A 57,671-nucleotide genomic window follows, 5' to 3' on the forward strand; every position below is an offset into this window, starting at 1 on the left:
ACCACCCTCTACAACCTGCCGATGGTCAGCCGGATCAGCGGCCCGCTCGACGTCGACGCCGTCCGCGGCATGTGGCACGACCTGATGCTGCGCCACGAGGTGCTGCGGTCCAACTTCGTCGAGGAGGACGACCAGCCGGTGCTGCGCCTGCGGCCCGAGCCCGGGGACTTCTTCGCCTTCCGGGACGTCTCGGGCGAGCCGGATCCGCAGGCCGCCGCCCGGGAGCTGGTCCGGCGGGCCGCCGGGCACCGCTTCGACCTGGCCCACGACCCGCTGGTGCGGGTGCTCGTGGTCCGCACCGCCCCCGAGGAGCACGTGCTCCAGGTGACCATGCACCACGCCGTCAACGACGGCGCCTCCCCGCGGATCTTCGCCCGCGAGCTGCCCGAACTCCACGCCGCCCGCCGCGAGGGCCGCCCGCACCGCCTCGCGCCGCTGCCGGTCCAGTTCGCCGACTACGCCGCCTGGCAGCGGGACCTGGTGGCCGGCCCCGCCCTGGACGGCGAGCTCGCCTACTGGCGGGAGAAGCTGCGGGACGCCCCCGTGCTGCGGCTGCCCACCGACCACCCCCGCCCGGCCCGCAAGGACTACGCCGGGGACCTGGCCGTCTTCACCCTGGACGCCGAGCTGATGCGCGAGCTGCGCCGGCTCGCGGCCGAGCACTCCGCGACCCTCTTCGTGGTCCTGCTCGCCGGCCTCTACCTGCTGCTGGCCCGCCACAGCGAGCAGGACGACCTGGTCGTCGGCACCCCGACCACCGGGCGCAACCGGCCCGAACTGGAGGGCCTGATCGGCTTCTTCAACAGCACCGTGGCGCTGCGCGCCGACCTCTCCGGCGACCCGTCGGTGGCCGGCTTCCTGCGCCGGGTGCGCACCGTGGTGCTGGAGGCCCTGGAGCACCAGGAGATCCCGTTCGACAAGGTCGTCCAGGCCCTGACGGCGGAGCGCGACCCGGGCCGCAGCCCGCTGTTCGACGTCTTCTTCGTGCACCAGGAGCTGCCGCCGATCCAGCGGATCGAGGGCACCTCCACCGGGTACTTCGACACCGGGCACACCCGTGCCAACCTCTTCGGCGGCCTGCCCGGCGGCACCGCCAAGTTCGACCTCACGCTGATCACCTCCGACCGGGCCGGCGACGACGCGATGACCGCCTGCCTGGAGTTCAGCACCCAGCTGTTCACCGCCGCGACGGCGGCCGCGTTCGCCGCGGAGTACACCGCGCTGCTCGGCGAACTCGTCGCGGCCGACGGCACCGCGCCGCTCGCCGGGCTGTGGGCCCCGGCCCCGGGTGCCGCCCAGGCCCCCGGCGAACCGGCCCCCCGTGGACCGGTCCCCTCCGGACCCGTCCGGCTGGACGTCCCCACCGACCGCCCCCGCCCGGGCAGCCCCGTCGCCGCCGCACGCGCCGCCACCACCCCGGTCGACCAGCCGCTCCGGGAGGCGGTCGAGGCCTTCGGCACCGACCCCGAGCGGGTGCTGCGGGCCGGCTGGCTGGTGCTGCTCTCGTGGATCTCAGGAGAGGACGAGGTGGCGGTCGGCCTGCCCGGCGGCACCCTGCTGAGGGCCGACCTCTCCGACGAACCCGGCTTCGCCGCCCTGGTCGAGCGGACCGCCACCGCCGCGGTGGCCGCCCCCGGAGCCGAACCGACCGTCCGCTCCCGCGGCGACCGCGGCGACGGACGCGACAGCGGTGAGTTCGGAGGTTCGGACCAGGACGGCCCGGACCAGGACGGCCCGGACCAGGACGGCCCGGCCACCCAGGGCCCAGGGCCGGCCGAACTCGACCTGGCCTGGCGGTCCGGGCCGGGCGGCGGCCCGACCGCCCTGACCGTCCACTACGCCCCGGAGCTCTTCGACCCGTCGACCGCCGCCGGCTTCGCCACCGCCCTGCGCGAGCTGCTGCGCGGCCTGCTCGCCGAGCCAGACCGGCCCGTCCACGACGTGGCGGCCGAACACGCCGACCCGGAGCCGGGCCCGGCCCCGGTCGGCACCCGGCCGACCGCGGCCGCACCCCCGCAGACCGACGCCGCCCGGAGGGACGCCCGATGAGCAGCTCCACCCCCACCCCGCTCGACGCCGCCCCGCTCGACGCCGCCCGCCGGGCCGTCCTGCGGGACACCCCCGGCCTGGCCACCGACTGCGTGGCGCGCCTGGTCCGGTTCGAGGGCCGGATCGCACCCGACCGGCTGCGCCGCGCCGTGGCCCGGGCGCTGGCCGAACGCCCGGACCTGCGCGCCGCCCTGCGCACCGACCGCCCCGGCGCCCCGGGCGGGGCCGCGCTGTGCCTCCCGCCCGGCCCGGCCCGCCCGCTCGCGGTCGAACTGCTCGACCTCGACCCGGCGGACCTGGACGGCTGGACCGCCGCCGAACTCAGCCGCCCGCTCGACCTCGCCCGCGGGCCCCTGCTGCGCCACGTGCTGATCCGCCGTCCGGACGGCGGGCTGCTCTGGTTCCAGCGCCACCACCGGCTGCTCGACGACGACGGCGGGCTGGCCGCACTGGTCCGCCGGGCCGCCGAGCTGTACGCCGCGGACGGCGAGGCCGCCCCGCCCCCGGCCGGCGCCCGCCCGGCCGTCCCGGAGCCGGAGGGCGAGCGGCCCGCCGACCGGGCGCACTGGCGGCAGGCCCTGGCCGGGCTGGCCGCCCCCGAGCCCGCGGCCGGCGCCCGCCCGGCCGGGCCGGGCGCACCGCCCGTCGAGCTGCCCTGGCTGCCGGTGGCCGGCCCGGCCGCGCTGGCCCGGGCGGCCCGGGCCGGCGGCGCGGGGCCCGCGGCGGTGCTGCTGGCCGCCGCGGCCGTCCACACGCACCGGCTGACCGGCGCACGGGACCTGCTGCTCGGCCACTGGACGCCCGCGCCGGGCCCCGGCGGCCGCGGTCTGGTCGTCCCGGTGCGGCTCGCCGCCGCCCCCGAACTGTGCTTCACCGACGTCCTGCGGCAGGCCGGCCGGGCGCTGCGGGCGGCCCGCCGGCACGGCCACCGCCCCGACCTCGACCTGCCCTGGAGCCCGTCCTCCGGGTACGGCCTGGTCACCGGGCTCGCCGACGGCGCCGAGCGGGTGGCGTACGGTCCGGAGGCGGTGGCCGTGCTGGCACGGGCCTGGGGCGAGCCGCTGCCCGGCCTGGTGCTGCGCGCCGACCCCGCCCCCGGGCCGGCCGACCCGGACGGCGGGTGGCGGGTCGCCGCCGGCGGCCACGGCGCGGACCCGGCGGCGCACCGCCGGACGGTCCGGCTGCTGGCGCGGCTGGCGGAGCGGCCCGACGCGCCGCTGCACTCCTTCGACCTGGCCGGCGAGGAGGAGCTCGCCCTGCTGCGGAAGGTCAACGCCACCGACCGCGCGGTGCCCGCGGCCACCGTGCCGGCGGCGTTCGCCGCCCGGGCCGCGCGGACCCCGGCCGCCGTCGCGGTGCGCGGCGCGGGCACCGAGCTGGACTACGCGGGCCTGGACGCGTGCTCCGAGCGGATCGCCCGGCACCTGGCCGGACTCGGCATCGGCCGCGAGGACGTCGTCGCGGTGCTGCTGCCGCGCACCCCCGCGTTGGTCGCGGCCGTGCTGGGGGTGCTGAGGGCCGGCGCCGCCTACCTGCCGGTGGACCCGGCCCACCCGCGCGGCCGGGTGGCCTTCCTGCTCGCGGACGCCCGTCCGCGGGCGGTCCTGACCACCGCGGACCTGGCTCCCCTCCTGCCGGAGCCGGAGCCGGAATCGCAGCCGGGGGCGGAGCCGCGGCCGGGGGTGGCCGGCCCCGCCGTCGTCCTGCTCGACGAGGCCGGTGCGCCCACCGGGCCCGCGGCGGCGCAGGCCGACCCCGTCGGCCCGCTGCCCGGCAACGCGGCGTACGTCCTGTACACCTCCGGCTCGACCGGGACGCCCAAGGGCGTGGTGGTCACCCATCGTTCGGTGGCCAACCTCGCGGCCTGGGCGGTGGCGGAGCTCGGCCCCGAGGCCTTCTCCCGGGTGCTCGGCTCGACCCCGCTCTCCTTCGACCTGTCGGTCTTCGAGCTCCTGGTGCCGCTGTTCACCGGCGGCGGCGTCGACCTCGTCGACAGCCTGCTCTCGCTGCTGGAGCGCCCCGACTGGTCCGGGAGCCTGGTCAACACCGTGCCGTCGGTGTACCGGCAGGTCGCCGACGCGGAGTGGGTGCACGAGCGGGCCGCCGTCTACGTCTTCTGCGGGGAGGCGCTGCCCGCCGAGGTGGTCCGCCGGGTGCACGACCGCAACCCGCGGGCCCGGGTGCTCAACCTCTACGGGCCCACCGAGGCCGTGGTGTACGCGACGGCCGCGGCGTGCCCGCCCGGCGCCGAGGGCGAGCCGCCGATCGGCACCCCGATCGGCAACGTGCGCGCCCACGTCCTCGACCCGGTCCTGCGGCCCGCGCCCGTCGGCGCCACCGGTGAGCTCTACCTGGCCGGCGACCACCTGGCCCGCGGCTACGCCCACCGGCCCGGGGCCACCGCCGAGCGCTTCCTGCCCGATCCGTTCGGCCCGCCCGGCGCCCGGATGTACCGCACCGGGGACCTCGCCCGCTGGACCGCCGCCGGGCAGCTGGAGTTCCTCGGCCGCACCGACCAGCAGGTGAAGATCCGCGGCCACCGGATCGAACTCGGCGAGATCGAGGCCCGGTTGACGGCCATGCCGGGCGTCCGGCAGGCGGTGGTGGTCGCCACCGAGGACGGCGAGGGGGACCGCCGGACGACGGCCTTCCTGGTCGCCGGGGAGGGCGGCCCGGCCGACCCGCGGGCCGTCCGGGCGGCGCTCGGCGAGGAGCTGCCCGCAGCGGTGGTGCCGGCCGCGGTGGTCCTCCTGGACGCGCTGCCGACCAACGCCAACGGCAAGACCGACCGGCGGGCGCTCGCCGAGCTGGCCGCCGGGTCGATTGCCCCGTCCTCCGCCGACGTCCCGCCCCACGCAGACGCCCCGTCCTCCGCCGACGTCCCGCCCGCCGACGCCCCGCCCTCCGCCGACGCCCCGCCGGCGGACGCCGGCCCGGACCCGGCCGTCACGGAGCCGTCCGCAGCCGACCCGGTCGCCCCCGCGGCCGCCGCGGACCCTGCCGCGGCGACCCCGGCCCCCGACCCCGGGCAGCACCGCACCCGGCTGCTGCGCGAGCTGTTCGCCGGGGTCCTCGGCCTGCCCGAAGTCGGCCCGGACGACGGCTTCTTCGCCCTCGGCGGGGACAGCATCCGCTCCATCAAGCTGCTCCGCCGGGCCCGCCGGGCCGGCCTCGCCCTCGCGCCGGAGGACGTCTTCGCCCATCCCACCCCGGCCGGGCTCGCGGCGGTCGCCACCCCGGTCGACCCGGCCGGCCCAGCAGCCGGCCGCCCCGGCGGCGGTGAGCTGCTCCCGCTGGACGCCGCCGACCGCGCCTGGCTCGCGGAGCGGTTCCCGGGCCACCGGGAGGTGCTGCCGCTGACCCCGCTCCAGGAACGGCTGCTGTTCAGCGCGCACCACGGCCAGGACGGCGGCGACGCCTTCGTGATGCGGCTGTGGACGGACTTCGCGGGCCGGCTGGACGCGGCCGCGCTGCGCGGGGCCGTCGAGGCGCTCTGCCGCCGCCACCCGAACCTGATGGCCGGGTTCGTCCGGCTGCCCGGCGGGCGCCCGGTCCAGGTCGTCCCGGACCGCCCGGCGCCGTTCACCGAGCTGGACCTCACCGGCCTGAGCCCGGCCGAACGACTCGCCCGGACGGAGCAGGAGGCCGCCCGGGACCGGACCACCCGGTTCGACCCGGCCGACCCGCCGCTGATCCGCTTCACCCTGCTGCGCCTGGCGGCGGACCGGTCCCGGCTGGTCGTCGTCGCGCACCACACGCTCGTCGACGGCTGGTCCAACCAGCTGCTCCTGCCCGAACTGGCCGCGCTCTACCGGGAACGGGCCGTGCCGCCCGACCCGCTGCCGTCGGCCGACCCGGTGCCGCTGCCGGACCCGGTGCCGCTGCGCGACCACCTCGCCTGGCTGGCCGGCCGCGACCACGAGGCCGCCCGCCGGGCGTGGCGCGAGGCCCTGGCCGGGCCGCCCGAGCCCACCCTGCTGACCCCGCCCGGGCCGCCGCCCGCCACCGGGTGGTCGTCCCGCCGCTACCGCGACCTGGGCGAGCGGCGCACCGAGCGCCTCGGCGCCCTCGCGGCCGGACTCGGCGTCACCCTCAACACCGTGCTGCAGGCCGTCTGGGCCCTGCTGCTGGCCGAGCGGACCGGCCGCCCGGACGTGCTGTTCGGGACCATCGTCTCCGGCCGCTCGCCGGAGCTGCCGGGCTCGGAGTCCGTCCTGGGGTTCCTGATCGACACCCTGCCGCTGCGGGTCACCCTGCGGCCCGACGAGTCGCTCTCCGGGCTGCTGGAGCGGGTCCAGCGGGAGCAGGCCCGGCTGATCGCCCACCAGCACCTGGGCATCCCGGAGATCCAGCGGGCCACCGGCCTCGGCGAGCTCTTCGACACCGTCCTGGTGTACGAGAACTTCCCGCAGGCCGGCGACCAGCGCGACGCACTCCCGGGGGTGCGGATCACCGCCTCCGGCAGCGAGACGGCCACCCACTACCCGCTGACCCTGATGGCCATCCCGCGGGGCGGCGCGCTGGAGCTGGACGTCCTGCACCGGGAGGACGTCGTCGACGCCGCGGCCGCCGACGCCCTGCTCGCCCGGGTGCTGGACCTGTTGGACACCCTGGCGGCCGAACCGGACACCGCCGTCGGCGCGCTCGGCCTGGTCGACCCCTGGCCGTCGGCCGCCGCGCCCGCCGCGCTCCCGACGTCCGAGGCGCTCCCGGCGCCCGCCGCGCTCCCGTCCGCCGACGGCCCGCCCGCGGCGCTCCCGTCCCCTGACGGCCCGTCCGCCGCGGAGCCGCCCGCCGACGGCCTGGAGCCGATGCTGGCCCCGCTGCTGCCGCTGCGCTCGACCGGCACCGGCGCGCCGCTGTTCTGCGTGCACCCGGCCGCCGGGATCGGCTGGACGTACGCGGCGCTGCTCGGCCCGCTCGGCGACCGGCCGCTCTACGTCCTGCAGTCCCGGGGCCTCGACGGCCGGGGCCCGCTGCCGACCAGTGTCGAGGAGGTCGCCGCGGACTGCCTGCGGGAGATCCGCGCCGTCCGGCCGCAGGGGCCCTACCACCTGCTCGGCTGGTCCTTCGGCGGACTGGTCGCCCACGCCGTGGCCACCCGGCTGCAGGAGCAGGGCGCTGAGGTGGGCCTGCTCGCCCTCCTCGACAGCTACGTGCTCGCCGACCTGCCCGCGCGCACCGAGGCCGAGGTGCTCCTGGAGCAGGGGCAGGTCCGCAACGCCCTGCTGCGGCTGTCGGGCGTCGACCGGCCGGTCGACGCGCCCGCGCCGACGGCCGAGGAGTTCCTCGCCCTCGCGGCGGAGTCCGACTCGCCGCTCTCGGTCTTCTCCGAGCGCCGCCTGACCGCGCTCGCCGACGTCTACGACAACAACGTCCGGATCGGCCGGGCCTTCCGCCCCGGCCGCTTCCGCGGCGACCTGCTGCTCGTCGAGGCCGTCCCCGAGAGGAGCGGGCCCGTGCAGGAGCCGGAGACCTGGCGGCCCCACCTGGACGGCGGCCGGCTGCTGCGCCACCGCACCGACCACGCCCACCAGGACCTCGGCGGCCCGGCCGCCCTGGCCGACCTCGCCCCGGCGCTGCTCGCCCGCCTCGCCGACCCGCAGGAGCCGCAGGAGCCGTACGAGCCGCAGGAGCCGTACGAGCCGCACGAGCCGGGCGGGCCGCACGGCCCGGAGAGGAGCTGACGCATGTCGCCGCAGCGCTGGCCGCTGACCGCACCGCAGTCGGGCATCTGGTTCGGTCACCAGGCCGACCCCACCGGCCGGCGGTTCACCGCCGCCCAGTACGTCCGGATCCACGGCGCCGTCGACGAGGACGTCTTCGAACGCGCGCTGCACACCGTGCTGGCCGGCAGCGAGAGCCTGCGGGTGCGCTTCGAACCGACCGCCGAGGGCGCCGTCCAGGTCCTCGACGACACCGGGCACCCGCTGCACCGGCTGGACCTGCGCCACCACGCCGACCCGGCCGCCGCCGCCCGGGAGTTCGTCACCGCCGGGCTCGCCCACGCCTACGACCTGACCGCCGGCCCGCCCGCCGACCACTTCCTGCTGCGCACCGGCGAGGCGGAGTACCTCTGGTACGTCCGGATGCACCACATCCTGTGCGACGGGACGGGCTCGGCCGGGCTGATGCGCCGGGTGGCGGCCGAGTACACGGCGCTGCGCGCGGGCGGGCCCGGCTCCACCGGCCTCCACGACCCGCTGTCGGCGCTGCTGGACGACGACGCCGCCTACCGGGCCTCGGACCGGTTCCGCACCGACGCCGGGTTCTGGGCGGCCGAGCTGGCCGGGCTCGGCGACCCGCCCCGGCTGGCCGGCGGGCGCACCCGCCGCACCGGCGCCGGGCCGCAGCCGCCGGTCGCCGTCCGCACGGAGCTGTCCGCGCCGCGCTGGGCCGCCCTCCGGGAGCGGGCCGGCGCGGGCTGGACCACGCTGTTCCCGGCCGCGCTGGCGCTCGCCCTGCACGCCGACACCGGCGAGCGCACGGCCGTGCTCGGGCTCGGCGTCCGCGGCCGGGACGCCGCGCTGGCCCGCAAGGCCCTCGGCATGACCGCCAACGTCGTCCCGCTGCGGCTCGCCGTGGACCCGGCCGCCACCGCCGGGGAGCTGGTCGCGGCCACCGCGGACCGGGTCCGCGCGGCGCTGCGCCGCCAGCGCTACCGCTTCGAGGACATGCTCCGCGACACCGCCGCCGCCCGCGGTGACCGGCCGCTGGTCGGCCCCACCCTGAACCTGCTGCCGCTCGACCTCGGCCTGCGCTTCGACGGCGTCCCGGCCACCGTGCACGAGGTCTCGCCGGGCCTGCCGGAGGACTTCGCCCTCGGCGTCTACGACCACGGCGGGGACACCCTGCCGGTGTTCGCCGACGCCGTCGGCGACTACCCCGAGGAGACCGTCCGGGCCCACCTGGACCGGGTGCTCGACCTGGTGACGGCGCTGGCCGCGGCGCCCGAGGGGCTCCCCGTCGGCCGGCTGCGCACCGGCGACGGGCCCGGCCCCGCGCCGGTGCCGGTCCGCGGGGGCGCGGAGCCGGACACCCTGGTGTCGCTGTTCGAGGCGCAGGCCGCGGCCCGCCCGGACGCGCCCGCCGTGACGATGGGCGGCACCGTCCTGAGCTACCGCGAACTCGACCTGCGGGCCACCGGGTTGGCCCGCCGCCTGGCGGCCCGCGGGGTGCGCCGCGGCGACCTGGTCGGCGTCGCCCTGCACCGCTCGCCCGACCTGGTGGTCGCCCTGCTCGGCGTCCAGAAGGCCGGCGCCGGCTACCTGCCGCTGGACCCGGACTACCCGGCCGGGCGGCTGCGCGCCACCGTCGAGGACGCCGCGCCCCGGCTGGTGGTCACCGACGAGGCGGCCCGCGCCGCGCTGCCGGACGGCCTGCCGCTGCTCTCCCTCGACGCCGCGCCGGGGGAGCGTGACGACGCGGCGGCCCCCGCCGCGCCGGTGACGCCCGAGCGCCCCCGCCCGGACACCGTCGCGTACGTCATCCACACCTCCGGTTCCACCGGGGCGCCGAAGGGCGTCCTGGTCACCCACCGCAACGTCGTCCGGCTGTTCACCGCCACCGCCGACCGGTTCGGCTTCGGACCGGACGACACCTGGACGCTGTTCCACTCCTACGCCTTCGACTTCTCGGTCTGGGAACTGTGGGGCGCCCTGCTGCACGGCGGCCGACTGGTCGTCGTCCCCCGGGACACCGCCCGCTCGCCGGAGGACCTGCTGGCGCTGCTGGCCGCCGAGCGGGTCACCGTGCTCAACCAGACCCCCTCCGCGTTCACCCAGCTGGCCGCCGCCGACGCGGCCCGCCCCGGCACCCCGCTGGCCCTGCGCCACGTGGTCTTCGGCGGTGAGCAGCTCGAACCCTGGCGGCTCGCCGACTGGTACCTGCGCCACCCCCAGGACGCGCCCCGGCTGGTCAACATGTACGGCATCACCGAGACCACGGTGCACGTCACCGCGGGCGACCTCGACGCCGCCGCCACCGCCTCCGGCGCCGCCACCATCGGCCACCCGCTGCCCGACCTCGCCGTCCGCCTGCTGGACGCCGCGCTGCGCCCGGTGCCCGACGGACTGCCCGGCGAGCTGTACGTGGCCGGCCCCGGCCTGGCCCGCGGCTACCTCGGCCGCCCGGGGCTGACCGCGGCCCGCTTCGTCGCCGACCCCTTCGGCCCGCCCGGCGCCCTGATGTACCGCAGCGGGGACCGCGCGCGCCGCCGCCCCGACGGCGAACTGGAGCACCTCGGCCGCACCGACCGGCAGGTCAAGGTGCGCGGCTACCGGATCGAGCCCGGCGAGGTCGAGGCCGCGCTGACCGCACTGCCCGGCATCACCGGCGCCGCCGTGCTGGCCGTCGAACGCGAGCCCGGCCGGAGGAGCCTGACGGCCTACCTGCTCGGCGACCGGCAGGCCGTCCGGGCCGCCGCCGCCGACGCGCACCGGGTGCTCCCGGAGCACCTGGTGCCCGCCGCCTTCCATGCCGTCGACGCCTTCCCGCTGACCGCCAACGGCAAGCTCGACGAGCACCGGCTGCGCGCGCTGGCCGGCGCCCCGGCGCTCGGCGGCCGGGCGCCGCACGGGGAGCGGGAGCACCTGTTGCACCGGCTGTTCGGCGAGGTCCTCGGCGTCGCCGGGTTCGGTGCGGACGAGAGCTTCTTCGCGCTGGGCGGCGACTCGCTGGCCGCCAACCGGCTGGTCGTCCGCGCCCGCGCCGAACTCGCCGGGGCCATCGGCATCCGGGACGTCTTCGCGGCGCCCACGGTGGCCGCCCTGGCGGCCCGGACCGGCGCCCGCCACGAGGCTCCGGTGCCCGCCCCGCCGCGCCCGGGGGCCGGCCCCCGGCCGGAGTCCGTCCCGCTCTCGCACGCCCAGCGCGGGCTCTGGGTCCTGCACCGGCTCGGCGGGCAGGGCTCCACCTACCACGTCCCGCTGGCCACCCGGCTGACCGGCCCGCTCGACCCGCGGGCGCTGCGGGCCGCCGCGGCCGACGTCCAGCGGCGGCACGAGAGCCTGCGGACCGTCTTCCCGGCCGTCGACGGCACACCCCGCCAGGTGGTGCTGACCGACCCGCCCGTGCCGTTCACCGTCCGGCACCCCGGACCGGCCGGGCTGGCGGCGGCGGTGGACGAGGAACTGCACCGCCCCTTCGACCTCGCGCACCAGCCGCCCTGGCGGCTGGCCGTCCTCACCACCGGGCCCGGCACCCACCTGCTGCTGGTCGTGCTGCACCACATCGCCGCCGACGAGCAGTCGCTGCGCCCGCTGACCCGGGACCTCGCCGCCGGCTACGCGGCGCGGTGCCGCGGCCGGGCCCCCGAGTGGCCCGAACCGCCGCTCCAGTACGCCGACTTCACGCTGTGGCAGGGCCGAGCCCTGGGGGCGCCGGACGACCCGGACAGCCCGCTGTCGGCCGAACTCGCCCACTGGCGCGCGGCGCTGCAGGGCGCGCCGGAGCGCACCGCGCTGCCGGCCGACCACCGGCCGGCGGGCGGCACGGCCCTGCGCGGGGCCGCCACCGGCTTCCGCTGGAACGCCGAACTGGTCAATGCTGCGAGGGAGTTGGCGGCGCAGCGCGGCGCCACCCTGTTCATGGTGTTGCACGCCGCCGTCGCCTGCCTGCTCACCCGCTCCGGCGCGGGCACCGACCTGGTGCTCGGGACGGTCACCGCGGGCCGCGCCGATCCGGCGCTGGACGAGGTGGTCGGCCACTTCGCCCAGTCGCTGGCGCTGCGCACCGACCTGTCGGGCCGGCCGGGCTTCGCCGAGGTGGTCGACCGGGTCCGGCAGGCCGACCTCACCGCCTTCGCCCACGACACGGCGCCCTTCGACCGGGTCGTGGACGCGCTCGCGCCGGGCCGCGAACTCGGCCGCCACCCGCTGTTCCAGGTGATGGTCACCCTGCACGCCGGCCGCCCGCCGGCCCTCGCGCTGCCCGGCCTGACCGCCGAGCCGTACGAACTCCACCGGGTGATGGCCAAGTTCCCGCTGCTCTTCGACTTCACCGAGCAGCCGGACGGCACCCTGGACGGCACCCTGGAGTACAGCACCGACCACTTCCGCCCGCGGACGGCCGAACGCCTCGCGGGGGTGCTCGGCCGGCTGCTCGCCGCGGCCCTGGCCGACCCGACGGCCCCGGTGGACACGCTCGCCCCGGTGGACACGCCTGCCCTGGCGGACGGCCCGGACCGGCCGGACGCCGTGGCCCTGCCCGCCGTCCCGGCGCCTGCGGCCGGCCCCGGCCCCGGCGCCGACCCCGCCGCCGGGCCGGCCGAGGACCAGCTGCGGACCCTGTTCGGCACCGTGCTCGGCCGAGCCCGGCCCGGGCCGTCGGAGGGCTTCTTCCGGCTCGGCGGCGACAGCATCCTGGCGATCCGACTGGCCACCCGGGCCCGGGCCGCCGGGCTGCCGATCACGCCCAAGGACGTGTTCACCCACCAGACCCCGCGCGCCCTCGCCGCCCTGGCCGGAGCCCCGGCCCCCGCCCCGGTGCCACGGCCGGCCGCCCCGGCCGAACCGGGCGCCGTGCTGCCGGCCACCCCGATCGCGCACTGGCTGGCCTCCCGCGGCGGCCCGATCGAGGGCTCCGCCCAGTCGGTGCTGGTCGAGCTGCCGCCCGGGGCCACCGAGAACACCCTGCGCGCCGCCCTGCAACAGCTCGTCGACCACCACGACGCCCTGCGGACGCGGCTCACCGGAGGCCCCGGCGAGCCGCTGGACTTCGAGGTCCGCCCGGTGGGCGGCGTCCCGGCGGGCCCGCTGCTGCACCGGGTCGACCTGGCCCGCGAGGGCCTGGCGGACGCCGGCCCGCTGCTCGGGCCCGGTGGGGAGCCGGTGCCGGCGCTGGCGGCGCTGGTCGAGGAGCAGCGGCGCGACGCCCGCCGCCGGCTCGACCCCCGCCGGGGCGAGCTGCTCCGGGCCGTCCGGTTCGACGGCCCGGCCGGCGGACTGCTGCTGATGGTCGTCCACCACCTCGCCGTCGACGGCGTCTCCTGGCGGATCCTGCTCGACGACCTCGCCCTCGCCCACGAGGCCGCCGCGGCCGGCCGCCAGGCCGAGCTCGCCGCCGTCCCGGTGACGGCGGCCCAGTGGGCCCGCGCCCTGCGGTCGGCCGCGGCCGACCCGGCGGTGGCCGGCGACCACGCCCACTGGCACCGCCTGCTGACCACCGGCACCGGCGGCCTCGGCACCCGACCGCTGGACCGGGCCCGGGACACCGCGGCCCGCGCCGAGTCCCTGCGCACCACGCTGCCGAGCGGCCCGACCGCGGCCCTGCTGACGGAGCTGCCGGAGCGGCTCGGTGCCGCCGTCCCGGAGATCCTGCTCGGGGCGCTCGCCCTGGCCCTGGACGGCTGGCCCGCCCGCACCGGCGACGGACCGCTCCTGGTCGACGTCGAGGGCCACGGGCGCGATCCGGAACCGGCCCCCCTGGACGGCCTGGACCTCTCCCGGACGCTCGGCTGGTTCACGGTGATCCACCCCGTCCTGCTGGACGCCGGTGCCGCTTCCGCCGAACCCGCCGCCGACGAGGCCGCCGGTGCCGGGTCCGCCGAACCCGCCGCCGACGAGGCCGCCGGTGCCGCCGAGGCCCGTGCCGTCACCGCCGCCCGGGACGCGCTGCGGGCCACCCCGCACCGCGGCCTGACGTACGGTCTGCTCCGGCAGGCCGGCCGGCTGCCCGAGCGCACGGCGCCGATCGCCTTCAACTACCTGGGCCGGTTCGACACCGACCGGCGCGGGCCCTGGCGGCCGCTGCCCGGCACCCTGCGGGGCGAGGCCGACCCGGCCCTCGCGCTCTCGCACGTCCTCGCGGTGGACGCCTTCGTGGAGGCGGGCCCGGACGGGTCGCGGCTGCGGGTCGAGTGGGCCTGGCCGGCGGGCGTGCTGGACGCCGCCGCCGTGGGCGGCCTCGCGGCCCGCTGGGAGCGCGCGCTGACCGCCCTGACCACCACCGTCGCGGCGGCCCCCGTCGAAGCCGTCCCCGCCGCACTCGCCGGCGGTCCCGCTCGCGAGCCCGCCGCGGCCGCGGCCGCCCCCCCGCCCCCCCCCCCCCCCCCCCCCCCCCCCCCGGCCCCCCCGGGGGCGGGCCCGCCCCCGCCCCCCCCCCCCCGGCGCCCCCCCCCCCGGGGCGCCGGGCGCCCGCCGCCCGGGGGGCCGCCGCCCCGCCCGCCACCGCCGCGGACGCCGAGGCCCTGCCCGCCACCCCGCTGCAGAGCGGCCTGCTCTTCCACTCCCGCTACGCCGTCCGCGACGGCCGCCCCGACCCGTACCTCGTCCAGCTCGCCCTCGACCTCACCGGGCCGCTCGACCCGCAGCGGCTGCGCGAGGCCGCCCACCGGCTGCTCCGCCGGCACCCGCACCTCGCCGCCGCCTTCACCGCCGACGGGGACGGCCCACCGCGGCAGGTCGTGCCCGCCGCCCCGGCGCCGCCGCCCTGGCGCACCCTGGACCTCACCGGGCGGCCGGCGGGGGAGCGGGCCGAGGCGGCCCGGCGGCACGCGGCGGAGGACCTGCGGCCGTTCACGCCGGACGCACCGCCGCCGGGGCCCGCCCTGGTCCGCTTCACGCTGCTCCGGCTGGCGGCCGACCGCTGGCGGCTGGTCTTCACCCACCACCACCTGCTGCTGGACGGCTGGTCGGTGCCGATCGTGCTGGGCGAGCTGTTCACCCTGCACCAGGGCGGTGAGCTGCCCCCGCCGCCCGCCTACCGCGGCTACCTCGACTGGCTGGCCGCCCGCGACACGGTGGCGGCCCGGGCCGCCTGGCGCACCGCCCTGGCCGGCGCCGAACCCACCCGGGTCGGTCGCGCCGGGGCGGCGGACCCGGCCGGAGCCCCGTCCACGACCGTCTTCACCCTCGCCCCGGAGCTGGCCGCCGGGCTGCGGGCGCGGGCCGCCGACTGGGAGGTCACCCTCGGCTCCCTGGTCTCGACGGCCTGGGCCCTCGTGCTGTCCCACCTCACCGGCCGGGACGACGTCCTCTTCGGCACCACCGTCGCCCAGCGCCCGGCCGAACTGCCCGGCGCGGAGCGGCTGGTCGGCCTGCTGATCAACACCGTCCCGGTGCGGGCCAGGCTGCACCCCGGCGAGCCGCTGCCCGGGCTCGCCGCCCGGCTCCAGCGCGAGCGCACCGCGCTGCTGGACCACGAGCACCTGGGGCTCGCCGAGATCGAGGAGGCGGTCGGGGCCGGCCGGCTGTTCGACAGCTCGCTGGTCTTCGAGAACTACCCGCTGGACGAGGAGGGGGCCCGCGAGCCCGCGCCGGGACTGCGGATCGACCGGGTCGAGCCGTCCGACGGCACCCACTACCCGCTGTCGCTGGTGGTGCTCCCGCGCCGGGGCGGCCTCGACGTCCGGCTCCAGCTGCGCCCCGCCGAACTGGACGGGCACATCGACGCGGACCGGGTCCGGGGCCTGTTCACCGCCGCCTGCGCCGTCCTGGCCGGCCCGGGGGCCGGGGCGCTCACCGCCGGCCGGGTCGACCTGCTGTCGCCGGTGCAGCGGGCCGGCCTGCGGGCCTGGGGCACCGGCCCGGCGGCCGCCGCCGAACCGCCGTCGATCGGTGCGCGGTTCGAGCGGCTGGCGGCCGAGCACCCGGACCGGGTGGCCCTGCGGTACGGCGGCGCCGCCGGTGCGCCCGGCACCACCACGTACGGCGCGCTCAACGCCGCGGCCAACCGCCTGGCCCACCACCTGGCCGGGCTCGGCGTCCGGGCCGGGACGCGGGTCGCCCTGCGGGTGCCGCGCTCCCCGGAGGTGCCGGTGGCGGTGCTGGCGCTGGCCAAGCTCGGCGCGGTCTGCGTCCCGCTGCACCAGGGGTTCCCGGCCGCCCGGGCGCGCGAGCTCGCCGCCGGGGCGGGCACCGCGCTCCTGCTGGACGCCGACGGGCTGGCGCGGGCCCGCAGCTCCGGCGCGAGCACCGCGAACCCCGGGACGACGGTGCCGCCGGACGCCGTAGCCCAGCTGCTGCACACCTCGGGCTCGACCGGTCTGCCGAAGGGCGTCGCCGTCACCCACCGCGCCGTCCTGGCGCTGGCCGACGACCCGCTCTGGCACGGGCCGGACCACGACCGGGTGCTGTTCCACTCGCCGCACGCCTGGGACGCCGTGGTCTACGAGCTGTTCGCACCGCTGCTGACCGGCCGCCAGGTCGTGGTGGCCCCGGCCGGCGAGCTGGCCCCGGCGGACTACGCGCGAGTGGTCGAGCAGGGCGGCGTCACCGCGGCCTGGCTCACCGCCGGCCTGTTCGACCTGCTCACCGAGCAGATCCCGGCCGCCCTCGCCCGGCTGCGGCTGATCTGCACCGGCGGCGACGTCGTCCCCCCGGCGGCGCTCGCCCGGGCCCGCCGGGCCGCCCCCGGTCAGCGGCTGCTCGACCTGTACGGCCCGGTGGAGAGCACCACCTTCGCGCTGGGCCACGAGCTCCCGCCCGGCCCGGTCCGCGAGGACCAGGCCGTCCCCGTCGGGCGCCCGCTCGCCGGGACGCGGGTGCTGCTGCTGGACAACGCCCTGCGCACCGTGCCGCCCGGCGTCCCCGGCGAGGTCTACCTGGCCGGGGCGGGCCTGGCCGAGGGCTACCACGGCGCGCCGGCGCGCACCGCCGAACGCTTCGTCGCGGACCCGTACGGCCCGCCGGGCGGCCGGCTGTACCGCACCGGCGACCTCGGCCGCTGGGACGCCGCCGGCCTGCTGCACTTCCTCGGGCGCGCCGACCGGCAGCTGAAGATCAACGGTTTCCGGATCGAACCGGGCGAGATCGAGGCCGCGCTGTGCGCCGAGCCCGGGATCACCGCCGCCCGGGTGGTGCCGCACGGCAGCGGTCCGGCCGGGCGCTCCCTGGTCGGCTACCTGGTCGCCGACCGGCCGGTGGCCGTCGCCGAGCTGCGCCGCCGGCTCGCCGACCGGCTGCCGCGCCACCTGGTGCCGGCCGTGCTGGTCCCGGTGGAGAGGCTGCCGCTGGACCCGAACGGCAAGGTCGACGCGGCCGCGCTCCCGGCGCCGCCGCGCCCGGCCGCAGAGCCGGCCCGCACGCCCCGCCGGGAGGTCCTGGCGGCCCTGTTCGCGGAGGTGCTGGACGCCCCGGCCGTCGCCGCGGAGGACGACTTCTTCGCCCTCGGCGGCAACTCGATCGTCGCGATGCGGCTGACCGGCCGGATCCGGGCCGTCCTCGGCGTCGACCTGCCGCTGCGCGAGCTGTTCGACGCGCCCACGGTGGCCGCGCTGGACCGCCGGCTCGACCGGGCCGCCCGCCCGGCCGCCGCCGCACCGGGCCCGCCCGATCCGGCGGACCGGCCCGCCCGGCTGCCGCTCGCCCCCGCCCAACTGCGGCTGTGGACGGCCGGCTACCTGGGCGAGCACCGCCCGGACCACCTCACCGCGCTGGCCCTCGACCTCACCGGGGAGCTGGACGCCGCCGCGCTGACGGCCGCGCTCGGCGACGTGGTGGCCCGGCACGAGGCGCTGCGCACCGTCCTGCCGTACGGCCCGGACGGCCCGGAGCAGCGCGTCCTCGACCCGGCGCAGGCCCCGGCCGCGCCGCAGCGCGAGGACGTCCCGCCCGAGCTGCTGGACGAGCGGATCGCCGCCGGACTCGACCGCGGCTTCGACCTGTTGACGGAGCCGCCGCTGCGCACCGCACTGCTGCGCAGCGGCCCGGACCGGCACACCCTGCTGCTGGTGCTGCACCACGCGGCGGTGGACGGGCACGGCCTCCGACCGTTGCTGGCCGACCTGCGGTCCGCCTACCGGGCCCGGGCGGGCGGCCGGGCCCCGGCGTGGCCGGCCCCGGCCGTCCAGTTCGCGGACTGCGCCCTGTGGCTGCGCGGGCGGCTCGGCGAGGAGTCCCGGCCGGACGGTCCGGCCGCCCGCCAGGAGGCCCACTGGCGGGCCGAGTTGGCGGCCCTGCCGCCGTGGCGGGGGCTGCCGGAGGCGACCGGGGTGCCGGGCGCCGCGCCGGGTGAGGCCGGCACCGTGCGGTTCGCCCTCGACGCGGCGGCGCACCGGCGGCTGGCCGCGGCCGCCCGGGCCTGCTCGGCCGGCACCGGGATGCTGTTGCAGGCGGCGTTCGCCGCCGCGCTGGGCGACCTGGGCGCCGGTCGCGACCTGGCGCTCGGCGTGCCGCTGGCCGGCCGGGACGACGAGGCGCTGGACGGCGTGGTCGGCTGCCTGGTGAACACCGTGGTGCTGCGGGTCGACCTGTCCGGCGCCCCGGACGCCCGCACCCTGGTCGGCCGGGTGCGGGAACGGCTGCTGGCCGCGCACGCCAACCAGGACCTGCCGTTCGACCGGGTGGTGGAGCTGCTCAACCCGCCCCGGGAGGCCGGCCGCCAGCCGCTGTTCGGGGTGGCGCTCTCCCATCTGGTGCGGCCCGCCCCGACCGGTGCGGACGTGCGCTGGACGGACGCCCTGACGGCCGTCGAGCGGCCCGTCCCGGCCACCCGCACCGCCGTCGACCTGCTGCTCCAGCTGGTGGAGCGGCGTGCCGCGGACGGCTCGCCGGACGGGCTGGAGTGCACCCTGGTGCACGCGCTGGAGCGCTGCGACGGCCCGTCCGCCGGTCGGGTGGCGGCCGCCTTCCGGCGGCGGGTCGCCGCGTTCTGCGACGCGTTGAACGGCCCCGACGCGTCGAACGGCCCCGACGAGCCGCGCCGCCCCGACGAGCCCCGCGGCCCCGACGAGCCGCGCCGCCCCGGCCGGTCGGGCGACGCCGCCGGTCCGCGAGTTTCCCACCACCACTGAGACGAGGTCCCGATGAGCAGCACCAACCCCTTCGACGACGAGCAGGGCGCCTTCCTGGTCCTGGTGAACGAGGAGAACCAGCACGCGCTCTGGCCCGCCTTCGTCGAGGTGCCCGCCGGCTGGCGGAGCGTGTTCGGCGAGGAGACCAGGCAGGCCTGCCTGGACTACGTCGAGAAGCACTGGACCGACCTGCGCCCGCGCAGCCTGGCCGAGGCGATGGACGCCCGCGTCGACTGAGCCCGGCCGACCGGTTCCATCAGGGCTGTTCCGCCCTGGCTTAAGGATCTTCCGCCCCCTGAACGGGAACTGACAGCATGTCAGAGACGGGCGCGGGGCCGGCCCGTAGCGACGCGGTGCGGTGCGCCCGGGTTCCCCCACACCCGGCCGCGCCGCCCGCGGACCGGCCCCGGAGCCCCGCAGGCACCCGATCGCCGCCCGTCCGGGCCGAGCGAGCCCCGCCGCCCGACCTCCCGATCCCTCACAAGGAGTCACCGATGACCGCCGCCACACCGCGGGCCGAGCGCACCGCCCGCCCCCGGCACTACCTGATGTGCCGCCCCACCCACTTCGAGGTCAGCTACGCGATCAACCCGTGGATGGACCCGGCGAAGCCCGTCGACACCGGGCTCGCCGTCGCGCAGTGGGAGCGGCTGCACGCCCTCTACCGGGAGTTCGGCCACCGGGTGGAGCTGATCGACCCGATCCCCGGTCTGCCGGACATGGTGTACGCCGCCAACGGCGCCACCGTGGTGGACGGCAAGGTGCTCGGCGCGCGCTTCCGCAACGCGGAGCGGGCCGCCGAGGGCCCGGCCTACCTGGAGTGGTTCCGCTCGCACGGCTACGCCGACCGGCACGACCCGCAGCACGTCAACGAGGGCGAGGGCGACTTCCTGGTCACCGCCTCGTACGTGCTCGCCGGCCGGGGCTTCCGCAGCACGCCGGCGGGCCACGAGGAGGCGCAGGAGTTCTTCGGCCGCCCGGTGATCGGCCTGCAGCTGGTCGACCCGCGCTACTACCACCTGGACACCGCGCTGGCCGTCCTGGACGGCGACGAGGTGATGTACCACCCGGACGCCTTCTCCTCGGGCAGCCGGGCGGTGCTGCGCCGCCTCTTCCCGGACGCGGTGCTCGCCGACGCCGACGACGCGGCCGTGTTCGGCCTCAACGCGGTGAGCGACGGCCGGCACGTGTTCCTGCCGGAGGCGGCCACCGGCCTCGCCGTCAAGCTGCGCGAGCGCGGCTTCGAGCCGATCGGCGTCGACCTGTCGGAGCTGCTCAAGGGCGGCGGCAGCGTCAAGTGCTGCACGTTGGAGCTGCGTCACCGCGACTGACCGGCCGTCCGCCCCGGGGCCCTCGGCGGCCCCGGGGCGGACGTGCGCCCGGGCCCGGCGCCCACGAGGCACGCCGCACCCGCGCACCCCGTACGCCCGGCCCGCGCCGCGCACCCGGCCGGGGCGGGCACGATGACGCCGACGGCCCGCCCGGCCGGTAGCGCTCAGCCGGCCCGCGGCGCGCCCGGCCGGGAGCCCTCGACCCAGCGCTTCAACAGCGCCGCCGCCGCGCCCGAGTCGACCGCCTCGGCGGCCCGGGGCAGCACCGCGGCCAGCCGCTCGGACACCGGCCGCCGCGACGGCTCCAGCGCGGCCAGGCCGGCCGCCGCGGAGAGCAGGACGGCGTCGCGCACCGGCCCGCGCGCGCCGTCCAGGACGGCCCGCACCACCTCCGCGTTGTGGGCCGCGTCGCCCCCGCGCAGCGCGTCCGGAGCCGCGGTGGGGATGCCGAGCCCGCGCGGGTCGAGCCGCTCCTCGACGACCTCCCCGCCGGTCGCCGACCAGACCGTCGAGGTGGTGGCGACGGACAGCTCGTCGAGGCCGTCGTCACCCCGGAAGACCAGCGCGTCGACGCCCTGGCGGGCGAACACGGCGGCGATCAGCGGGCCCAGCCGCGGGTCGGCGACGCCGACCGCCATCGCCGTCGGCGAGGCCGGGTTGGTCAGCGGGCCCAGCGCGTTGAACGCCGTCGGCACGCCCAACTCGCGCCGGGCGACGGCCGCGTGGCGGAAGGCGGGGTGGAAGGCCGGGGCGAAGCAGAAGCCGATGCCGACCTCGCGCACCGAGCGGGCCACCTCCTGCGCCGACAGCTCCAGGGCGATGCCGAGCCGCTCCAGGACGTCGGCCGAGCCGGAGGCCGAGGAGGCCGAGCGGTTGCCGTGCTTGACCACCCGGGCGCCGGCCGCGGCCGCCACGATCGCGGCCATGGTGGAGACGTTGACGGTCTTCGCGCCGTCCCCGCCGGTGCCGACGATGTCCAGCGTCGGCCCGGGCACGTCCACCCGCACGGTGTGCTCGCGGGCGGACCGGACCAGCCCGTCGACCTCCTCGGCGGTCTCGCCCTTGGCCCGCAGCGCCACCAGGAAGCCGGCCAGCTGCGCCGGGGCCGCCTCGCCGCGCATCACCCGGTCCATCGCCCAGCCGGTGTCGGCGGCGCTCAGGTCCGTTCCGGCGATCAGTGCCGCGAGCAGCCGCGGCCAGTCTCGCGTGTCAGAATTCCCAGTCACGGGGCACCCGTTTCCGCTCGTCGTTTCCCGGTGGCGCGGTCAGCGGCCGACGCCGGCCGCGAGGAAGTTCTCCAGCAGTTGCATCCCGCCGGTGGTGGTGATGCTCTCGGGGTGGAACTGCACCGACTCGATCGGCAGGCTGCGGTGGCGCATGCCCATGACGTAGCCGTCGTCGTCGGCGGTGGCGGTGAGTTCCAGCTCCTCGGGCAGCGGCGAGGTGACGATCAGCGAGTGGTACCTGGTCGCGGTCAGGCTGTTGCCGAGGCCCGCGAACAGGCCGCGCCCGTCGTGGGTGACGGTGCTGGTGCGGCCGTGCATCAGCCGGTCGGCGACCTCGACCCGGCCGCCGAAGGCCAGCCCGATCGCCTGGTGGCCCAGGCAGACGCCGAGCAGCGGCACCCGCCCGGCGAAGCGGTGGACCAGCTCGACGTGCCCGGAGGCCGCCGGGTGGCCGGGGCCGGGGCCGAGCACGACCGCGTCCGGCCCGGAGGCCGCCAGCTGCTCCGGGGTGCGGGTGTGCGAGCGGACCACCTCGGTGTCCGCGCCGAGCGCCCGCAGGTACTGGTCGATGATGTGGACGAAGCTGTCCCGCGCGTCCACCAGCAGAACCTTCACGCCGTCAACTCCTCACCCGTCAGGGCCCAGTAGGCGGCGCCCAGTTTCGCCAGCGTCTCGTTCCACTCGCCCTCGGGCGTGGAGTCGGCGACGATCCCCGCCGAGCTCTGCACGGAGTACACCGCCCCGTCGTGCGCGATCGTCCGGATGCACAGCGCCAGTTCGCTCCAGCCGCCGACGTCGATCAGGCCGACGGCGCCCGCGTAGGCCCCGCGCGGCTCCCGCTCGATCTCGTGGATGATCTCCATGGCGCGCAGCTTCGGCGCGCCGGTCATGGTCCCGGCCGGGAAGGTCGCGCACAGCGACCGCCAGACGTCGGCGTCCTCCTCCAGCTCGGCGCTGACCGTCGACACCAGGTGGAAGACGTGCGAGAAGGTCTCCACCACCATCAGGTCGTCGGCGGCCAGGGTGTGCGGGCGGCAGACCCGGCTGATGTCGTTGCGCGAGAGGTCGACCAGCATCACGTGCTCGGCCTGCTCCTTGGGGCTGGCGAGCAGCGCCTTGATCCGCCGCTCGTTCTCCTCCTCGTCCGCGTCGCGGCGGGTGGTGCCGGCGATCGGGCGCATCACGATCCGGCCGTCCTCGATCCGGAACAGCAGCTCGGGGCTGGCCCCGATCAGCGTGCCCCCGCCGTTCGGCAGCAGGTACATGTGCGGGGAGGGGTTGCGCGAGCGCAGCCGCCGGTAGACCTCGACCGGGGTGAGCGCGGTGCGCACGTCGATCCGGTGGCCGACCTGGATCTGGTAGATGTCGCCGACCCGGATGTGCTCCAGGCAGCGCTCGACCCAGCCGTGGAAGGTGTCGCGGTCCACGCTGTCCTGCACCGACCGCGGGCGGACGGCGGGCGGGCACGCGGCCGGCGGGTCCTGCCAGGCGGCCTCCCGGGCGGCGCCCGGGACGTCGTACCGGCCCTGCCCGTCGAAGGCCGGGCAGTCCGCGCTCAGCAGCACCGGCGGTCCGGCCGGGTCGTAGCGGACGGCGTCGCGGAAGAGCGTCAGCACGGCGTCCGGGCGGGCCGGCGGCTGTGCCCGCGGCGGCAGGTCCTCCATGTGCCAGGCGGCGTCGTAGCCGAACCGGGCGAGGAAGCCGAAGTGGAAGCGGTCGCCGGGCAGTTCCCGGTCCGGGGCGAACAGGGCCTGCGCGCGCCGCAGGAACTCCCAGGTCCTGGCCGGGTCGTCGGCCGCCAGCCGGCCGGGGGCGCCGGCGGCGGGGGCGAGGCCCGCGGCCAGGGCGGCCGCCCGCAGGCCCGCGGCGAGCTTCGCCGCGCCGTCGATCTCCAGGTGGGAGCCGTACAGCCGGATCTCGGCGAGCCGGCCGCAGCCGACGACGGCCGGTCCGCCCGGCCGCCCGGACTCGGTGAGGCTCTCCAGCAGGTAGACCTCGTCCTGACCGTGCCGCCGGCTCAGCCGGGTGTACAGCTCCAGCGGGTCGTGCGACGGCAGCGGCACGGAGCCGAGCCGGACGGCGAACGGAGGGTGCGATGGCGCGTCTGGCATCGGAATCCTCATCGTGAAAGGCCGGCTGGGTACGGCCGGTGGACGAATGGTCTCCAGTCAATCCGTTGTTCCGGGAAGGCGGTCAGACCAGTTCTCCGGTGCGGAGGCAGGCCAATTCGTCGACGCTTGACCTTCTTTCCGCGGCCGGGCTGCAATGAGCGGGCCAGCGATTTCCGTTCCCATCCGAGGGCCGTGATGAATCGAATTCCGCAGACCGGAGCACGTGCCGCCTGGCGTTCCCTCCCGGCGGCCCAGCAACCGCAGTGGCCGGACCGGGCGGCGCTGCGCGAGGTGGTCGCCGACCTGACGGCCGCCCCGCCCCTGGTCCTCGCCGAGGAGTGCGACCGGCTGACCGACCGGATGGCCGCCGTCGCCCGCGGCGAGGCCTTCGTCCTGCAGGGCGGCGACTGCGCCGAGACCTTCGCGGGCCTCACCGCCGACGCGGTCACCGCGAAGCTGCGCACCCTGCTGCAGATGGCCGTGGTGCTGACCTACGCGGGCGGCGTCCCGGTGGTGAAGGTCGGCCGACTGGCCGGGCAGTACGCCAAGCCGCGCTCCCAGCCGGACGAGACCAGGGGCGGCGTCAGCCTGCCCTCCTACCGCGGTGACGCGGTCAACGGCCCGGACTTCACCGAGTCGTCCCGCCGCCCGGACCCGGCCCGGCTGCGGCGGATGTACGAGGCGTCGGCCGTCACCCTCAACCTGGTGCGCGGCTTCGCGGCCGGCGGCAGCGCCTCCCTGTACCAGGCGCACCAGTGGAACCGGGGCTTCCTGGAGGACTCCGCCGAGGGCCGGCGCTACGAGGAGCTGGCCGACGGCGTGGACCGCGCGCTGCGCTTCCTGCAGGCCTGCGGCTGCGACCCGGCCGGGCTGCTGGAGGCCGAGTTCTTCGCCAGCCACGAGGGGCTGCTGCTGGACTACGAGCAGGCCCTCACCCGCACCGACCCGCGCACCGGGGCGGACTACGCGACCAGCGGCCACCTGCTCTGGCTCGGCGAGCGGACCAGGGGCCTGGACGACGCGCACGTCGCCTACTTCGCCGGCGTCCGCAACCCCGTCGCCGTCAAGCTCGGCCCGGCGACCACCGCGGACGAGGTGCTCGGCTACGTCGACCGCCTCGACCCCGAGCGCCGCCCCGGCCGGCTGGCCTTCGTGGCGCGGATGGGCGCCGGCCGGGTGCGCGAACTGCTGCCGCCGCTGGTCGAGAAGGTCGCCGCGGAGGGCGCGCAGGTCGCCTGGATCTGCGACCCGATGCACGGCAACACCGTGCAGACCGAGGACGGCCGCAAGACCCGCCGGTTCGACGACATCCTCGACGAGGTGGCCGGGTTCTTCGCGGTGCACCGGGAGCTGGGCACGCACGCGGGCGGCATCCACGTGGAGCTCACCGGCGACGACGTCACCGAGTGCCTCGGCGGCGGGGACGGGGTGCGCGCCGAGGACCTGCACCACCGCTACGAGACGGCCTGCGACCCGCGGCTGAACCACCGCCAGTCGCTGGACCTCGCCTTCCGGGTCGCGGAGCTGATGAAGGGCTGACCCCGGGGGCGCCGGGGGCCCCGGCGCGCGAGCGTGCCCGCCGGCGCCCGGTGCCCCCGGCGGCACGCGACGGCCGGGGCGGTGCGTGCCGACCCCGGCCATTCGGCAATTCCCCCCGCAATTCGGTCCCGCCACCCCGGTGGGCGGGTGCGGGGAACAGGCCTGCCGTCGGCGTGTTTTCAGGAGAACTGAAATTCGTTGACCCGTTGACGAGCCCGTCCTTAGAGTGCCTTGCGATCTGCGCCTGTTCCTCTGGGGGGAGTGGAAACGGTGGGGCACCGACCTGATTCCGGCATACGCCACGACGGCGGCGGGACACCCGTGCCGTCGGTCGCCTTCCGCATCCTCGGACCGCTGGAGGCGCTCGTCGACGGGCGGCCGCTGAACCTCGGCGGGATCCGCCAGCAGACGGTGCTCGCCGCCCTCCTGCTCGACGCCAACCGGGTGGTCAGCGTGGAGCGCCTGGTCCGGGCGCTGTACGAGGAGGCGCCGCCGGCCACCGCCCGCGCGCAGCTCCAGATCAGCGTCTCCGCGCTGCGCCGGCTGTTCGCCGCGCACGGCCTCTCCGACGTCATCACCACCCACCCGCAGGGCTACCTGATCGGGGTGGCCGACGACCAGCTCGACCTGCTGCGCGCCCGCGCCCTGGTCGGCCGGGCGCGGCCGCTGCGCGACCGGGGGCGGCGGGCCGAGGCCGCCGAGCTCTTCCGCGAGGCGCTGGTGCTGTGGCGCGGCGACCCGCTCGGCGGCCTGCCCAGCGAGGTGGTCCGCTCCGCCGCGACGGCGCTCACCGAGCAGTGGGCGGCCGCGACCGAGGAGCGCCTCCAGCTGGAGCTCGCGCTCGGCCGGCACGGCGAGGTCGTCGGGGAACTCCTCTCCCTGGTCGACGAGTTCCCGCTGCGGGAGCGGCTGCGCGGCCAGCTGATGCTGGCGCTGTACCGCTCGGGGCGGCAGGCGGAGGCGCTGCGGGTCTACCGCGACGCCCGGCAGTGGATGATCGACGAGCTCGGCGTCGAGCCGGACCCGCGGCTCAAGCGGCTCGAGCACGCCATCCTCGCCACCGACCCCCGGCTCGACCTCCCCGGCACCGGCCCGTCCGCCGCCCCGGCCGGTCGCCCGCCCGCCGGCCCGCCCGCCGCCACGGCACCCACCGCCCCCGCGGCCCCCGTCACCGTCCCCGAGATGCTCCCCGCCGACCTGGCGGACTTCACCGGCCGCGAGGACCTGCTCGCCGGGCTGCGCGAGCGGCTCCTGCTCGGCTCCCACGAGCAGTCCCGGCTGGCCGTCCCGGTCGTCTCCGTCGTCGGCAAGGCCGGGGTCGGCAAGACCGCCCTGGCCGTCCACGCCGCCCACCAGATCGCCGCCGAGTTCCCCGGCGGGCAGCTCTTCGCCGATCTGCACGGCGCGGCCCCCGACACCGTCGGACCGGCCCAGGTCCTGGAGCGCTTCCTGCGGGCCCTCGGCGTCAACGGCACCGCCGTCCCCGAGGGCCTGGAGGAACGGGCCGAGATGTACCGCGCGCTGCTCGCCGAACGCCGCGTGCTGATCGTCCTGGACAACGTCGCCACCGAGCACCAGATCACCCCGTTGCTGCCCGGCAAGCCCACGTCGGCGGTGATCGTCACCAGCCGGCGGCACATCGGCAGCCTCGCCGGGGCCGTCCGGGTGGACGTGCCCACCCTCGCCCCCGGGCAGTCGGCCGAACTGCTCGGGCGGATCGCCGGCCCCGGGCGGGTCGCCGCCGAGCCGGCGGCCGCCGCGGCGCTGGCCGAGCTCTGCGGCCACCTGCCGCTGGCGCTGCGCATCGCGGGTGCCCGGCTCGCCGCCCGGCCGCACTGGGAGCTCACCGAGCTGGCGGAGCGCCTGGAGGACGAGACCCGCCGGCTCGACGAGCTCAAGTACGCCGACGTCGGCATCCGGGCCGGCCTGTCGCTGACCTACGACGGCGTCAGCGAGGACGCCCGGCGGCTGCTGCGCAGGCTCGCCCTGGTCGACGAGGGGCCGTTCTCGGCCTGGGTCGGGATGGCGCTGCTCGACCTGCCCGAGCACCGGGTCCAGGACCTGATCGACGAACTCTCCGACGCCCAGCTGCTAGACGCCGTCGCCGCCGCGCCCGGGCGCCACACCCAGTACCGGCTGCACAACCTGATCCGGGTCTTCGCGCGCGAGCGCCTGGTGGCGGAGGAGGGCGCCGAGGCCCGGGAGGCCGCGCTGACCCGGGTGCTCGGCTGCTTCCTCCACCTGCTGGTCGAGGCGCGCCGGCGCGAGTACGGGCGGGACGTGCTGATCCGCGGCCGCGGCACCGCGCTGCACCCGCTGCCCGACCGCACGGTGGACCGCATCCTGGCCGAACCGCTGCTGTGGTTCTCCCGGGAGCGCCCGATGCTCGTCGCGCGGGTCAGACAGGCGGCCGTGATGGGCCTCACCGCGCACTGCTGGGAGCTCGCCGTCACCGCGGTCACCTTCCTGGAGACCCACGGCCGGCTGGACGACTGGCGGGTCACCCACGAACTCGCCCTCGCCGCGGCCCGCAAGGGCGGCGACCGGCTCGGCCAGGCCGCCACGCTGCACTCGCTCGGCTCGCTCGCCCTGACCCGGCAGAACTTCGCCGCAGCCGAGGAGCGCTTCCGGCAGGCCGCCGGGATCTTCACCGAGCTCGGCGACGACCTCGGCTCCGCGCTCACCGCCCGCGGCCTCGGCTACCTGGCCCGGGTGGACGGCCGGCCCGACGAGGCGACCCGCCACTACCAGGCGGCCCTCACCGTGCTGCGGGCCGGCGGCGACTCGGTGGCCGTCGCCTACGTCCTGCACAACCTCGCCCAGCTCAGGCTGGGGGCGGGGGACGAGACCGGGGCCGCCGAACTGCTGGACGAGGCACTGCGGTTGAGCCGGGAGGGGCGCGGGCGCCGGGTCGAGGCGCAGGTGCTCCACCGGATGGGCCAGAGCCACCTGGAACGCGGGGACCACGACCGGGCCCTGGAGGCCTTCTCACAGGCCCTCGACGTGGTCCGGCTGATCGGCGACCACACCGGTGAGATCTACGCGCTGCACGGCATCGGCGCGGCCCGGCACCGGCTCGGCGAGACGGGCGAGGCCGCGCACGCCCTGCACCGCGCCCTGGTCCTCGCGGAGGCCGCCAACGAGCGCCTGATCATGGGCCGGATCCTGGTCACCCTGGGCGAGTTGGCGCTCGGCACCGGCGAGGCCGAACGGGCCGCCGAGCACCTCAGACGGGCCCGGCTGGTGTTCCGGCTGATGCGCACACCGGCCGAGGAGGCCCGCACGCTCGACCTGCTGCGCGCGGCCCGGCTGGCCGCCGGTCAGCCCGGGCCGGCCGGGCCGGCCCCTCCGACGGAGGCCGGGCCGGACACCGCCCGGCCCGGGCGGTGGGCCCGGCCGGACCCGAGGGCCCAGCCGCCGCGGTCCGCCCGCCCCGTCCGGTCGGCCTGCCCCGCCCCGCCCGGCCCGGCGGCCCAGCCCGGGCGGCCCGGCCAGCCCGCCGGCCCCGCCCAGCCCGTTCACCCCCCTCAGCCCGTTCAGCCCGTTCAGTCGGCGACGAACGCCACCGCGTAGTGGTTCAGCGAGAGGGTGAGGTTCACCCGGTGCCCTGACCCGCCGTCGGGGATCCGGAAGGTGGCCGCCACCTCGGGGTGCGCGGTACAGAGGCCGAGTGCGGTGAAGTACCGGTCGACGTCGAAGACCAGCCGGTAGAGGCCCCGCCCGCCGTCCGTCCCGCCCCACTCGTCGATCCGGCCGCTCGCGTCGGTCCTGCGCTCGACCACCGGCACCCACTCGTCGTCCACGAGCGACTCCAGCCGCGCGTCGAGTCCGGCGGCGGAGCGCCCGTGGACGCCGTCCAGCGCTTCGACGATGACCTTCCCCATGCTCAGCCCACCCGTTCCACGCGTGACGACGGCGACGACCTGCGCGGTCCACCCGGAATGTCGGCCATGAATAACCACTCCTTACCTCAGTACACGATGCATCGGGAAAAGGGCGCGTCGAGCCTATTGTCGGGAGCCGCGCTATCGGCCCGCCATCGAATGCTTATTTGTTCGAAAAGTCTTGACGGGTGCTCATTCCCGCCCAGTAAAGTCACCGCTGCCAGCCACATTCACCCGCCGCCGCACACCGCGACCCCCGTCCGGGCGTCCGTCCGGTGGCGTTCCCGAAAGAGGCGGAAATACCCATGTCCTCGAAATCCGTCCCCACCGCACGACGGCTCCGGGTGTTCGACTCGACGCTGCGCGACGGCGAGCAGGCCCCCGGCAACGCGATGAACCCCGAGCAGAAGCTGGAGCTGGCCCTCGCCATCGAGGCCACCGGCGTCGACACCATCGAGGCCGGCTTCCCGAGTTCGTCACCGCGCGACTTCGAGGCGGCGAGACTCATCTCGGGGGCGCTCACCACCGCCAAGGTGGCCACCCTCAACCGGGCGGTCCGCTCGGACATCGAGCTGGCCGCCGAGGCCGCCGGCACCGGCCACCAGATCCAGATCATGGCCACCGGCAGCGACGTGCACCTGGAGCACAAGCGCGGCCTCACCCGCGCCGAGGGCCTCCACGAGATCGTCGACAGCATCCGGTTCGCCCGTGAGCTGGGCTTCACCGACATCACGCTCGGCCTGGAGGACGCCAGCCGGGGCAGCGACGACCTGCTGCGCCCGATGATCGAGGCCGGCATCGCCGAGGGCGCCCGCACGGTGGCGCTCGCCGACACCACCGGCTGCCTGCTCCCGGCCGAGTTCGGCGCGCAGGTCGCCCGGGTCCGCTCCTGGATACCCGACGACGTCATCCTGTCCACCCACTGCCACCAGGACCTCGGGCTCTCCCTCGCCAACGCCCTGGCCGGCGTCGCGGCGGGCGCGGACGAGGTGCAGGCCACCATCGCCGGCATCGGCGAGCGCGCGGGCAACACCCCGCTGGAGGAGCTCGCCGCCGTGCTGCTCTACAAGGGCGAGCAGCTGGGCGTCACGAGCGTGCTGCGCACCGAGAAGTTCTACCCGGCCTATCAGCTGCTGGCCCGCATCATCGGAATGTCCACCCCGCGCAACAAGGCCATTTTCGGCGAGAACGCCTTCGCCACCCAGGCCGGAATCCACCAGGCCGGCATGCTGCGCAATCCGGTGACCTACGAGTACGTCGAACCGCACAGCTTCGGCCGGGAGCGCGGAATCCTCATCGGCCGGCACTCCGGGCGCACCGTGGTCCGCAACCTGTTCGACCAGATGGGCCTCGGCGCCGAGCGCGACCTGCTCGACGAGATCTACGACACCTACATCGCCGACCGCGCCGACGGCACCTGCGTCGAGCTCGGCGAACTGCGCGAGATCATCGCCGGCCGCCTGCGCCGCACCGCCGACGCCGCCGGGATGGCGGTGGCCGGGCGATGAGCGGCACCGCGCGCAACCTGATCGAGAAGGTCTGGGAGAGCCACGTCGTCGACCGGGCCCCAGGCGAGCCCGACCTCCTCTACATCGACCTCCACCTGCTCCACGAGGCCAGCTCCCCGCAGGCCTTCGACGGCCTGCAGCTGGCCGGGCGCCGGGTCCGCCGGCCCGACCTCGCCCTCGCCCTGGAAGACCACAACGTGCCCACCAACACGCTGCTGGTCAAGGACGCGATGGGCAGCGCCCAGCTGGAGCGGCTGCGCGAGAACTGCGCCGAGCAGGGCATCGAGCTCTTCTCGCTGGGCGACGACCACCAGGGCATCGTCCACGTGGTGGCGCCCGAACTGGGCTTCGTGCGCCCCGGGATGACCGTGGTCTGCGGCGACAGCCACACCTCCACGCACGGCGCCTTCGGGGCGCTCGCCTTCGGCGTCGGCACCAGCGACGTGGAGCACGTCCTCGCCACCCAGACGCTGGCGCTCCCGCGCCCCCGGACGATGGCCGTCGAGTTCCTCGGCGAGCCGCCGGCCGACGTGACCCCGAAGGACCTGATCCTCGCCCTCATCGCGCACATCGGTGCCAACGGCGCCAACGGCTACGCGATCGAGTACCGCGGCCGGGCCGTCGAGAACCTCTCCATGGAGGGGCGGATGACGGTCTGCAACATGAGCATCGAGGCGGGTGCCCGGGCCGGTCTGATCGCCCCGGACGACACCACGCTGGACTACCTGCGCGAGCGCTGGGCGGACACCGGCGCCGACTGGGACGAGGCCGAGCTCCACTGGCGCTCGCTGCGCACCGACGAGGGCGCCGCCTTCGACCGCGTCGTCGAGCTGGACGTCACCGGGCTGCGGCCGTTCGTCACCTGGGGCACCAACCCCGGCCAGGCCGTGCCGCTGGACGGCGCGGTGCCGGCGCCGGAGACCTTCGCGACCGCCGCCGAGCAGCAGGCCGCCCGACGGGCCCTGGAGTACATGGGCCTGGAGCCGGAGGTCGCCCTGCGCGACGTGCGGATCGACACGGTCTTCCTGGGCTCCTGCACCAACGGCCGGATCGAGGACCTCCGGGCCGCCGCCGACGTGCTGCGCGGCCGCAAGGTCTCCGACGGCATCACCATGCTCGTCGTCCCCGGCTCGATGGCCGTCCGGGCCCAGGCCGAGGAGGAGGGGCTGCACAAGGTGTTCCTGGACGCCGGCGCGCAGTGGCGGCTGTCCGGCTGCTCGATGTGCATGGGCATCAACGCCGACCGCCTGCAGGGCATCCAGCGGGTCGCCTCCACCTCCAACCGGAACTACGAGGGCCGGCAGGGCACCCACGCCCGCACCCACCTGGTCTCGCCCGTCGTCGCCGCCGCCACCGCCGTCGTCGGCCGGCTGGCCGCGCCGACCGAGCTGTGAGCGCCGCCGGGCGCACCAGCCCGACCCGTCCGTCCGACCGGATCCGTCCGTCGGACCGGATCCGTCCGTCCGACCGGACCCGTCCGTCGGACCGGATCCGTCCGTCCGACCGGACCCGTCCGTCCGACCCGACCGCGCCGACCGCGCGCACCGACCAGCAGGGGGCACAGGCATGAGGGAGCCGCTCACGGCGCACACCGGACGGGCCGTCGCGCTCTCCCGGGACGACGTCGACACCGACCAGATCATCCCGGCCGAGTTCTGCAAGCGGCTCACCAAGTCCGGCTACGCCGACACCCTGTTCGGGCACTGGCGCAAGGAGCCCGGGTTCGTCCTGAACCAGCCGCAGCACCAGGACGCCAGCGTCCTGGTGGCGGGCCACAACTTCGGCACCGGCAGCTCCCGCGAGCACGCCGTGTGGGCGCTGCGCGACTGGGGCTTCCGGGCCGTCATCGCCACCAGCTTCGGCGACATCTTCCTGCGCAACGCGCTGAAGAACGGCCTGCTGGCCGTCGCCCTGCCGGTGCCCGTCGTCGCCGACCTCGCCGAACGGGCCCAGGCCGACCCGGAGTTCGGGATCACCGTCGACCTCGAGGCGCTCACCGTCACCGCCGCCGGCGGGACCTGGGAGTTCGAGGCGGACCACCGCGCCCGCTGGCTGCTGCTCAACGGCCTCGACGACATCGACGTGACCCTCCGCAAGGCCGACGCGATCGCCGCCTTCGAACAGCGCCGCCCCGCCTGGATGACCAGCATCACCCGCGGAGCCCTCTCCTCCCCGGAGGCGGCGCGCAAGCGCCGGGCCTCCTGACCACCGGCGCCCGCGGCGCCCCCGCCCGAGACACCGGGCCGTGCGGCGGTGACCCCGCCCGGCCCCCGGCCGGCCCGGCCGGCCCCACCCCAGAAACGGTGAGACCCATGACCAAGACAGTGACCGTCATCCCCGGTGACGGCATCGGACCCGAGGTGACCCAGGAGGCCCTGGAGACCATCGACGCGCTGGGCCTGGACCTCGCGTTCGACGTCCTCGACCACGTCAACGCCGACACCTACCTGCGGACCGGGGTCTCCCTGTCCGACGAGGACTTCGAACGGATCAGGGCCAGCGACTCGGTGCTCTTCGGCGCCATCGGCGACCCCCGGGTGAAGACCTCGGACTACGGCCGCGGCGTCCTGCTGCGCCTGCGCTTCGACCTCGACCTCTACGTCAACCACCGCCCCGCCACCCTGCTGCACGAGCGGCTGAGCCCGCTGCGCGACGACCGGACCCGCGGCATCGACGCCGTGATCGTCCGGGAGAACACCGAGGGCCTCTACACCGACATCGGCGGCGTGCTGCGCGGCGGCACCGAGCACGAGATGGCGATCGACGCGGACGTCAGCACCCACATGGGCGTCTCGCGGGTGATGGAGTACGCCTACTCGATCGCCGAGCGCGGCGTCTGCATGGTGGACAAGTCCAACGCCGTGCGGCACGGCGGGCAGGTCTGGCAGCGGGCCTTCCGGGCGGCCGCCGACCGCAACCCCGGCATCCGCTCCACCCACCTCTACGTCGACGCCGCGGCGATGAAGCTGATCTCCGACCCGTCGCAGTTCGACGTCATCGTCACCAACAACTCCTACGGCGACATCCTCAGCGACCTGGCCGCCATGCTGGCCGGCGGTCTGGGCAACGCCGCCTCCGCCAACATCAACCCGGCGACCGGGTTCGGCCTGTACGAGCCGGTGCACGGCAGCGCGCCCGACATCGCCGGCCGGGGCATCGGCAACCCCTTCGGCGCGATCCTCAGCTCCGCGCTGATGCTGGAGCGCCTGGGCTGGGCGGCCGAGGCGAAGGCGGTCCAGCTGGCCGTCGGCACCGCCGTCGGCGAGGGCGCGTGCACCCCGGACCTCGGCGGCACCCTCGGCACCAAGGAGGCCGGCGCCGCGGTCCGGGCCGCCCTCGGGGCCTGACGCACCCCCACCGGCCCCCTGCCGCCGCCGTGGTCGCCCCACCGACCACGGCGGCCGCCGCGGTCGGTGCGCCGCCTCGACGGGCTCGTCCTAGCCCCAGGGGTTGTGCTCGCCCGACCGGTGGTCGGCGCGGACTCCGGCGGCCCGGAAGGCGGCGGTGCGGAAGGCGGCGGTACGGATCCCGGCGGTACGGATCCCGGCGGTGCGGAACGCGGTGTGCTCGGTCATCTCGAACTGACTCCAAGTCCTGACGGCGGCCGGTCGGCAGCGGGGTAGGGACGGCTGCAGCCTGGCAGCCCCGGCCATCGGCCCGCTATCGACGCCGGCCGGCGCGCCCGCCCGGGCCCCCGCCGACCCCCACGGGGCGGATCGGGTGACGCGGGTTTGGCCACGGGGCCGCCACGGAACGACTTCCCACCGCACCGGCCGCAGCACCAGGCTGCCGCCCGGACCCGAGGGGTGGCAGGCATGGCCTCCGCAGGTTCCCAGGGAGGTCCCCCGCAGGCGCGGGCCCTCGTGCTCGCCCGCCGCCCCAAGCTCTGGATCGTCCCCGCCGTCCTGTGCGGGCTGGTGGCCGTGGTGCTCTCGCTGCTCTACATGGGCGGCATCGTCAACCCGGTCGGGCAGCTGCACCGGCTGCCGATCGCCCTGGTGAACGCCGACCGCAACGCGCCCCCGCCGGGCCGGGAGACGAACCTCGGCACCGAGCTGACCCGGGCCGTCGTCGCGAACACTCCGGCCGGCACCGTCGACTGGCGCCAGGTCGACCCGGACGAGGCGAACGAGCAGCTGGCCACCGGCAAGGTCTACGGCGCGCTGGTCGTCCCGGCGGACTTCACCCCCGCCGTCGAGGCCCTGGCGGCCGGGCGGGCGACGGAGCAGCCCACCCTGACGGTGCTGACCAACCCCGGGCTCGGCAGCCTCGGCTCCTCGCTGGCCTCCCAGACCACCCAGGCCGCGGCCCACCAGGCCTCGCTGGCGGTCGGCAAGCAGCTGACCGCCGCCCTGCCGCCCGCCGGGGACCAGGGCACGGGCGGGCCCGACACCAGCCCCACCGCGCGGCTGCTGCTCGCCGACCCGCTCGCCGTCACCACCCGGGTCGGCCACCCGATCGGCACCCACAGCGGGCTCGGCCTGACCGCCTTCTACTACACGCTGCTGGCCGTGCTGATGGGCTTCATCGGTGGCAACATCATCCACAACGGCGTCGACACGGCGCTCGGCTACAGCGACAGCGAGCTCGGCCCCTGGCACACCCGGCGGCCGACCGTCCCGATCAGCCGCACCCAGACGCTGCTGCTGAAGATGGTCATGACGGCCGGGATCACCCTGCTCACCACCACCCTGGTGATGCTCTGCTCGATCACCCTGCTCGGCATGGACGCCCCGCACCAGGGACTGCTCTGGGTGTTCGCCTACTGCGCCAGCCTGGCCGTCGGCCTCGGCGTCCAGGCGATCAACGCGGCCTTCGGCGGCATCGGCCAGCTGGTGTCGATGTTCGTCTTCATCGCGTTCGCACTGCCGTCCTCCGGGGCGACCATCCCGCTCCAGGCGGTGCCCGGGTTCTACCGCTTCCTGGCGACCTTCGAGCCGATGCGCCAGCTCAGCGACGGCATCCGGGCCATCCTCTTCTTCGACGCCCGGGCGGACGCGGGCCTCACCCGGGCCTGGATCATGATCGTGATCGGCACCGTGCTCGCGCTGGCCTTCGGCTTCGGGATGACCCGCTACTACGACCGCAAGGGCCTGCACCGCTGGACCCCGCAGGCCGGGTGAACCGGCCGCGGGCGCCCAGCCCCCGGCCTCAGCGGCCGATCGACAGCACCACCGCGCTGGTCCCGCCCCCGGGCGTCTGGTAGTCCACGGTGTCCCCGGCGCGGTGCCCGAGCAGCGCCCGGCCGAGCGGACTGTCGGCCGTCACCAGGTTCTGCTCCAGGTGCTCGGCGAGCTCCCCGACCGCCACGGTCTCCCGGCTGCCGTCCGCGAACCGGAGGGTCACGGTGGAGCCCACCCCCACCACGTCGGTGGCCGGCGGGCCCGCCACCTCCGCCTCGTGGAGCCGCAGCTCCAGCTCGGCGATCCGCCGGTCCAGCCGCAGCACGTCGGAGGCCCGCTGCAGCTCGTCCGCCGCGTCGGCCCGGTCGCCGACCGGGTCCTCCGCGCGCAGCGTCGCGGCGGCCCTGGCCCGCTCGGCGCGCAGCTGCGCCAGGTCCTCCTGCACCGCCCGCAGGCCCTCGGGACTGATGGGCTCGGGACCGCCTGTCATACCTGCTCCCGGGATCGCTGGTCGTCCGCTCACCGCACGGCGCTCTCCATTACCGCACCGCCCCGGACCCCCGGCAACTCCTTCCGGAGGACCTCCCCCTCGGCCCGGCACCCGCCCCGGGGCGCGGTCGGCACGGCGCCGGGACGGCTGCCGGACGGGGGACCCCCTCCCTGCGGACGACCGGGTGGGGCCGGGTGTCACCGGGCGAGCGACGCCGGGTGTCGGCGCGCGAGCGACGCCGTCGGGACGACCGGTTCGAGGAAGACACTGGGCGTGCCGTGCCAGGACACGTGCAGGGCCTCCCTCGCCCGCGTGCACGCCACGAAGAGCAGGCTCAGCTCCCCGTTGAGGTCCTCCTGGTGCTGTTGCGGGTCGGTGTCCACCGGGGTGATCGCGCTCCGCATGGGCACCAGGCCGTCGCTCACGCCGGCCACGGCGACGTAGCGGAACTCCAGCCCCTTCATCCGGTGCATGGTGCCGACCCGGACACCGGGCGCCGGCGCGTTGCCGAGCAGCCAGGCCGGTGTCCCGGCCCGCTCCAGGGCCTGGGTGATGTCACGGCCGAGCCGGGCGGTCCGGGCGGCGACGCCGATGTCCTCGGGACTCACCCCCGAGGCGGTCCACTCCCCGACGCGGGCGACGAGGGCCCGGATCTCCTCGGCCTCGTCGACGTGGCCGTGCGTCTCGGGGCGGGCCCCGTGGAGGGTCGAGTGGTAGCCGGCGAGGGACTCCTCCCCGCCGTCCATGTCGTCCGGGCGCTCACCGGTGAGCAGGGACGCGGACCAGCTGAGGATCTCGTGCGTCGTCCGGTAGTTGATCCGCAGCCGGGAGGACCGCCCGACCACCTGGATCCCGAGCGAGCGCAGCGAGACCTTGTTCCCGTAGATCCGCTGGTGCGGGTCACCGGCGAGGAACAGGTCGTCCGGCCCGGGCGCGACGACCGCGCGCAGGAACCTCCACTGCGCGGGGTGAAGGTCCTGCGCCTCGTCGATCACCACGTGCCGGAACGGGCGCTCGTCCTGCTCGTCGAGCACCCGCGCGGCCTGCGCGCAGACCTGCAGGAAGGTCCACTCCCCGGCCTGCCGCAGCTCCTCCTCGAACGCGGCCACCGCCCGCCACAGCTGGGCCTTCCTCAGCGGGCCGAGGGCCGTCCCCCGGCCGGACCGGGACGCCTTCAGGTACTGCTCCGGGCTCTCGATCGCCTGGGCCAGGACGACCTGCCGCCACTCCTGGTCCAGGAAGACGTCGGTGAAGTCGACCCCGAGCCGGTCGGCGATCCGGCCCCAACGGGCGAGGACGGCGCGCTGGTTGAAGACGATCTTCAGCGGAGCGCCGCCGCGCGAACGGCGGAGGACCTCGTTCGCCAGCGCGTCGACGGTGACCACCCGGACCTTCGCCCTGGCCCGCTCGTCCGTGACGAGCAGCGTGAGGCACCGTTCCAGCTCCGCGGCGAGGTCCTTGGTGAAGGTGGTCAGCAGAATCGATCCGTCGGGTGCGTCCGCCGGCAACCGGCGCGCCAGGTGGTAGGCGCGGTGCAGGGCCACCACGGTCTTGCCGGTCCCGGGCCCGCCGGTGACGCGGGCGGGCCCGTTGTAGGAGTCCCGGTAGGCGATCCGGTACTGGGCCGGGTGGAGGAAGATCCGCCACGCGTCGAACGGGCGCTCCAGGATCTCCAGCAGCTCCTCGGGGCAGGACACCAGGGCGACCCGGCCGCGTGCGTGGGCCATCGCCGAGACCAGCCCGTCCTCGGGCTGCGCCGCGCTCACCGGGGCCGCCGTCCGGGCGTAGGCCTGGACGATCTCGCGGTCGACCTCCTCCGGCTCCATCCCGCTCGCGAGGCCGATCAGCACGTCGAACTGCTGCTCCGGCAGGACCCGGTGGAGCGCCTCCAGGTGGGCCTCGTCGGGGAGCAGCCGGATGATCGGCAGGATCTCCTCGTCGACGCCCAGGCTGCGCAGGACCTTGTCGGAGCGGTCGGCGAAGAGCCGCCGGGGCTCGTCGGTGGCAGCGGCCTTCAGGGACTCGGTGGCACGCTCCAGCGCGACGTCGTTGCGTATCTCGATGCCCTGGGTGGCGGTGTTGACCGAGCCCCGGTGCTTGCACGCCCAGTCGTTGGCCTTGTCGTGGGGGAGGACCTTCAGCAGGAGGTAGCCGTCACCCTCGTCCTCCTTGAGGACCACCCCGCGCCAGAAGGCGGTGATCCGGATGGTCCGGATCCGGGGATCCCGCTGGTGGGCGAGCTTCTCCAGGTGCAGGCCGGCGTGCGTGGCCCCGGTGAACTTCTCGAAGGCCTCGAACACCCGCCGCTGCACCGGCTTCTCCAGCGCCGTGAACTCCAGCAGGAAGTCCCGGTGCATCCCCAGCGTCGCCACGCGTCCCCCTCGTTGCGCGACTCGGTCGGTCGGGCGGTGTGCCCACTGTACTGGCCTGGACGATCACTCGGGCCGCGTACGGACGACCGCCGCACACACCCCGCGCCCGGCCCGCACCAGGGCGTGATTGACGCCCGTCGCACGGGCTGCGGCGGGGCGACCCGCGGCGGTCGAGTCCGCGGGGCGGCTTCGAGGCCGGGCCGATGCGGTGGCCCGCTGCCCGGGGGGCGGGCGGGGCCGTTTCGAGGGGGCGGAGGGTGGCGGTGATCACGCCGGGGGGTGGGGGGTGAGGGGTGCCAGGGGTGGTGCGGGGGGCGGCGGTTGGGGCGAAGGTGCTGGTCCGGGGCGTGCCGGGGGCGGTGGTGCGGGGCGGGCGGGGCGGGCACCGGGGTGGGACCGCCCGAAGGGCCGGGGGCGGGCGAAGCTACCATGTGGGCAACACCCTCAGCTCGAAAGATGGACTTGTGACTGTCAACGACGACGTGTTCACGGACTGGAAGAACCGCGAGGAGATCGCGGAGTCGATGATCCCGATCATCGGGCGGCTGCACCGGGAGCGGGATGTCACCGTCCTGCTGCACAGCCGTTCCCTGGTGAACAAGTCGGTGGTCAGCATCCTGAAGACGCACCGCTTCGCCCGCCAGATAGCCGGCGAGGAGCTCTCGGTCACCGAGACGATGCCCTTCCTGAGCGCGCTGACCACCCTGGACCTCGGCCCGTCCCAGATCGACATCGGCATGCTCGCCGCGACCTACAAGGCCGACGACCACGGCCTGTCGGTCGAGGAGTTCACCGCCCGTGCCGTCTCCGGTGCCACCGGCGAGAACAAGCTGGAGCGCCGTGACGCCCGCGACGTCGTGCTGTACGGCTTCGGCCGGATCGGCCGCCTGGTCGCCCGCCTGCTGATCGAGAAGGCCTCCGGCAACGGTCTGCGCCTGAAGGCGATCGTGGTCCGCAACAGCGGCGGCGACGACATCGTCAAGCGCGCCTCGCTGCTGCGCCGCGACTCGATCCACGGCCCCTTCCAGGGCACGATCACCGTCGACGAGGCGAACAACAAGATCATCGCCAACGGCAACGAGATCACCGTGATCTACTCCGACGACCCGACCAAGGTCGACTACACGGAGTACGGGATCAAGGACGCCATCCTGATCGACAACACCGGTCGCTGGCGTGACCGCGAGGGGCTGTCCAAGCACCTGCGCCCCGGCATCGCCAAGGTCGTGCTGACCGCCCCGGGCAAGGGCGACGTCCCGAACATCGTCCACGGCGTCAACCACGACACCATCAAGCCGGACGAGCAGATCCTCTCCTGCGCCTCCTGCACCACCAACGCGATCGTCCCGCCGCTGAAGGCGATGGAGGACGAGTACGGCGTGCTGCGCGGCCACGTGGAGACCGTCCACTCGTTCACCAACGACCAGAACCTGCTGGACAACTACCACAAGGCCGACCGCCGCGGCCGCTCGGCGCCGCTGAACATGGTGATCACCGAGACCGGTGCCGCCTCGGCCGTCGCCAAGGCCCTGCCGGACCTCAAGGCGAAGATCACCGGCAGCTCGATCCGCGTCCCCGTGCCGGACGTCTCGATCGCCATCCTGAACCTGCAGCTGGCCCGCGAGGCCAACCGCGAGGAGGTCCTGGACTACCTGCGGGGCGTCTCGCTGACCTCGCCGCTGAAGCGCCAGATCGACTTCATCGACTCCCCGGACGCCGTCTCCAGCGACTTCATCGGCTCGCGGCACGCCTCGATCGTCGACGCGGGCGCCACCAAGGTCGAGGGCGACAACGCCATCCTCTACCTGTGGTACGACAACGAGTTCGGCTACTCCTGCCAGGTCATCCGGGTCGTCCAGTACGTCTCGGGCGTCGAGTACCCGACGTACCCGGCCCCGGCGCTCTGATCCCGGGCCTGCCGGACGCCCGGACCATCCAGGGCTGACTCCCCGCGAAGGCGGCGGGGCGACGACCACCACGGTCGCCGCCCCGCCGCCTTCCGGCGTTCCCGGGGCCTCGCCAGCGCCCCGGCCTCCCGGGCGTCCCGGCCCCTCCGGGGCCTCCCCGGCCCTCCCGCGCGGACCCGTCGGGGCCGCACCGTCGACAACAGGACACCACGTGTCCTATGGTGAACAAAGTGTTCTGACCGAGAGGGAGGACCCGCGCACATGGCGGACACGTTCACCACCGACAAGACGGCCCTCGTCGACCTCGCCCACCGGCGGATGCGGGAGGCGATACCCGACACCGGCTGGACGGCGCGGCAGAAGCTCGCGCTGACCTGCCGGATCCTGTTCGACGCCGGCCACGACTCCGGTCTGGCCGGGCAGATCACCTGCCGGGCCGAGCGGCCCGGCACCTACTACACCCAGCGCCTCGGCCTCGGCTTCGACGAGATCACCGAGTCCAACCTGCTGCTCGTCGACGAGGACCTCAACGTCCTGGAGGGCGACGGCATGGCCAACCCGGCCAACCGCTTCCACAGCTGGGTCTACCGGGCCCGCCCGGACGTCACCTGCATCATCCACACCCACCCGCTGCACATCTCCGCGCTGTCCATGCTGGAGACCCCGCTCGTCGTCTCGCACATGGACATGTGCCAGCTGTACGACGACTGCGCGTTCCTGGAGAAGTGGCCCGGCATCCCGGTCGGCAACGAGGAGGGCGAGCTGATCTCGGCCGCCCTCGGGGACAAGCGGGCGCTGCTGCTCGCGCACCACGGCCAGCTGGTCGCCACCGGGAGCATCGAGGAGTCCTGCACCCTCGCCCTGCTCTTCGAGCGGGCCGCCAGGCTCCAGCTGCTGGCCTCCGCCGCCGGGCGGATCCAGGAGATCCCCGAGCTGCTCGCCCAGGAGGCCCACGACTGGATCTCCACCCCCAAACGCGGCCAGGCCACCTTCGCCTACTACGCCCGCCGCGCCCTGCGGGCCGGCCACCGCGACGCGCTGTCCGCCACCGGAGAGGACGGTTCCTGAGATGTCGGCGTTGAACCTGGACGGTGTGGTCGCCTACCCGGTCACCCCCTTCACCCCGGACGGCGAGCGGGTCGACGCCGACCGGCTGGCCGCGCTCGTCGAGCGCCTGGTGGCGAGCGGCGTGCACGCCGTCGCCCCGCTCGGCTCGACCGGCGAGAGCGCCTACCTGGAGGAGTCCGAGTGGCGCACGGCCGCCGAGGCCGCGGTCTCCGCGGTGGCCGGGCGGGTGCCGACGGTCGTCGGCGTCGCCGAGCTCACCACCCGGGGCGCGGTGCGGCGGGCGCGGCTGGCCGAGCGGGCCGGGGCGAGCGCGGTGATGGTGCTGCCGCTGTCGTACTGGCGGCTCGACGAGCGCGAGATCGTCCGGCACTACACGGAGGTCGCCGGTGCCGTCGGGATCGAGGTGATGGTCTACAACAACCCGGCCACCGCCGGCGTCGACCTCGGCTCGGAGCTGATGGTCTCCCTGGTGGAGGGCGTGGAGAACATCACCATGGTCAAGGAGAGCACCGGAGACCTGGGCCGGATGCACCGGCTGCACCACCTCACCGGCGGCGAGCTGCCCTTCTACAACGGGAGCAACCCGCTCGCCTTCGCGGCCCTCACCGCCGGCGCGGCCGGCTGGTGCACCGCGGCGCCCTGCCTGATCCCGGAGGAGACGCTGGCCCTGCACCGGGCGGTCCGGGCCGGGGACCTCGCCGGCGCGGCCGAGGTGTTCCGGCGGCAGCTCGGCGTCCTGCAGTTCATCGTCCGGGGCGGCCTGCCGACCACCGTCAAGGCCGGGCTCGCGCTGCGCGGCTTCGACGCCGGCGGCCCCCGGCCGCCGCTGCTGCCGCTGGACGCCGAACGGACGGCCGAACTGGCCGGCCTGCTGGCCGCGGTGGACGCCGGCCGGGTGGTCTGACCGGGCCGTCCCCGCGGACACGGCCCCGAGGGCGACCCTAGGGCAGCGGTGGGACGCGGTCCCCGGGCTCCGCGGGCTCGTCGTGAATCACCACCAGCACCACCGCGGGCTCGTCCCCGGTGCTGCGGCAGCGGTGCGGCACGGCCGCGTTGAAGTAGACGCTGTCGCCCGGGCCGAGCGGCACCGTCCGCTCCGGGAACTCCAGCTCGGCCGTGCCCGCGTGGACGAAGAGGAACTCCTCGCCCGCGTGCGACTTGAACGGCGCCGCGGCCCGGCCGGTCGGCGGGTACATCACGAACGGCGCCATCCGCTTGCCGGCCAGGCCGGTCGCGATCCCCTCGTACCGGGGGGCCCCGCGGCCGGCCTCGCCGGTCGTCAGCGGGGTGCGCTCGCCGGCCCGCACCACGGTGACCAGCTCGGGCTCGACCTCGTCGGAGAACAGTCGGCCGACGTCCACCCCCAGGGCGTTCGCCAGCTTCAGCGCCGTGGAGATCGACGGGTCGCTGATCCCGCGTTCCACCTTGGAGAGGTAGCTCTTCGTCACCCCCACCTGCGCCGCCAGGGCCTCCAGGCTGAGCCGGTTCTGCGTCCTCAGCGCCCTCAGTCGGCTGGCCATGCGCTACCCCTCGGTCCGGAAGATCGGCCCATTATCCCATCGGGCCCGGACGCCCTGCGGGCCCTGGCCGCGGGGGCGGCCGGACCTGCGGCTATCTTGAGGGGTCACGGACAGCCGGAGGGAGCGGGCGATGGGGATGGGTGGTCGGCGGATGGCCGCCGCGGCGGTGGCGACCGGGGTGCTGGTGGGTGCGCTCACCGGGTGCTCCTCGGGCGGATCGGACACCGCGAAGGGCGCGTCGGGGACGGCCGCCCCGGCGTCGGGGACGGCTCCGGCGGCGAGCCCGGCCACGGGTGCGGCGTCCGCCTCCCCGGCGGCCGACGCCTCCGGTGCGGCGTCGCCCGCGGCTCCCGGCGCGGCCTCGGCGCCGGCCGCCGGGCCGTCCTCGGCGGCGGCCTCGGCCCCCGCACCGGGCGGCAGCGGCGGGGCGCCCGTGCCGCCGCCGGCCGCGGCGACGCCCGGTCAGGACCTGGACGCGGTGCTGCTGGACGACCGGATCGTCGGCCGGGTGCTGCCCGACGCCAAGGCGATGACCGGCTGGGAGGAGGAGAAGCGGAAGGTCGACACCGCCGACCACGCCACCACCTGCACCGCCGCGGCGCCCTGCACCGGCAAGCCGCTCAGCGGCTCGGTCCGGTTCTCCTCGGGGGACGTCGTCGCCCGCTTCTTCGTCGACACCCTGCCCAGCCGGGACGCCGCCAGGAACCGGCTGAAGGAGTCCTACGCCTCGTACACCGCCGGGCCGTTCCGCAAGGTCGACACCCCCGTGCTGGGCAGCGAGAGCCAGGCCTTCCAGGGCCAGCTGGCCGACGGCGAGGGCATCGGCATCGTGGTGCGTTCGGGCACCGTCGTCGCCAGCGTGACCACCGAGGGCGGGCCGGTCGACCTGGCCGCCACCCGGCGCTTCGCCGCCATGCTGGTCAAGCGGATCGAGCAGGCGCAGGCGGGCGCGACCCCCGACGCCGGCCTCGGCGTGGGCTGACGGAACGTCGGTCCGGGAGGCCCTGGCGGCCCCGGTGGTCCTGGCGGCCTGGCGGCCTGACGGCCTGACGGCCCCGCGCCCGCCACCCCACCCCGCCCGCCGCCCGCGAGGCCCCGAGCCGCTCCGTGCCCGGGGCCTCGCGGACGTCCGGACCCCCGACCGCCGCCGGCCGCGGCCGCCGCCCGCCGCGCCGCCCTCCCCGCCGGGCCCCTGGGCTGGGGAAACGGATGTCGGTCGGCCGTGATATCTACTCCTCTGGGGTGGTCGCCGCGCGGCCATGCGAAAGATGCCGACGATGTTCCAGGGGGGCCGTACATGGCGCTGTTCCGACGCCGCTCCGGCGGGGAGACCGGTCAGGACCGGGCCGGGTGGTTCGGGTTCGGGCGGCGCGCCGCCGAGCCCTCCGCCGCCGCACCGCGGCTGGACCCGGCCCTGGGGGACGAGTCCGTCCGCCTGATGCTCGGCCAGGCCCGCGCCGGGGACTGGGCGGCCCTCGGCCCGGCGCTGGCCGGCCTCGACGGCGCGGAGCTGAGCGGGGTCGTCGGCGCGATCGCCGACGTGCCCGGGGTCGAGGAGTGGACGGCCCGGGCCCTGGCCGAGCGGCCGGAGGACACCCTCGCCCTGCTGCTGTCCGGCGCCCGGCACGTGACCTGGGCCTGGGAGGCCCGCACCGGGGCCCGGGCCAAGCAGGTGTCCGAGGACCAGTGGCGGGTCTTCCACGAGCGGCTGGAGGTGGCCGAGGAGCAGCTGCTGGAGGTCGCCGAGCGCGAGCCGTCCTGGCTGGCCCCCTGGTTCTACCTGCAGATCAGCGCGCGCGGCGCCTCGCTGCCGCCGGAGGCCGCCACCTGCCGGTTCGAGGCCGCGGTGCGCCGGGTCCCCGGGCACCCGGCCTCGCACCGCCAGCGCCTGCAGCAGCTGTGCGCCAAGTGGGGCGGCTCGCACGAGGAGATGCACGCCTTCGCCCGCTCCTCGATGCTCGCCGCGCCGGAGGGCAGCCAGCTCGGCGAGCTGGTCGCGCTGGCGCACCTCGAGCGCTGGCTGGACCTCCCGGACGGCGAGGACCGCGCCTACCTGGCGAGCCCCGAGGTGGTGGCCGAGCTGCAGGAGGCCGCCTTCCGGTCGGTGCTGCACCCGGACTTCGTCCCGGTCCGCGGCTGGCAGGGCCCCTTCAACACCTTCGCGATGGTCTTCTCGCTGGCCGACCAGCGCAGGACGGCGCGGCTGCTGTTCGACGCGCTCGACGGCATGGTCACCGAGGCGCCCTGGCACTACCTGTCCGGCGATCCGGTCAAGGCCTTCCGCTCCCACCGGGACCGCTGCGCGTCCTGACGCCGCCCCCGCCCGAACCCCGTCACCCGCCCCGCGATCGAAAGAGCCTGCGGTGTCCCCTTCCGAGAACCCGGCCTCCGAGCACCCGACGAGCGCGCACACCTTCCAGGTGGACCTGCGCGGCCTGGTGGACCTCCTCTCCCACCACCTCTACTCCAGCCCGCGGGTGTACCTGCGCGAGCTGCTGCAGAACGCGGTGGACGCGATCTCCGCCCGCCGCGCGCTGGACCAGGACGCGCCCGCCCGGATCACCGTGCGCGCCGACGACGAGCTGAGCATCACCGACACCGGCATCGGCCTGACCGAGGCCGACGTCCACACCTTCCTCGCCACCATCGGCCGCAGCTCCAAGCGCGACGCCGAGGGCCGGCTGGACGGCGCGGGGCTGGCCCGGGCCCGCGGCGACTTCATCGGCCAGTTCGGCATCGGCCTGCTCGCCTGCTTCGTGGTCGCCGACGAGATCACCGTCGTCACCCGCTCCGCCGCCCGCCCGGACGCGCCGGTGATCGAGTGGCGCGGCGGCTCCGACGGCCGCTACACCATCCGCACCCTGCCCGCCTCGGCCCGCCCGGAGCCCGGCACCACCGTCACGCTCTCCCCGCGCGCCGACGCCGCCGAGTGGACGGGGCCGGGCCGGGTGCTGGCGCTGGCACGGGACTTCGGCAGCCTGCTGCGCCACGACGTGACGGTGGTGGACGCGAACGGCACCGAGCACCGGGTGAACCGCACCCCGCCGTGGGCCGAGCGGCACGGCTCGCCGCTCGCCCGGCGCGACGCACTGACCGCCTACTGCCGCGGCACCTTCGACTTCACCCCGCTCGACACCATCGACCTGGACCTCCCGCTGGTCGGCCTGCGCGGCGTCGCGTACGTCCTGCCGGACGCCGCCCCGCCCTCGCGCCGCTCCGGCCACCGGGTGCACCTCAAGGGCATGCTGCTCTCCGACCAGGCCGACGAACTGCTGCCGGACTGGGCGTTCTTCGTCCGCTGCGTGGTGGACACCGACGGCCTGCGCCCCACGGCCTCCCGCGAGGGCCTGTACGCGGACGAGACGCTGGCCGCCGTCCGCGACGCGCTGGGCGTGCGGATCCGCGACTGGCTGACCGGCCTGTCCGCGAGCGATCCGGCGCTGCTCCACCGCTTCCTCTCGGTGCACCACCTGGCGGTCAAGGAGCTCGCCCGCTACGACGACGAGCTGCTGCGGATGATGCTGCCGTGGCTGCCGTTCGAGACCACCGACGGCAACGTCACCCTGGACGAGTTCACCCGCAGCCACCCGGTGGTGCTGGTGACCCGCACCGTCGAGGAGTTCCGCCAGGTCGCCCCGATCGCCGGCGCGGCCGGCCTCGGCGTGGTCAACGGCGGCTACACCTACGACCGGGACTTGGTGCACCGGCTGCCCGAGATCCGCCCCGGCGTCTCGGTCGCCGACCTCGACCCGGGCACCGTCACCGCGCACCTGGACTCCGTCGACCCGGCCGCCGAGCTCGCCGCCGGGGCCTTCCTGACCATCGCCCGCGAGGTGGTCGGCCGGTTCGACTGCGACGTCGCGCTGCGCAGCTTCCACCCGACCAGCGCGCCCGCGCTGCTGCTGGACAACAGGGAGGCCCGGCACGAGCGCACCCGCGCCCAGCTCGCCGACGAGGCGGACGGCCTGTGGGCGGACATCCTCGGCTCGCTGCGCGCCGAGGCGCCGCGCGCCCAGCTGGTGCTCAACCACCTCAACCCGCTGGTGCGCCGCGCCGCGACGGTCACCGACCGGGAGCTGGCCGTCACCGCCGTCGAGGCGCTGTACGGGCAGGCCGTGCTGATGACCCGCCGCCCGCTGAAGGCGAGCGAGAGCGCCCTGCTCAACCGCTCGTTCATCAGCCTGCTGGACCACGCCATGCTCGGCCACGAGTCGGCCGGCCCGGACGCCACCGACCCGAAGGAGGCGTGATGCTGGACACACCCGACGCGGTGATTGCCGCGCTGCGCGAGAACGACGCCCGTCCGTACGGCCGGCAGCGGACCGTGGTGGCCGAGGAACTCGTCGACGCGGCGGAGCAGTTCGAGGACACCGGGGTGCACTCGATGGCCCTGCTGGAGCTGATGGAGGCCTACGAGTACGACGGCGAGCGCAGCAAGACCCCGGTGGTCTTCGCCCGGGTGCTGAAGCTCTGGGACACCGACCCGGACGGCTTCGGCGAATGGGCCCGGCACCAGGTGTTCTGGCGCTTCAAGTGGGTGGCCGGCGCCCTGCTGGACACCCCGGAGGTGCCGCTGGCGGCCGTGCACCGCTGGCACACCGAACTGCGCGACCGCTACCGGGCGGCCGGCTTCGACCTCCAGCCGTACTACGCGCAGCGCTACCACCTGGCCGCGCAGACCGGCGAGGGCCGTCAGGACGCCTACGAGCTGTGGACGGCGCGCCCGCGCACCGAGCTGAGCGACTGCCACGCCTGCGAGACGAGGGCCAGGGCCGAGCACTTCGCCGAGGCCGGTGACGACGCCCGGGCGCTGGAGGTCCTGGGGCCCGTCCTCGACGGCAGCAGCTCCTGCGAGCAGGAGCCCTACCTGAGCCAGGCCGCCGCCCTGCTCCCGCTGCTGCGCCTGGGCCGGCTGGACGAGGCCCGCTCCTGCCACCTGACCGGCTACCGCTACGCGCGCGGCAAGGCCGCGATGCTGCACGCCGTCGGCCGGCACCTGGAGTTCTGCGCGCTGTCCGGCAACGAGCCGCGCGGCCTGGAGATCCTGGCCGAGAACCGCGACCTCTTCGCGGTCACGGGGGACCAGTCCGCCCGGCTCTCCTTCCTGACCGGCGCCGAGGTGCTGATCGCCGGGCTGTCCCGGGCCGGGCACGGGGCGCTCGCGGTCAGCGGTCCGCCGGGCACCGGCTGGACGGTGGACACCCTGCTCGTGCACCTGCGCACCGAGGCCGGGGCGCTGGCCGACCGCTTCGACGCCCGCAACGGCACCGGCGCGGTCGGCGCCGACCGGCGGGCCAGGCTGGCCCGCGAGCCGCTGCTGGCCGAGCCGCTCGCCCTCGGCGTGCGCGCCGCCGCCGCGCCCGAACTGGCCGCCGCCCCGGCTCCCGTGCCGCGCCGGCCGGTCGAGCCGGAGCCGGAGGACTTCACCGCCCTGGTGGTGCGCGCCCGGGAGCTGGAGCTGGTCGGGCACCCGGACGCGGAGCGGCTCTGGCTGCGGATCGAGGAGCGCTTCACCGCCGACGGTTTCGAGCTCCCGGAGGGCACCGGGGACGGCGGCGCCGCGCGGCTGCGCGCCGAACTCGCCGAGCAGCGGGCCCACCGTTCACTGGAGCGGGACGAGTACGCCGAGGGCCGGGCCGGTCTGGTGGCGGCCGCAGCGCTGTTCGAGGAGGCCGGGCTGTCCGGCCAGGCGCTGATGGTCCGGGGCCGTGCGCTGATCGCGGAGCTCGGCGACGTCGAGGGTGCGGTGGCCGACTGGCCGGCCCTGGACGAGGTGCTGCGCGCGGCGGAGGAGCTGCGGGCCGCGGGCGGCGCGATGACCGACGACGACTACCTGATCGTGCTGCAGGTCCGCGCCTACGCGGCCCATCACGACCTAGTCTCGGCGCTGCCCGAGCCGCCGGCCGCGGTGCTCGGGCGGTTCGAGGAGGCGGCCGACGGCTACCACGGCGCGGCCGTCGCCCTGGGCTCCGCCCGCCGGGCGGCCACCTCCCGCCAGTACCGCGCCGACGCGGCCGCCCGGCAGGGCCGGATGGCCGAGGCGGCGGCCGAACTGCGCGAGGTGCTGGCGCAGTTGGACGCGGCCGAGCTGCCCTGGCAGACGCCGCGGGTGCTCGGACTGCTCGGCCAGGTGCTGCTCCAGGACGGGGAGCCGGCGGAGGCCGTCGAGGTGTTCCACCGGGCGCTCGCCGAGGCGGTCCGCTGGGGCGAGGGCGGCTACCCGTTCGCACCCACGTACATGATGCTCGGTCACGCCTGCATGCTGCTCGACGACCACGGCGGTGCGGTCCGGGCGCTCACCGAGGCCGCGGCGCGCTTCGACCGCAAGGGCCGGGAGGGCGCGGAGGAGGCCGCCCGGGTGCGGCTGCAGCTCGCGGACGTGCTGCGGGCCGCGGACCGCACGGCCGACGCCGTCGCGGTGCTGGAGTCGGTGCTCCTGGACGCGGCCGCCGCCGAGCTGGACGTGCGGCTGCTGGCGCAGGCCCGGCTGGACCTCGCCCGGGGCCTGGCCGACCTGGACGAGGACCGCGAGGCGGCCGAGGAGTACCTGCGGCTGGCGGACGCCGTGGCCGGCTGGGAGGACCAGGACACCCACACGATGGTGGCCTGCGAGGCCTCGCTGGCGCTGGCCAGGGCCGGTCGCCGGGAGGCCGCGAAGGCCGCCCTGGACCGCGCGGCGGAGGCCCACGGACGGGCTCCACGGGTGGACCAACTGGCGGCCACCCTCAGGGAGTTCGCCATGCTGACGATGCGCGCCGAGGGCCCCGACGGCCTGCCGGAGGCGCTCGCCAGGCTGGCCGAGGCGGACGCCGTCGGGGCGGCCGCGGAGCGGGCCGGGCTGGAGTACGACGCCCCGTTCCTGCAGGGCGGTTCGCACTACGAGCGGGCGCGCTGCCTGGCCGTCGGCGAGCGTTACGAGGAGTCGGTGGCCGAGGCAGAGAAGGCGATCGCCCGGTACGACGACGGAGGGGAGCAGTACGGGGCGCCGCGGGCGGAGGCCCTGCGGCTCGCCGCGCTGGTCGAGGGCACCGACCTCGGCCGGACGAAGGCGGCCGTGGCCCGGCTGACGGCGGGCATCGCCCGCTGCGAGGCCGCCGGGCTGCCGGAGGCGGCGGGGGTGCTGGCCGATCTGCGGGAGCGGCTCGCCGCGGGGGAGTGAGCCGGAGGCGTGGGCCGGGGGCGTGAGCCGGCCGGGGCCGGGGCCGGGGCGTGCGTGCCCCGGCCCCGGCCGCAACCCCGGGCTCAGCCTCAGCCCCGGCCGATGGCGGCCGGCGTGCCGTCAGCAGGGTCCGTCGTCGCCCCAGACGCCCCACTGGCCGCTGGCGCTCGGCACCTCGTTGAGGGTCCACCACTTCGCGTGGTACTTGTGGCCGTTGTACGAGACCTTGTTGCCCGAGGTGTACGTGGTGCTCGCGCTCCACGCCGGGTCGGTGCAGGTCCCCGAGGTGGGCGGCGGCGAGCTGGGCGGAGTGGTCGGCGGAGTGGTGGGCGGGGTGGTCGGCGGGGTCGCCCCGGCGAACTTCACGGTGTACTTGGTGAAGTCCCAGTCGTTCTGGACCACGCTGGAGCAGGAGCCGGACAGCCCCGGGTCGACGGTGCCTGGGCACTGGCGGTCCCGGTTGACCGACCAGTAGGTGTACCGGGCGAGGTGGTGGGCGGTGGCGAAGTCCAGTACGGCCTGGAAGTCCGCCTGCCGGAAGTACTCGGCGGCGTCGGTGCGGCCGTTCATCATCGACACGCCCTCGTGGGCGTACGCGGTGGCCTCGGACCAGCCGAAGGTGGTCTGCAGGATCTGGTTGAACTTCACCAGCGCGTCGGTCTGGGCGGCCGCGCCGTTGAACCCGCCGTCGAACGGCATGATCGAGTAGTTGTCCGGCGTGAACCCCTGGGACTTGGCCTCGTTCAGCATCTGGGTGCCGAACCAGCCGGTGCCCGCGTTCGTCCCGGCGGTGGTGATCGAGACGTACAGGCCGGGGTTGTTCTGCTGGAGGATGCGCGCCGCGCCGATCTCGTTGTGGATCGCCGCGGTGTTCTCGTACTCCGGCTCCTCCAGGTCGAAGTCGATCGCCTTCAGCTGGTACTTGGTGATCGCCTTCTGGTAGCCGGCGGCGGTGGCCTCCGGGGTGCCGCAGACCTGGCCGAGCTTGGTGCCGCCGTACCCGCCGACGGAGACCGAGACGTCGCCGCCCTTGGCCCGGACGGTCTGGATGACGCCGGGCATGGTGGTGTCGGTGTCGATCGAGGAGGTGCCGCCCCAGGCCGGGGAACAGCCGTTGCCCTGGGCCAGGATGAACGCCAGCTGGAAGGCCTTCTGCCCGGTGGCGTCCATCACCGCCGCGGCGTCCGGCGGGCTGTTGTCCTCGGGCATCAGGTAGGGCGCCGAGGCGTACCAGTTGCTGCCGAGGCCGGCGACGGTGTCGGCGGCGGCCGAGCCGGTGCCGGCCAGTGCGGCGGCCCCGCCGGCGACCAGGCCGAGCACACCGGCCACGGCGACGGCGACCCGGCGCGGACGGCGGCGGCCCGGGGGGTTCGGGTTCCGGGTGGCGGGGTGTGGGGGGAGTGCGCGTTCCATCGGAGGCCCTTCCAGGCGGGGACGGCGGTGGGGGGAGGGCCTGCTCGCGCCGGAGTGGGGGTGGCGCGCAGGCCCAACGGTCCTTCGGCGCGGGGTGGTTGCCGATGGCTGTCACTGGTATAGACCTGTCGAGGAAGGCCGGTCAACCCCAAAGAGGTCAAGCCGTCGGCCCCGCCCGGGCGGGGCCGACGGGGGCCCGGAACCTAGCGGACCTGGCCGCGGCGCGACGGCGGCGGTGCGACGGGCCCGGCCGACTTCAGCGTGCGCAGCACCGGCGCAGACTCCAGCGCGGTGATCTCCGGGACGCTTCCCAGCCGCCGGGTCAGGTAGCGGTGCAGGTCCGCCGGGTCGGTGCACAGCGCGGTGGCGGTGAGGTTGCTCGGCCCGGTGGTCGCCGCGACCAGCGCGAGTTCGCGGTGGGTGGCCAGCGCGCGGCCGACCCGGTCCAGGTGCGCGGGGGCGACGCTCATCCACAGCAGCGCCTGCATGTCGGCCCCGAGCAGCCGGGTGTCGTACTCCACGTCGAGGAAGACCGTGCCGTCGGCGCGGAGTTCGGCCAGCCGGCGGGCGACGGTGGCGGGGGTGTGCCCGGTCGCGGCGGCCAGGTCGCCGAGCGGGGTCCGGCCGTCCCGGTGGAGTTCGGCGAGCAGCGCGTGGTCGGTGCGGTCCAGCCCGGTCGGCGACCGGATCGCACCTGCCGTCGCCCGGCTCGGGCCCGCCGTCGCCCGGCCCGGCCCCGTCTCGGCGGGCCGCAGCCGGGCCTCCTGCTCCTCGGTCAGCGCGTCGGTGCTGCCCGGCCAGGCGGACGGCCCGCCGCGGTAGGTGTGCAGCAGGCAGTGGGCGGAGACGGCGGTGACGGCGGCGGTGCGCGGGATGTCGCGCAGCAGCAGGCTGTGGCCGTCGGTGCCCGGAGCGGTCTCGACGATGGCGGTGATCTCGGTGCCGCCGGAGGTCAGTTTGACCCATGCGGTGTCGGGGCGCCGGACCAGCGCCTGGGCGAGGCCCTGGGCGGTGTGCGGGCCGGCGGTCAGGCGCAGCAGCCACTGGGCCCGGCCGGCCCGGTGCGGGTCGGCGAGCCCGACGACCCGCAGCCCGGCCTCGGTGCGCAGCCGCCGGTAGCGGCGGGCGACGGTCTGCGGCGACACGTCGAGGACGGCGGCGATCCGGCTGAACGGGGCGCGCCCGTCGATCCGCAGGGCGTGGACGACGGCGCGGTCGAGCTCATCCGGCATGTGCGGTCCCCTGCGGTTCGGCGGTGGGCTCCGATTCTGCCCGGTCCGGCCTCGCCGCGTGCCGTGCCTCCGCGTCCGGCCCTGACGCGTCCGGGCCGGCTGTGGGCGGTTCGCCGCCGGGTGTGCGCATCCCCCTGGTGGCCGCGGCGAGCAGCACCAGCGCGCCCAGCGCCACCCAGCAGGCGCGCTGCGCCCCGGCGGTGTCCGGACCGGCGAGGTAGACCCGTCCGAGCACCGCGACGCCGAGGGTCGCGCCCAGCTGCTGCACGGCGTTGAGCAGGCCCGCCGCCGAGCCGGTCTCCTGCGGCCGCAGCGGTCGCAGGGCGGTGGTGAAGAAGGCGGGGGTGAACAGGCCCTGGCCGGCGCCCAGCACCACCAGTGCGCAGGACAGCGGTGCCGGGCTCCCGCCGGCCCGGTAGGCGCCGGCGACGGCGAGCAGGCCGAGGGCCAGCGCCGCGAGCCCGACCGGCATGACCTTCGCCCCGTACCGGGGCAGCAGCCGCGCCCCCGTGTACCAGGAGGCCGCGGCCATCCCGGCCGAGCCCGGCAGCAGCGTCAGTCCACAGGTCAACGCATCGGCCCCGGAGCCCAGTTGGAGCTGGAGGACGACGACCAGGGTGAGCCCGGTGGTGACCGCGAAGAACAGGGCCGAGCAGGCCAGCGCCGCGGGGAAGCGCACCGAGGTGAACAGGCTCCGCTCGATCAGGGTGGCGGCGCCGCGCCGGGCACCGCGCCGCTGGTGGGCGCCGAAGCCCACCGTGAGGGCGGCCCCGGCGGCGAGCGAGGCCAGCGCCGGGGCGTCCGTCACCGAGCCCTCGGGCCGGAGCAGCGGCAGCACCACCAGCCCGGTGGCCGCGGCGGCGAGCGTGCTGCCGGCCGGGTCGAGTCCGGGCCGGTGCGGGGCACGGTCCTCCGGCAGCAGCGGGGCGACGGCCAGCACGGCGAGGGCGAGCGGCAGGTTGACCAGGAAGACCGCGCGCCAGGAGGAGCCGAGCAGGTCGGCGTGGGTGAGCAGCCCGCCGAGGACCGGTCCGCAGAGCGCGGCCAGCCCCATCACCGGGCCGATGGTGCCCAGCGCGCGCCCCGTCTCGGGCCCGCGGAACAGGGCCTTGATCAGGCCGATGGTCTGCGGCACGACGACGGCCGCGGTCGCGCCCTGGACGGCCCGGAAGGCGAGCAGGGCGGCGAGCGTCGGCGCGCAGGAGCAGGCCAGCGAGGCGAGCAGGAAGCCGGCGACGCCGGTGCGGAACACCCGGCGCCGCCCGTACCGGTCGCCGAGCCGGCCACCGGTGAGCAGCAGGACGGCGAACGGCAGGGTGTAGGCGGAGGTCAGCCAGGGCACGGCGGCGGCCGGTCCGCCGAGGTCGGCGCGCATGGCGGGCGCGGCGACCTGCACGATCGTCGCGTCCAGCAGGTTCATCGCCTCGGCGGTGAGCAGGGCGCAGAGCGCCGTCCAGCGGTGCGGGTACGGGCGGGACTGGGCGGGCACGGGTTCCCCCTCGGGTGGTGACGCGACTGCCGCCACCCTCCGGCCCGTGCGTGATGCGGACCAGCCGCCGGCCACTGCATCGACGAAAAACGCCATCGGTCCGGCCCGGGCCGCCGAAAAGTTCCGCCGGGCACCGCCCCCGGTCAGATCCCGGTGGCCCCGGCCCCCACTCGGGCTCCCACCCCGACCCCTGCGCCCGCCCCCGCCCGCACCGCGGCCAGCAGTCCGGTGACGGCCGGGGACCACGGCCGGCCGGCCGGGCCGGTGAGGGTGAGCGTGCGGTGGACGGCGGGCCGGATCGGTACCAGCACGCAGTCGGCCGGCACCATGGTGAGCGCCAGCGCGGGCATCACGGAGACCCCGACGCCCGCGTGCACCATGCCGATCAGCGTGTTGAGGTCGCGGATCCGGTGCCGGGGCGCGAACCGGGTGCCGGCCCGGCGGTACGACTCGCGGATGTGGCGCTCGCAGCCGCCCTCCGAGAGCAGGAAGTCGTCGTCCTCCAACTCGGCGACGTGGATGCTCCGTTGCCCGGCGAGCGGGTGGTCGCGGCGCAGCAGCGCGTGCATCGAGTCCGCGCCGAGCGCGACCGCCCCGGGCGGGTGCGGGCCGGCGTCGACCAGGACCGCGGCGTCGACGGTGCCGGCCGCCAGCCAGGTGGCCAGTTCGGCGTCCTCGCCCTCGAAGACCCGGACGGTGACCTGCGGGTGGGCGGCCTTCCAGTCGCGGAGCAGCCCGGGCAGCAGCGCCTGGCAGACGGTGGTCGGTGCGGCGAGCCGGACGGTGCCGGTGAGGCCGCCGGAGTGCCGGGTGGCGACGGCCCGGACGGCGGCGGCGGACGCGACGGCCGTCCGGGCGTGCGGGAGGACCTGCTCGCCCAGCGGGGTGGGCCGGGCCGGGGTGCCGCGCAGCAGGACGGGTGCGCCGAGCACCCGCTCCAGCGCGGCCACGGCGTGCGAGACGGCGGACTGGCTGATGCCCAGTTCGTCCGCGGCCGCACCGAACCCGCCGGTGTCGGCGACCGCGACCAGGGCCCTCAGCTGGGCCAGGTTGACCTCCGGGGCCATGAGACTTCCTCATCCGTGGGGCACCGCGACTTGTTGGACTCATGCTCCGCCGCCCGGCCACCCTGTGTCCAGGCGGATGCCGGACGGGACGAGGGGGAGGTGGTCGGGGTGCGGCGCTGGTTGCCGGGCTTCGTGGCGCTGTCGGCGATCTGGGGCGCGAGCTTCGCGCTGATCAAGGTGGCGGTGGAGGCGGGGGTGCCGCCGGTCTGGGTGGCGTTCTGGCGTTGCGCCCTCGGTGCGGCCACGCTCTGGGCGATCCTCCTGCTGCGCCGCGGGGGCGCCCCGCGCGACCGTGCGCTCTGGGGGCACTCGGCAGTGGTCGCGGTGCTGCTCAACAGCGTGCCGTTCACCCTGTTCTCGTTCGGGGAGACCAGGGTGAGCTCGGTGCTCGCCGGAGTGCTGAACGCGACCACCCCGCTGTTCACACTGCTGTTCGCGGTGCTGGTCGTCCCGCAGGAGCGCCGCCCCGGCGTGCGCCGGCTGTGCGGCCTCGCCGTGGGCTTCGCCGGCGTGCTCACGGTGCTGGGGGTCTGGCGCGGCATCGGCTCCGGCGAGGCCGTCGGCGGCCTGGCCTGTCTGGCCGCGGCCTGCTGCTACGGCGCCGGCTTCGCCTACCTGCGCCGCTTCCTGTCCGGCCGTCCGGAGTCCGTGGTCGCCCTGTCCGCCGTCCAGATCACCTGTGCGACCGCGGAGTCGGCGGTCATCGCGCCGCTCGCCGCGGGCGCCCCGCACTGGCCGGGTGCGGGCGGGGCCGGCGCCCTGCTGGTCCTGGGCGCGGTGGGCACCGGCCTGGCGTACCTGCTCAACCTCGGCCTGGTCCGCACCGCGGGCACCGGGGTGGCCTCGGCCGTCACCTACGTCATGCCGCTGTGGTCGACCGCCCTCGGCGCCGTCCTGCTCGCCGAGCCGGTCGGCTGGAACGCGCTCGTCGGCGGCGCCCTGGTGGTCGCGGCCGTCGCCCTCACCCGCCCGCGTCCGCCCGTCGCCGGCCCGCTCCCGGCAGCGGCCCCGAAGGACCGTCACCCGGTCGGCTAGAGCGACCGGATGAGCGCGGGGGCGCAGCGGCCGGTGGCCGTCCGGGCCGCGCTCTCCCCCGGCCGGTCCCGGCCGGTCCCTACCGGCCGGTTCCATGGCATCGCCGCGGGTCCGCGCGGTCGGCAGGGCCGGGTCGGGTCCCGCGGTCGGGTTTCCCCGCCATCCGGCCGGGCTCCGCGGGGGCGGGTCCGGCGCCCGGTCTGACGTTCGGTGTCCGGTGGATTACGGAAAGTCCCCATCGCCCCGCTAGGGTGGCCGCCGTGGTGAGGTCGTGGGATGCGGCGGTGGAACGGGCGCAGGACCGGCTGGCGGCGGGTCCGCTGCTGCGGGTGGCCGCCGAGGGGGACGAACGGCGGTTCGCCCGCTGGGACTTGGCGTCCCTGGTGGAGGGTGAGCTGGGTGAGCGGGTGGATCCGGACGTCCTGGCGCCCGACGCCGAGCGGCGGTGGCGCGAGGCGCTCGGCGAGAGCGGCCGGGAGTGGCCCGGCGGTGAGCTGTACCGGCGCCGCTACTGGGTGCTCGACGGGGGCGGCGCGGTGGCCGGCACGGTGGCCGTCGACAACTGGACCAGGGGGTCGGGCCAGCTCGCCCTCTCCTCCCTCTACCTGCGCCCCGGCGCGCGCGGCCGGGGGCTGGCCGCCGGGGTGCTGGACGAGGTGTACGCGGCGGCCACCGTCGAGGGCCTGCCCGGCTTCCGGCTGGAGGCGCACTGGACCTGGCAGCACGCCGTCCGCTACTACCTGCGCCGCGGGCTCTGGGTGGTCGGCTGGAAGCACTCGCTGACCCTCGCCCGGGTGCCCCGGCTGCCGCGCTACCAGGTGCGGGAGGAGGCCGGCTGGCTGCACCTGCTGGTGTCCGACCGGGTGCGCGGCTGGGTGTCGATGCTCGCCGCCGGCCACGAGGGCGACTGGCTGCGGCTGGACGAGACGCCCGAGTACCGCTCCGCCGACGGCTGGGTGCACGGCTACGCGCGTTCCACGCTGGCGCTGCACCTGGCGCTGGCCGGCCGGCCGCTGGTGCGCGGGCCGCAGTGGTGGGCGGAGGCGTGGCGCTGGTCGGACGCGGGGGAGCCGGAGGGCCTGGCATACCGGATCGAGCACGTCGAGCAGTCGGCCCGGGCGGCCGGCCGCCGGGTGGTCAGCCCGTACCGCCCGGCGGTGGCGGCCGCCCGGCTGGCAGACTCGGGGGATGGCTGAGATCGAGATCGACGGCGGGCCCGCCGACCCGGCGCGGCTGGCCGCGCTGGGGTTGCTCAACTACGGGCACTTCACCACCCTGCGCGTGGCGGAGGGCAGGGCCAGGGGGCTGGCGCTGCACCTGGACCGGCTGGTCCGGGACTGCCGGACGCTGTTCGCCGCCGGCCTGGACCGGGCAGCGGTGCGCGAGCGGATCCGGGCGGTGCTGCCCGCCGACGGC

At 76.4% G+C, this 57,671-nt stretch carries 34 protein-coding genes and 1 pseudogene (2 of these 35 cut by a window edge); 23 read left to right on the top strand and 12 right to left on the bottom strand.

Features of this window, described 5'->3' with window-relative positions:
* The 6 genes and pseudogenes from ACIA8Q_RS21765 to ddaH all read left to right on the top strand — a co-directional run.
* Positions 1-2,049: the end of a condensation domain-containing protein gene (locus ACIA8Q_RS21765; RefSeq protein WP_360214102.1), read on the top strand. The gene continues 2,655 nt to the left of window position 1, outside the view; 2,049 of the gene's 4,704 nt are visible here — the last part of the coding sequence; the start codon falls outside the window, past its left edge; it ends in the stop codon at positions 2,047-2,049.
* Positions 2,046-7,736, top strand: coding sequence for an amino acid adenylation domain-containing protein (locus ACIA8Q_RS21770; RefSeq protein ID WP_396317565.1), 5,691 nt, complete (start codon positions 2,046-2,048; stop codon positions 7,734-7,736). The genes ACIA8Q_RS21765 and ACIA8Q_RS21770 overlap by 4 nt, the downstream gene beginning before the upstream one ends.
* A gap of 3 nt (positions 7,737-7,739) precedes the next feature.
* Positions 7,740-13,718 (top strand): annotated as a pseudogene (locus tag ACIA8Q_RS21775) (amino acid adenylation domain-containing protein); the annotation flags it as partial.
* 188 nt (positions 13,719-13,906) lie between these two features.
* The gene (locus tag ACIA8Q_RS21780) at positions 13,907-18,781 is read left to right on the top strand and encodes an amino acid adenylation domain-containing protein (RefSeq protein ID WP_396317566.1); all 4,875 of its coding nucleotides are present in this window, start codon (positions 13,907-13,909) and stop codon (positions 18,779-18,781) included.
* A 12-nt stretch (positions 18,782-18,793) separates the two neighbouring features.
* Complete coding sequence (locus ACIA8Q_RS21785) at positions 18,794-19,018, top strand: MbtH family protein (RefSeq protein WP_387896697.1); 225 nt, start codon at positions 18,794-18,796, stop codon at positions 19,016-19,018.
* 257 nt (positions 19,019-19,275) lie between these two features.
* Complete coding sequence (gene ddaH / locus ACIA8Q_RS21790; RefSeq protein WP_360214110.1) at positions 19,276-20,112, top strand: dimethylargininase; 837 nt, start codon at positions 19,276-19,278, stop codon at positions 20,110-20,112.
* A 164-nt stretch (positions 20,113-20,276) separates the two neighbouring features.
* On the opposite strand, the gene trpD is transcribed toward ddaH, so the two are convergent.
* Genes trpD through ACIA8Q_RS21805 form a run of 3 tightly spaced genes read right to left on the bottom strand, consistent with a single transcriptional unit; the run spans position 20,277 to position 23,449 of the window.
* On the bottom strand, positions 20,277-21,338 hold the full coding sequence (gene trpD, locus ACIA8Q_RS21795) for an anthranilate phosphoribosyltransferase (protein WP_363362805.1): 1,062 nt from the start codon (positions 21,336-21,338) through the stop codon (positions 20,277-20,279).
* 39 nt (positions 21,339-21,377) lie between these two features.
* On the bottom strand, positions 21,378-21,953 hold the full coding sequence (locus ACIA8Q_RS21800; RefSeq protein WP_396317567.1) for an anthranilate synthase component II: 576 nt from the start codon (positions 21,951-21,953) through the stop codon (positions 21,378-21,380).
* Positions 21,950-23,449, bottom strand: coding sequence for an anthranilate synthase component I family protein (locus ACIA8Q_RS21805; protein ID WP_396317568.1), 1,500 nt, complete (start codon positions 23,447-23,449; stop codon positions 21,950-21,952). The genes ACIA8Q_RS21800 and ACIA8Q_RS21805 overlap by 4 nt, the downstream gene beginning before the upstream one ends.
* 195 nt (positions 23,450-23,644) lie before the next feature.
* Between ACIA8Q_RS21805 and ACIA8Q_RS21810 the strand changes: the two genes are divergently transcribed.
* Both ACIA8Q_RS21810 and ACIA8Q_RS21815 read left to right on the top strand, forming a co-directional pair.
* Positions 23,645-24,988 (top strand): class II 3-deoxy-7-phosphoheptulonate synthase, encoded by a 1,344-nt coding sequence (locus ACIA8Q_RS21810; protein ID WP_360223153.1) that lies wholly within the window; start codon positions 23,645-23,647, stop codon positions 24,986-24,988.
* A gap of 321 nt (positions 24,989-25,309) precedes the next feature.
* Positions 25,310-28,561, top strand: a complete 3,252-nt coding sequence (locus ACIA8Q_RS21815) for a BTAD domain-containing putative transcriptional regulator (protein ID WP_396317569.1) — start codon at positions 25,310-25,312, stop codon at positions 28,559-28,561.
* Here the strand turns inward: ACIA8Q_RS21815 and ACIA8Q_RS21820 are convergent.
* Complete coding sequence (locus ACIA8Q_RS21820) at positions 28,534-28,872, bottom strand: hydroxyisourate hydrolase (RefSeq protein WP_360223449.1); 339 nt, start codon at positions 28,870-28,872, stop codon at positions 28,534-28,536. The genes ACIA8Q_RS21815 and ACIA8Q_RS21820 overlap by 28 nt on opposite strands.
* Before the next feature lie 305 nt (positions 28,873-29,177).
* Here ACIA8Q_RS21820 and ACIA8Q_RS21825 point away from each other — a divergent pair, with 305 nt between their 5' ends.
* The 4 genes from ACIA8Q_RS21825 (at position 29,178) to ACIA8Q_RS21840 (ending at position 33,727) form a co-directional block, all read left to right on the top strand.
* Positions 29,178-30,380 carry a pyruvate carboxyltransferase gene (locus ACIA8Q_RS21825; RefSeq protein ID WP_360223447.1) on the top strand — a complete coding sequence of 401 codons (1,203 nt, stop codon included), beginning with the start codon at positions 29,178-29,180 and terminating at the stop codon, positions 30,378-30,380.
* Positions 30,377-31,774, top strand: coding sequence for a 3-isopropylmalate dehydratase large subunit (leuC, locus tag ACIA8Q_RS21830; protein WP_396317570.1), 1,398 nt, complete (start codon positions 30,377-30,379; stop codon positions 31,772-31,774). The genes ACIA8Q_RS21825 and leuC overlap by 4 nt, the downstream gene beginning before the upstream one ends.
* 172 nt (positions 31,775-31,946) lie before the next feature.
* Positions 31,947-32,585 (top strand): 3-isopropylmalate dehydratase small subunit, encoded by a 639-nt coding sequence (leuD, locus tag ACIA8Q_RS21835; protein WP_396317571.1) that lies wholly within the window; start codon positions 31,947-31,949, stop codon positions 32,583-32,585.
* Between the two features lie 107 nt (positions 32,586-32,692).
* Complete coding sequence (locus ACIA8Q_RS21840; RefSeq protein ID WP_396317572.1) at positions 32,693-33,727, top strand: isocitrate/isopropylmalate dehydrogenase family protein; 1,035 nt, start codon at positions 32,693-32,695, stop codon at positions 33,725-33,727.
* Between the two features lie 90 nt (positions 33,728-33,817).
* On the opposite strand, the gene ACIA8Q_RS21845 is transcribed toward ACIA8Q_RS21840, so the two are convergent.
* On the bottom strand, positions 33,818-33,955 hold the full coding sequence (locus ACIA8Q_RS21845) for a hypothetical protein (protein WP_396317573.1): 138 nt from the start codon (positions 33,953-33,955) through the stop codon (positions 33,818-33,820).
* Positions 33,956-34,195: 240 nt separating this feature from the next.
* Between ACIA8Q_RS21845 and ACIA8Q_RS21850 the strand changes: the two genes are divergently transcribed.
* Positions 34,196-35,503 carry a DUF3533 domain-containing protein gene (locus tag ACIA8Q_RS21850; RefSeq protein WP_360222061.1) on the top strand — a complete coding sequence of 436 codons (1,308 nt, stop codon included), beginning with the start codon at positions 34,196-34,198 and terminating at the stop codon, positions 35,501-35,503.
* A 28-nt stretch (positions 35,504-35,531) separates the two neighbouring features.
* On the opposite strand, the gene ACIA8Q_RS21855 is transcribed toward ACIA8Q_RS21850, so the two are convergent.
* Entirely contained in the window at positions 35,532-35,993 is a 462-nt protein-coding gene (locus ACIA8Q_RS21855; RefSeq protein WP_360222058.1) for a GreA/GreB family elongation factor, read from the bottom strand.
* Between the two features lie 197 nt (positions 35,994-36,190).
* Positions 36,191-38,365, bottom strand: a complete 2,175-nt coding sequence (locus tag ACIA8Q_RS21860; protein WP_396317574.1) for a UvrD-helicase domain-containing protein — start codon at positions 38,363-38,365, stop codon at positions 36,191-36,193.
* A gap of 464 nt (positions 38,366-38,829) precedes the next feature.
* Here ACIA8Q_RS21860 and ACIA8Q_RS21865 point away from each other — a divergent pair, with 464 nt between their 5' ends.
* The 3 genes from ACIA8Q_RS21865 to ACIA8Q_RS21875 all read left to right on the top strand — a co-directional run bounded on the left by ACIA8Q_RS21865 (position 38,830) and on the right by ACIA8Q_RS21875 (position 42,244).
* On the top strand, positions 38,830-40,272 hold the full coding sequence (locus ACIA8Q_RS21865) for a glyceraldehyde-3-phosphate dehydrogenase (RefSeq protein WP_360222055.1): 1,443 nt from the start codon (positions 38,830-38,832) through the stop codon (positions 40,270-40,272).
* A gap of 261 nt (positions 40,273-40,533) precedes the next feature.
* The gene (locus tag ACIA8Q_RS21870) at positions 40,534-41,340 is read left to right on the top strand and encodes an aldolase (RefSeq protein ID WP_396317575.1); all 807 of its coding nucleotides are present in this window, start codon (positions 40,534-40,536) and stop codon (positions 41,338-41,340) included.
* A gap of 1 nt (position 41,341) precedes the next feature.
* The gene (locus ACIA8Q_RS21875) at positions 41,342-42,244 is read left to right on the top strand and encodes a dihydrodipicolinate synthase family protein (protein ID WP_396317576.1); all 903 of its coding nucleotides are present in this window, start codon (positions 41,342-41,344) and stop codon (positions 42,242-42,244) included.
* Between the two features lie 37 nt (positions 42,245-42,281).
* Here ACIA8Q_RS21875 and ACIA8Q_RS21880 read toward each other — a convergent pair whose 3' ends face one another.
* A complete protein-coding gene (locus ACIA8Q_RS21880; protein WP_360222046.1) occupies positions 42,282-42,860 on the bottom strand; it encodes an XRE family transcriptional regulator in 579 nt (192 codons plus the stop codon).
* 130 nt (positions 42,861-42,990) lie between these two features.
* Here ACIA8Q_RS21880 and ACIA8Q_RS21885 point away from each other — a divergent pair, with 130 nt between their 5' ends.
* The 4 genes from ACIA8Q_RS21885 to ACIA8Q_RS21900 all read left to right on the top strand — a co-directional run bounded on the left by ACIA8Q_RS21885 (position 42,991) and on the right by ACIA8Q_RS21900 (position 50,019).
* A complete protein-coding gene (locus ACIA8Q_RS21885) occupies positions 42,991-43,842 on the top strand; it encodes a hypothetical protein (RefSeq protein WP_360222043.1) in 852 nt (283 codons plus the stop codon).
* Between the two features lie 315 nt (positions 43,843-44,157).
* Entirely contained in the window at positions 44,158-45,171 is a 1,014-nt protein-coding gene (locus ACIA8Q_RS21890; protein WP_360222040.1) for a hypothetical protein, read from the top strand.
* 52 nt (positions 45,172-45,223) lie between these two features.
* Positions 45,224-47,110 (top strand): HSP90 family protein, encoded by a 1,887-nt coding sequence (locus ACIA8Q_RS21895; RefSeq protein WP_360222037.1) that lies wholly within the window; start codon positions 45,224-45,226, stop codon positions 47,108-47,110.
* A complete protein-coding gene (locus tag ACIA8Q_RS21900; protein WP_396317577.1) occupies positions 47,110-50,019 on the top strand; it encodes a hypothetical protein in 2,910 nt (969 codons plus the stop codon). The genes ACIA8Q_RS21895 and ACIA8Q_RS21900 overlap by 1 nt, the downstream gene beginning before the upstream one ends.
* A 120-nt stretch (positions 50,020-50,139) precedes the next feature.
* Here the strand turns inward: ACIA8Q_RS21900 and ACIA8Q_RS21905 are convergent, their stop codons facing one another.
* From ACIA8Q_RS21905 to ACIA8Q_RS21920, 4 genes are all read right to left on the bottom strand, one after another.
* Entirely contained in the window at positions 50,140-51,432 is a 1,293-nt protein-coding gene (locus ACIA8Q_RS21905; protein ID WP_360222031.1) for a carbohydrate-binding protein, read from the bottom strand.
* A gap of 203 nt (positions 51,433-51,635) precedes the next feature.
* Entirely contained in the window at positions 51,636-52,664 is a 1,029-nt protein-coding gene (locus ACIA8Q_RS21910) for an AsnC family transcriptional regulator (protein ID WP_360204878.1), read from the bottom strand.
* Entirely contained in the window at positions 52,654-54,153 is a 1,500-nt protein-coding gene (locus ACIA8Q_RS21915) for an MFS transporter (protein WP_360204880.1), read from the bottom strand. Before ACIA8Q_RS21915 ends, ACIA8Q_RS21910 begins: the two co-directional genes overlap by 11 nt.
* A gap of 143 nt (positions 54,154-54,296) precedes the next feature.
* Entirely contained in the window at positions 54,297-55,220 is a 924-nt protein-coding gene (locus tag ACIA8Q_RS21920; protein WP_360204883.1) for a LysR substrate-binding domain-containing protein, read from the bottom strand.
* 108 nt (positions 55,221-55,328) lie between these two features.
* Between ACIA8Q_RS21920 and ACIA8Q_RS21925 the strand changes: the two genes are divergently transcribed.
* The 3 genes from ACIA8Q_RS21925 to ACIA8Q_RS21935 form a co-directional block, all read left to right on the top strand.
* Positions 55,329-56,255, top strand: a complete 927-nt coding sequence (locus tag ACIA8Q_RS21925) for a DMT family transporter (protein ID WP_360204886.1) — start codon at positions 55,329-55,331, stop codon at positions 56,253-56,255.
* A 260-nt stretch (positions 56,256-56,515) separates the two neighbouring features.
* Positions 56,516-57,451: a GNAT family N-acetyltransferase gene (locus tag ACIA8Q_RS21930; RefSeq protein WP_360204889.1), complete on the top strand. Its 936-nt coding sequence runs from the start codon at positions 56,516-56,518 to the stop codon at positions 57,449-57,451.
* Positions 57,444-57,671: the start of an aminotransferase class IV gene (locus ACIA8Q_RS21935; protein WP_360204892.1), read on the top strand. 564 nt of this gene lie beyond the right edge of the window; only the first 228 of its 792 coding nucleotides appear in the window; its start codon is at positions 57,444-57,446; its stop codon lies beyond the right edge, outside the window. The genes ACIA8Q_RS21930 and ACIA8Q_RS21935 overlap by 8 nt, the downstream gene beginning before the upstream one ends.

Source organism: Kitasatospora sp. NPDC051705 (genome assembly GCF_044453265.1).
Taxonomy (GTDB): domain Bacteria; phylum Actinomycetota; class Actinomycetes; order Streptomycetales; family Streptomycetaceae; genus Kitasatospora.

Excerpts from the sequence above, each read along its gene's own strand:
- ACIA8Q_RS21810 (WP_360223153.1), top strand. The coding sequence starts at position 23,645 with ATGAATCGAATTCCGCAGACCGGAGCACGTGCCGCCTGGCGTTCCCTC.
- ACIA8Q_RS21855 (WP_360222058.1), bottom strand. The coding sequence starts at position 35,993 with ATGACAGGCGGTCCCGAGCCCATCAGTCCCGAGGGCCTGCGGGCGGTG.
- ACIA8Q_RS21885 (WP_360222043.1), top strand. The coding sequence starts at position 42,991 with ATGGGGATGGGTGGTCGGCGGATGGCCGCCGCGGCGGTGGCGACCGGG.
- ACIA8Q_RS21845 (WP_396317573.1), bottom strand. The coding sequence starts at position 33,955 with ATGACCGAGCACACCGCGTTCCGCACCGCCGGGATCCGTACCGCCGGG.
- ACIA8Q_RS21910 (WP_360204878.1), bottom strand. The coding sequence starts at position 52,664 with ATGCCGGATGAGCTCGACCGCGCCGTCGTCCACGCCCTGCGGATCGAC.
- leuC (WP_396317570.1), top strand. The coding sequence starts at position 30,377 with ATGAGCGGCACCGCGCGCAACCTGATCGAGAAGGTCTGGGAGAGCCAC.
- ACIA8Q_RS21850 (WP_360222061.1), top strand. The coding sequence starts at position 34,196 with ATGGCCTCCGCAGGTTCCCAGGGAGGTCCCCCGCAGGCGCGGGCCCTC.
- ACIA8Q_RS21825 (WP_360223447.1), top strand. The coding sequence starts at position 29,178 with ATGTCCTCGAAATCCGTCCCCACCGCACGACGGCTCCGGGTGTTCGAC.
- ACIA8Q_RS21785 (WP_387896697.1), top strand. The coding sequence starts at position 18,794 with ATGAGCAGCACCAACCCCTTCGACGACGAGCAGGGCGCCTTCCTGGTC.
- ACIA8Q_RS21805 (WP_396317568.1), bottom strand. The coding sequence starts at position 23,449 with ATGCCAGACGCGCCATCGCACCCTCCGTTCGCCGTCCGGCTCGGCTCC.
- ACIA8Q_RS21920 (WP_360204883.1), bottom strand. The coding sequence starts at position 55,220 with ATGGCCCCGGAGGTCAACCTGGCCCAGCTGAGGGCCCTGGTCGCGGTC.
- ACIA8Q_RS21890 (WP_360222040.1), top strand. The coding sequence starts at position 44,158 with ATGGCGCTGTTCCGACGCCGCTCCGGCGGGGAGACCGGTCAGGACCGG.
- ACIA8Q_RS21870 (WP_396317575.1), top strand. The coding sequence starts at position 40,534 with ATGGCGGACACGTTCACCACCGACAAGACGGCCCTCGTCGACCTCGCC.
- ACIA8Q_RS21840 (WP_396317572.1), top strand. The coding sequence starts at position 32,693 with ATGACCAAGACAGTGACCGTCATCCCCGGTGACGGCATCGGACCCGAG.
- ddaH (WP_360214110.1), top strand. The coding sequence starts at position 19,276 with ATGACCGCCGCCACACCGCGGGCCGAGCGCACCGCCCGCCCCCGGCAC.
- ACIA8Q_RS21820 (WP_360223449.1), bottom strand. The coding sequence starts at position 28,872 with ATGGGGAAGGTCATCGTCGAAGCGCTGGACGGCGTCCACGGGCGCTCC.
- ACIA8Q_RS21905 (WP_360222031.1), bottom strand. The coding sequence starts at position 51,432 with ATGGAACGCGCACTCCCCCCACACCCCGCCACCCGGAACCCGAACCCC.
- ACIA8Q_RS21880 (WP_360222046.1), bottom strand. The coding sequence starts at position 42,860 with ATGGCCAGCCGACTGAGGGCGCTGAGGACGCAGAACCGGCTCAGCCTG.
- ACIA8Q_RS21900 (WP_396317577.1), top strand. The coding sequence starts at position 47,110 with ATGCTGGACACACCCGACGCGGTGATTGCCGCGCTGCGCGAGAACGAC.
- leuD (WP_396317571.1), top strand. The coding sequence starts at position 31,947 with ATGAGGGAGCCGCTCACGGCGCACACCGGACGGGCCGTCGCGCTCTCC.
- ACIA8Q_RS21875 (WP_396317576.1), top strand. The coding sequence starts at position 41,342 with ATGTCGGCGTTGAACCTGGACGGTGTGGTCGCCTACCCGGTCACCCCC.
- ACIA8Q_RS21770 (WP_396317565.1), top strand. The coding sequence starts at position 2,046 with ATGAGCAGCTCCACCCCCACCCCGCTCGACGCCGCCCCGCTCGACGCC.